Here is a 57473-nt window from a genome sequence, read left to right as displayed (position 1 = left end):
GGCGCCGGCGAAGAACAGCCGGTAGTTGCGCTCGGCCAGCGAGGAGAAGGTCGGCCCTGCCCTCACAGGGCGGCGACGCGGGTGAGCACGCGGACGACGTCCGCGACGGTCGCCAGGTCCTCCTCGCCGAGCTGACGCAGCCGAGAGGTCACCCACAGGTCCTGGCGGTGTCGGGCCTCGTCGATGAGAGCCCGCCCGGTGTCGGACAGGCAGATCAGGACGACGCGACCATCCGTGGGGTGCTTGGTGCGGTCGGCGTAGCCGGCGTCGACGAGCCGGTTCACCGTGCGCGTCATGCTCGGCGCGCTGACCCGTTCGAGGTCGGCGATCTCCCCCGGCGGCAACGGACCGTCCTCTAGCCGGGCCAGGACCGCCAGCTGGTGCGGGGCGACCGAGAACGGCGTGGACTCGTACCGCACCCGGCGCGCGATGCGCTGACAGGCGAGCCGCAGATCGAGCCCGAGGCGCGCGAGTTCATCGAGATCGCCCGCGGTCTCCGAGGGGCGATCCAGCGGGTCGGGCGCAGCGGCGGCCGCACGGGGATCGGCGTGGTCCAGCGGCGACGCGGCGTGGTCGTCCTCGCGGTCGGGGGTCATCAACTCACCTGCTTTCGCGCGACACTCACGTCGCCGTGGAAATCCTGACCTAGGCTAACAAACTGCGGCTTGTTCTGCCGCGGCGTCAAGCCCGTTGCGCGACAGGCGCATCGGGCCGGGGGTTGAGCCCGCGACCGGAGGTGCGAGACGGCGCGACGTACGCTGAGGGCATGACCGCGCGGGCCTCTCGGGAGTGGCGACCGGACCCGGAGCCCCTGCGCTGGCCGGCGACCCGGGTGCTGGGCTCGCTGCTGCCGCTGTGGGCGCTCGGGCTGCTGGTCACGCTCGTCGTCCCCGACCTGCACAACGGGGACCGCTCGTGGTGGCCGTGGTGCTGCGTGGCCGGGCTGGTGCTGGGCGCGCTGGGCTACCTCTACCTGCGCCGCGGCCGCGGCAACGCCGCCGACGCCTGAACCGCGTGCTGGACCGACTCGCTGGACGGGCTCAGACCGGCTCGTCCGCCAGGACGTCCCAGGTCATCTCGTCGACGATGGGCGGCCCCACCGGCACCGGCGGGGCCGGCGTGACGTCGGTCTCGCTGTGCGCCCCACAGCCGTGGTCTAGGCTCACGACCTGGCCATCGCTGGGTGACCAGGCATTGGCGCACACCCCGAAGAGGGCGCGCAGGGCGCCGGCCATCGGCACGTAGTAGCCACACGACGTACAGCGCTCCCGTGCCTTCTCCGCGATGGCGCTGTGCGGGCCGTGCGTGCCGTCGTACCACCGCTGCGCCGCCTTGTCGCGGCCCTCCGCCGACAGGACCCGCGGCCTGCCGAGCCCGAGCTCGAAGAACGCCATGCGGTCGACGTCCTCCTCGCCGGTGGCCTCGAAGCCCGGTTCGAGGTTCTGATCCTCCTCGATGAACGGCAGCACGTCGCCGACGCCCAGGTCGCCGGGGGCGAGCCGCTGCGCGTACGGCAACCAGGCGGGCGCCAGCAGCGCATCCTGCCCGGGCACCAGGTGGGTCTCGCAGATCGTCACGTGCTTGGCGCGCGGCACCCGGGCGATGGTGACCGCCCACGTCCAGCCGCGGTACGCCGGCGCAGTGCAGGCGAACAGGTGGGTGGCGAGGCGCTCGCCCTCCATCCGCACGCCGAGGTGATCGCCGACCGTGCCCGGCTCCGCGATCTGCACCGCAGCGGCGCGGGCGTCATCGACGGCCGCGGCCAGTACGGCGTCCTGCTTGGTCACCATCGCGGCTCACTCACCGTCGAGGTGTCCGGCCACGGCGCGCAGCACCGCGGCGACCTTCTCGGCCTCCTTGCGGTCGGGATAGTGCCCGCGGCGGAAACTGTTGCTGAGGCGGTCCAGCATCTTGATGAGGTCCTCGGTGATGACCGTCATCTCCTCGGCGGACCGGCGGTGCTTGGCGTGCTGCGCGGCGGCCACCGACACCGGCGCCTCCAGGACCTTGACCTGCATCGCCTGGGTGCCCCGCTTGCCCGCCGCGATGCTGTATTCCAGCTTGGTCCCCGGCTTGAGTGTGGCCACCCCCTCGGGCAGCGACTTCGCCGGGACGAAGACGTCGTCGCCGCCGGAGTCGTCGGACACGAAGCCGAAGCCCTTCCCTTCGTCGAAGAACTTCACCTTGCCAGTGGGCACGTCGCCGATCACACCTTTTCGCCACGTCACGGATGCCTCGCCCATGCGGGCGGCACGTTCCAGGCTATCGGCAACCTCGCGTCGGCGCCGAACGTGAATCGACGTACGGTCGGGGTAGCCTCGGGCCGTGCCCGCCGACCTGGCCCTCGTCGAGGCCCTGCGCGCGGCGCTGGCGGCGCACGCCGACCCGGCGAAGGCGGCCGAGCAACAGCGCTACATGAAGTCGGCGATGCCCTACTACGGGCTGGGCCTGCCCCTGACCCGCTCCGTCACCCGGCCCATCCTGCGCGGCTACGCCCCGCCCGGCCGTGCCGGTCACGAGGCGACGGTGCGCGCGCTCTGGGACGGCGCGGGGCATCGGGAGGAGTGGTACGTCGCCATCGCCCTGGCCCGGCATCGCGCGGCCGCCCCCTGGCAGGACGTGGCCTCCCTCGACCTCTGCCGCCACCTGGTCGTCACCGGGGCGTGGTGGGACGTGGTGGACGAGATCGCCGCGCACCTGGTCGGCGGGGTCCTCGCCGGCCATCGCGCGGCGGCGACCCCGATCCTCGCCGACTGGGCTCGGGGGCCGGACCTGTGGCTACGACGTACGGCCGTGCTCGCCCAGCTGCGCCACGGCCGGGACACCGACACCGACTTCCTGCGCTCGGCGATCGAGGCGAACGTCGCCGATTCCTCGTTCTGGCTGCGCAAGGCGACCGGGTGGGCGCTGCGGCAGTACGCCCGCACCGACCCGGACTGGGTCCGGGCCGAGGTGGCCCGGCTCGGCCCGCGCCTGGCGCCGCTGTCGCGCCGCGAGGCGCTCAAGCACCTCCGTTAACGATCCCCCGGCGCCCGACGCCGTCCCGGCGCGACCTGTGGCGTCGAGCCCGGAGGCGTCCGCACGAGGCAGCGCAGCCCGGGAGCCCCGGCCAGGCGGCGATCCAGTGTGACCAGGGGGGCGCCCAGCAGCTCGGCGAGCGCGACGTAGCTGGCCTCGTACGCCGTTCGGTTCGCGCGCCCTTTCCCCTCGGCGAGAGCGACATTCGGAATATGTCACGGGCTTCTGACCTGCAGTGATAAAGTGAGTCATGGTTATTTGGCGGGGCTGGGGAATTCTGGCGGTGCTCTTTCTCGGCGCCGGTGCCGGGCTCGGCAGTGCCGTCGGTGGCCGGGTCGGGCTGGTGCTCGGTTTGCTCGTGGGGGCCGCGGCATGCTGGGCGGTCGGGCAGCGGATGAACGCGACCGGCCCGGCGGCGAAAGTGGCCGCCTATCGAGAAGCGCGGGCGGCCGAGCTCCATGCGATGGCCGACGCGGGCACGTTCCATCTGCGCGCGGGGCACGCCGCACCCACCTCGTACGAGGAAGCCCATGCCCAGGCCGAGTACCTCGCGAACGCCGAAGCCGACGCCCTGGCCGGACGCGGTCACAACGCCCACACGCTCTTCTTCATCCCGATGCAGTTCTGGGCGTTCGTCGGGGCGCTTCTCGCGGTGCTGGCGGCGGTGGGCGTTCTCACGTAGCGGATCGGCATTCTGACGAATCCTGGTGTTGCACAGCCTCTCTGCCGATAGGACCGGGAGCACCCCGCCGCTCGCGAGGAGACCCCGTGCCCGCATCCCTGTCCCGTCGTCATGTCCTGCGCCTCGGCGCGGGCGCCGGCCTGCTGCTCGGGGCGGCCGCGTGCTCGCCCTTCGGGGCCGGCACGACCGACCCCGGCGCCTCCCCCGGCGCCGCCGGTACGACGTCCTGGCCGCCGCTCCCGCCGAGCCGTCGCGAGGTCGCCAAGGGCCCGCGCGCGCCGAAGCCGGGCCGCACGGCCGGCGGCCTGGCGATGCTCGCCCAGCAGGACGGCGAGCGCCTACTGCTGCACACCACCGGAGGCGACCTGGACTTCTGGGGCGGGGTCAACCTCGGCAGCACCACCCCCGGCCACCAGCCCGGCGAACTCGCCATGACCGCTGAGGACTACCGCCGCTGGTTCCCGATGATGCGGGCGCGGGGCGTGCGGGTGCTGCGCATCTACACGATCCATCCGCCGGCGTTCTACACCGAGCTCAAGGCCTACAACGAGGCGCACGCCGACGACCCGATCTACCTCGTGCACGGGATCTACCTGCCGGACGAGAGCTACCTCGAGTCGGCTGACCTGTTCGCCGACGGCCCCACCCAGGCGATGATCGCGGAGGTCCGCGACGCGAGCGCGGCGGTGCACGGGAGGCTGCGCCGGGACCGTACGCCGGGGCGGGCGAGCGGGGTCTGGACGGCGGACGTCTCCCCCTGGACCGCGGCCTGGCTGGTCGGCGTCGAGTGGGACCCCGTCGCGGCGACCGCGAGCGACAAGACCAACGCCGGCCGACCGGCGGTGCGGGGCCGCTACTTCGCAACCACCCCGGAGGCCTCCCCCACCGAGCGCTGGATCGCCGCGCGCATGGACGAGCTGGCCACCGCCGAGGCGGCCGCCGGCTGCTGCGTGCCGATCGCGCTGGTCAACTGGCCGACCGCCGACCCGCTGAAGCACCCGCAGGAGCCGCTGGAGCGCGAGGACCAGCTCTCGGTCGACGCCAATCATGTGCGGCCCACCGCGAGCTGGCCGGCCGGCACGTTCGCGTCGTACCACGCCTACCCCTACTACCCCGACTTCCAGCGGCTGCAGCCGAGCTACACCTCGACCGCCGACCCCTACCGGGCCTACCTGCTCGACCTCAAGGCGCACCACGCGGGGATGCCGCTGATGATCACCGAGCTCGGCGTACCGGGTTCGCTCGGCTCGGCACACATCGGCACCCTCGGCCGCGACCAGGGCCACCACGACGAGGCCGAGCAGATGCGGATGAACGCCGAGATGGTGCACCTGGTGGCGGACGCCGGCCTGGCCGGGGCCCTGCTGTTCGGTTGGGCCGACGAGTGGTTCAAGTTCACCTGGAACACGCTGCCCCGGCACGCGGCCGTCGCCCCGGACCGGCGGGCCCTGTGGCACGACGTGCTCACCAACGAGCAGTGGTTCGGGCTGATCGCGAGCGATCCGGTGCCGGTGGGGCGGCGGGTCGTGCACGAGGCCCGCGACGGCGTACGGTCGGTGGCCCTCGACCACGACGCGTCGTACCTCTACCTGACGATCGAGACCGACGGCGAGCCCCCGACGTACGAGATCGGTTTCGACGTCCTCCCTGGCACCGGCGCGCGGCTGCCGTCCGGCGCCGGTGCGGGCCGCGACGACGTGGCGCTGGTGGTGGACGCGAAGGCCGGTACGGCGCAGTGCCTCGTCCGCGCCGACCTCGACCCGGTCGCCCTCGACGGCCTGCCCGCCGGGACCGCCCCGAAGCCGCGCGAGGACGGGTGGCTGCTGCACCGGCTGACGCTGAACAAGCCGTACGACGTGCCGACGACCACCATTCACCGGCCGCCCGAGCTGCAGGACGTCGGTGACCTGATCAAGGGACGCTGGGAGCCGGACGCGGCGGAGCGGGACAGCCGCGCGACCTGGCGGATCGAGCGCGGCGACCGACTGACCACGCTGCGGGTGCGGCTGCCGTGGGGGCTACTGCTGTTCGCCGACCCCTCCAGCCGCAGCGCCTACGCCCCCAGGGGCGGCAAAGCCGTCGCCACCGTGGTGGACAAGGTGACGACGACCCTGGTCGCCGACGGGCGCACGGTGCGCTTCGACATCGGCTGGGACGAGTGGAACGCGGCCAAGCACGTCGAACGCCCGAAGCGCGGGATCGAGCAGGTGGGGCAGGAGCTGGCGCGGTACGCCGGGTGAGGTGCCCGCTCAGGCGTGCTTGATCGCCGCCGCCTGCTCCAGGTGCAGCAGCCGGACGGCCTCCTCGCGCATCTCGATCTTGCGGATCTTGCCGGTCACGGTCATCGGGAAGCTGTCGACCACGTGCACGTAGCGCGGCACCTTGTAGTGCGCCAGCTTGCCCGTGCAGAACTCCTTGATGTCGTCCTGGGTGGGCGCCTGATGCCCCTCCCGCACGATGATCCAGGCCATCAGCTCCTCGCCGTACTTCACGTCCGGCACGCCGATGACCTGCACGTCCGCGACGTCCGGGTGCAGGTAGAGGAACTCCTCGATCTCGCGCGGGTAGATGTTCTCGCCGCCGCGGATGACCATGTCCTTGATCCGGCCGACGATCGAGCAGTAGCCGTTCTCGTCCATGACGGCCAGGTCGCCGGTGTGCATCCAGCCGTCGACGTCGACGGCCTCCTGGGTCTTCTCGACGTCGTTCCAGTAGCCGATCATCACCGAGTAACCCTTGGTGCAGAACTCGCCGGTCTGGCCGCGCCCGACGGGCTCGCCGGTGGCCGGGTCGACGACCTTGATCTCCAGGTGCGGCATGACCCGGCCGACGGTCTCGGTGCGCAGCCGCAGGTCGTCGTCCCGGCGGGTCGAGGTCGAGACCGGCGAGGTCTCGGTCATGCCGTAGTTGATCGCCACCTCGCCCATGTGCATCTCGTTGATGACCCGCTTCATCACCTCGATGGGGCAGGGCGAGCCCGCCATGATCCCGGTGCGCAGGCTGGACAGGTCGTAGTCGGCGAATCCGGGCAGCCCCAACTCGGCGATGAACATCGTCGGCACGCCGTACAGGCTCGTGCACCGCTCCTGCGCCACCGCCACCATCGTCGCCTCCGGGTCGAACGTGGGGGCGGGGATCACCATGGTCGCGCCGTGCGAGGTGCACGCGAGGTTGCCCATGACCATGCCGAAGCAGTGGTAGAAGGGCACCGGGATGCACACCCGGTCGGCCTCGGTGTAGTGCAGCATCTCGCCGACGAAGAAGCCGTTGTTGAGGATGTTGCGGTGGCTCAGCGTGGCGCCCTTGGGGAAGCCGGTCGTGCCCGAGGTGTACTGGATGTTGATCGGGTCCTCGGCCTTCAGCGAGGCGGACCGCTCACGCAGCGCCTCCTCGGAGACCTCCGCGGCCGCGTCGAGAATCTGCTGGTAGGAGGGGTCGTCGAAGAACGCGACCCGCTCCAGGCTGGCGATCTTGGGGGCGACGATCTCGACCATCTTGCGGTATTCGCTGCTCTTGTACGTCGTCGCCGACAGCAGCGCCTTCATTCCCGACTGCTCCACGACGTATTCCAGCTCGTGGGTCCGATACGCCGGGTTGACGTTGACGAGGATGGCGCCGATCCTGGCCAGCGCGTACTGGAAGATCGTCCACTCCGCCCGGTTCGGCGACCACACCCCCACCCGGTCGCCGACCTCGATGCCGCGCGCCATCAAGCCCCGGGCCAGCAGGTTCACGTCCCGGTCGAAGTCGGCCCAGGTCCAGCGCCGCCCCGACCACACCTCGACGAGGGCCTCGCGGTCGCCGTGCGCGGCCACGGTGCGCTCCAGGTTCGCGCCGATGGTCTCCTCCAGGAGAGGCGCCTCGGCGTCGCCGCGGTCGTAGGAGAGGTGGGCGGGGATCTGCTCGGCCATCGTGGTCCTTCGGACGTCGGGTGCGGGGCCCGCGGGGCCCCGAACGGTACTCCGCAGTTTGCCGACGCCTCGGCGGCCGCGCTAGGCCCGGCGCGCCGATGGCGAGGCGAAGCGCCTGCTGCGGGCGCCGGGCGGCCGGGTCGTACCGTGGTGCGGGTGAGCCCGAATCGCCGCCCTGCAGGTACGTCGGGTGCCGCGGGCGGCCGCCTCGCCGGTACGCCGGGTGCCGTGGCCCGCAGCCTCGCCGATGACCTGCGCGGTCGCAGCGACGCCGACCTGGCGACCCTGTTGGCGGCGCGCCCGGACCTGACCCGGCCCCGGCCCGCGGACGTGACGTCGCTGGCCGCCCGGGCCGCGACCGGGGCAAGCCTGACGCGCGCCGTCGACGGCCTCGACGCGGGCGCGCTCGCCGTCCTGGAGGCCCTCGTCGTGGCGGGCGACCCGGTCGAGCTGGACTGGGCGGCAGAGCTTCTCGGGTTGACGCCCGAAGCGCTCGAGGCGCCGCTGACCGGGCTGTGGGGCCGGGGCCTGCTGTGGCGCGGCGAGGATGGTCTGCACGTCCCGCGCGCGGCGGCCGAGGCGCTGGGACCGTACGTGGCGGGGCTGGCTCCAGCGGGTCCCGACGGCCGCGCCGGTCTCGCCCGCGCCGGGCCCGACAGCCCCGACGGCCGCGCCGGCCACGCCGGCGCCGAGCCCGCCGACCGGGCCGCGGTGGCCGCCGCGGCGCAGGCCCTGGCCACGGCGACCGACGAACACCGAAGCATCGTCGAGCGGCTGGCCTGGGGCCCACCCGTCGGCACGGTCGGGAGCGCCGCGTGGGGCGAGCGCCTGGAGCCGCTGCTGGCGGCCGGCCTGCTGCAGCGCCGAGGACCGGGCGAGGTGATCATGCCGCGCGCCGCGGCGCTCGCGCTCCGCGGCGGCCGCCTGCATCGCGCCGTCGAGCTGGCGCCCCCGCCGGTGCCGGTGCGTGCGGTGCCGACCGAGCGCGTCGACGCCGGAGCTGGGGCGGCCGCCGCCGACCTCCTGGCGATGATCGACGAGCTCGCGGCCCTCTGGGGGCCGGAGCCGCCCCGGGTGTTGCGGGCCGGCGGCCTGGCCGTGGCGGACCTGCGCGCCACGGCCCAGGCCCTCGACCTGGAGCTGCCCCACGCCGCCTTCGTGATCGAGGTGGCCTATGCGGCCGGCCTCGTCGACGACGACGGCGAGCTGGACCCGGTCTGGGCGCCGACCGCGGCGTACGACGATTGGCAACAGTCCGAGGCGCCCCGCCGCTGGCTGGAGCTCGCCCAGGCCTGGCTGGCGACGACGCGCGCCCCCGCGCTGGTGGGTCACCGGCGCGACCCCAAGGCCTCGGCGATCAACGCCCTGTCGGAGGGCGCGGCCACGGCGTGGGGGCGCGCCGTTCGCCACGACGTCCTGGCCCTGCTCGCGGACGTCGCGCCCGGTGCCGCCCCCGACGAGGCGGCGATCCTCGACCGGCTGCGTTGGGCGCGCCCGCGCCGCGCGACGGAGGTGTTGGGCGACCTCGCCCGGGCGGCGCTGGCCGAGGCGGCCTGGCTGGGCCTCACGGGGTACGGGGCGCTGGGCTCCGCCGGCCGCGCCCTGGTCACCGGTGCGGCCGACGACGACGTCGAGGCCGCCCTGACGCTGCCCCTGCCGGTCGAGCATGTGCTGCTGCAGGCCGATCTGACCGCCGTCGCGCCGGGCCGGCTCGAGGGCCGGCTGGCGACGTTCCTGCGGTTGGCCGCGGACGTCGAGTCCCGCGGCGGCGCCACCGTGTACCGGTTCACGCCCGCGAGCCTGCGACGGCCGCTCGATGCCGGATGGGATGCCCAACAGCTGCTCGACGCGCTGGCGGGGGCCAGCAGCACGGGCGTTCCCCAGCCACTGTCGTACCTGGTCACGGACGTCGCCCGACGGCACGGCGGCCTGCGGGTGGGGACCGCGACGGCGTACGTGCGCAGCGACGACCACGTCGCCATCGACGACCTGGTCGAGCGGCGCGATCTCGCGGCGTACCGGCTGCGCCGCCTCGCCCCCGGCGTCGCCGTCGCGCCGGTCGCCCCGAACGTGCTGTTGAACGCCCTGCGCGACGCCGGGCTCCTGCCCGTCGCGGAGGGGCCGGAGGGGGGCATGGTGCTCCCGGCGGCGACGCACCACCGGGCCCGGACGCGGCGGGGCCGGCACACCCAGCCGGGGATGCCGCGGCACGTCGGGGGCCTCGGTGGAGGCCCCGGCCCGGGGGCCGCGGCGGACGCGATCGAGGAGACGGTCGCCGCGCTGCGCGCGGGTGAGGAGGATCTGCGCCGGTCGGAGGCCCACCGGGAGGGGCTGGCGCGCGAGCCGCTGCGCGAACTCGACCCGGCCGCGCTCGCGGCGGCGCTGCGGGACGCCGCCGCGGCCGAGCAGACGGTGTGGATCGCGGTGGTGGACGCGGCCGGCACGCCGCGCCGCGTCCGGTTGCGTCCGGAGCGGGTCGAGGGGGGCCGGGTGTACGGCGAGGCCGATGCGGGACCCGGCCGGTCCTACTCGCTGCACCGCATCAGCGCCGTGGGCCCCGCCCAGTGAGCTGTGGGCCCCGCCCAGTGAATCGCTGCGCAACGGACGGCGCGACGGATCTGGAAGGCTGCGGCGGCAGCGCCGTGGGGTATCTAGGCTTGTTCTCGTGGTGAGCATCGCGAACGTCGTCGTCGACTGCTACGACGCGCCCGGGCTGGCCCAGTTCTGGGCCGCCGTACTGGGGACACCGGTCTCGTTCGAGGCCGAGGAGTACGTCGTGCTCGCGGGCAACCCCGCGATGGCGTTCCAGACGGTGCCCGAGCCGACGCCCGGCAAGAACCGCCTGCACATCGATCTGGCCGCCGAGGATCTCGAGACCGAACGACAGCGCCTGGTCGGCCTCGGCGCGACCGTCGTGGAGCACGTCACGATGCGCGGCGGCAGCTGGACCGTGCTGGCCGACCCCGAGGGCAACCAGTTCTGCCTGGTCGGACCCTTCGACCTCGACAACGCCTGAGCCGCCGCTAGCGCAGCGTCAGCTCCGCCCACACGCCCCGGTGATCGGTGCCGGGCACCTGCTCGGTCCCCGCGGCGCGGACCTGGAAACCGCGCGTGAGTACGTGGTCGATCTGGGTGAACGCCGGTGTCCGCCGTGAGACGGGCCACGTCGGGGCCCAGGCCTGGCCGGTGGCGCGCAGGGCGTCGTCCAGTCCGTCCGCCAAGGTCCGGAAGGCCGGATGCGGCCAGCCGGCGTTGAAGTCCCCGGCGACGATGAGCGGCCCGGTCGTGCCGCGCTGCCAGTCGGCCAGGCCGAGGAGGTCGGGGCGCCAGGACGCGATCTTGTCCTCGGTGGGGGACCGCGGGTGCACGCCGCGGACCAGCACGTCCGTGCCGTGGACGTCGAGCCGAACGATCGGCTGCTGGTGCTTGGTGGGGTCGGCCGCGTCGCGGTCCAGCACCGTCATCGGGTAGCGCGACAGGACGATGGTGCCCGCGGCGCCGCCGAGCGTCGCCTCCCCCGAGGTGTGCGGCAGCAGATCCGCCACCGTCCGCGCCGCGTGCGGCGTGTACTCCGGATCGGCCTCGGTGAGGATCAGCACGTCGATGGCGCGGTCGGTCACCACCTCCCGGATCCGCCCCAGGTCGGCCATGCCGAACTGCGTGTTCAGCGCGAAGACCCGCACGCTCTGGCCGGCTCCGTCCGCCGCTCCTGGCGACCGCGCTCCGCCGGGCGCAGCCTGCGCCGCCGTCCCCGCCCCGTTGGGCGCGAGTGAGCCGGCGGCAGCAGCCGCGGTCGATGCCGGCAGCAGCGTCGGGACCACGGCCACCGCCGCGACGACGACCGCCGCCAGGGCCACCAAAGCCGCGGCGCGATGCCTGACCAGGGCCGCGAGCACCAGGAGCAGCACCGCCCCCACCGCCACGGCGGGGTAGAGCGCCTGCAGGATCGGCACCGGGCCGCTCAGATCCCACCACCAGCTGGTCGCCGCGATCAGCGCGAGCCCCGCGGCGCCCGCGACGATCCTTCCCCCCACGCGCCTCACCAGATTCGAACCCGATCCTCTTCCGCCAGCCAGAGGCCGTCGCCCTCGCGCACGTCGAAGGCCTCGTAGAACTCCGTGAGGTTGCGCACGATGTTGGCCCGGAACTCCCCCGGCGAGTGCGGGTCGACCGCGAGCAGGCGCTTGGCCTCCTCCGGCCGGGCCGCCATCCGCCAGATCTGCGCCCAGCCCGCGAAGAACCGCTGGTCCCCGGTCATCCCGTCGATGACCGGCGACTCCTCCTCGCCCCGGGCGATCCGGTAGGCCAGGTGCGCGATCGTCACGCCGCCGAGGTCGCCGATGTTCTCCCCCACCGTCAGCGCCCCGTTGACCTTCTCGGCGGGCAGGTCGCGCGGGTGGAAGGCGTCGTACTGCGCGATGAGGCGCTCCGCGCGGCCCTCGAACGCCGTGCGATCCTCCGCCGTCCACCAGTCGACCAGCCGCCCCGTGCCGTCGTACCGGCTGCCCTGGTCGTCGAAGCCGTGCCCGATCTCGTGGCCGATGACCGACCCGATGGCCCCGTAGTTCACCGCGTCGTCGGCGTCGACGTCGAAGAACGGCGGCTGCAGGATGGCCGCCGGGAAGACGATCTCGTTCATGCCGGGGTTGTAGTACGCGTTGACGGTCTGCGCCGTCATGAACCACTCGTCGCGATCGATGGGTGCGCCGAGCTTGCGCCACATGCGGTCGGTCTCGAACGCGTACGCCGTGCGCACGTTGCCGACCAGGTCGTCGCGGGCGAACGTCAGCCCCGAGTAGTCCCGCCACCGGTTGGGCCGGCCGATCTTGGGGGTGAACGCCGCGAGCTTGGCCAGGGCCTTCTCCCGCGTGGCGGGGGTCATCCAGTCCAGGTCGGCGATGTCTCGGCGGTAGGCCTCGACGAGGTTGTCGACGAGGTGGGTCATCCGCTCGGCGGCGTCGGGCGGGTAGTGGCGCGCGACGTACAGCTGACTCGCGTCCTCCCCCACGAGCTGGTCCACGAGCGCGACCCCGCGCTTCCACCGGTCCCGCTGCTGCGGCGTGCCCGACAGGGTGCGGCCGTAGAAGTCGAAGTTCTCCGCGACGATCGCGTCGTGCAGGTAGGGGGCGTAGGCGTGCAGAATCGCCGACCGCAGCCAGGCCCGCCAGGCGGCCACGTCGGTGGCGACCAGCTCGTGCGAGAGGGCCTGCAGGAACGAGGGCTGCCGCATGACCAGCGCCTCGCGGGCTGCGTCGGGCGCGCCCAGCGCGGCCAGCCACTCGGCCCACGGCACCTCGGGCGCCTGCTCGGACAACCCGGCGAGGTCGACCAGCGTGTAGCTCTTGACGGCGTCGCGCCGGCTGACCCGGTCCCAGTGCCCGGCGGCCAGCCGCGTCTCCAGGTCCATGACCAGCCGCGCCTCGGCGTCGGCGGTGGGCCCGTCGGCCCCCGCGATCACGAAGACCTTGGCCAGGTGCGCCAGGTACGCCGCACGAATCGGCGCGTAGGCCTCCTCGCGGTAGTACGCCTCGTCGGGCAGGCCGATCCCCGACTGTTCAAGGAACGTGACGTAGCGATCCGGCTGGCCCGGGTCGGTGTTGACGTAGGCCTCGACGAGGCCGCCCACCCCCTCGCGTTGCAGGTGCCCCAGCAGGATCATCGCGGCCCGGCCGTCCTCGACGCCGGCGGCCTGGGCCAGCAGCGGAGCGATGGGGGCCAGGCCCTCCGCCTCGGCCGTCTCCTGGTCGAGGAACGCGGCGTAGAGGGTGCGGGCCAGGGTGCCCGGCGTGGTCGCTTCGGCGCCCGCGTCGACCGGCGCGGGCTCCTCGAGCAGCGCCCGCATGTTCTCCTCGGCGCGCTCGCGCAGGATGTCGAACGTGCCATAGCGCCCGCGATCGGGGGGCACCGGCGTCGCCGCGATCCACGCGGCGTTGACGTGCCCGAACAGGTCGTCCTGCGGCCGGATTGCCGCCTCGATCCCGCCCTGATCGATCCCTGATCGCATCTCGGCCTCCTTCGTCGCGTCCTGGAGACCAACTTACGTGCCGGCTCCGACAGCCCCAACCGCACGCCCGCGACGAGACCGCGTCGGCCCAGCTCAGCCCGGCTCAGCCCGTCAGTGCCCGCACCACGCTGCTCGCGGAGGGACGCCCCAGCTGCTGCGCCATCCAGGCGCTGGTGGCCACGAGCTTGTCGAGGTCCACCCCGGTCTCGACCCCCATGCCCTCCAGCGCCCACACCACGTCCTCGGTGGCGAGGTTGCCGGTGGCCGACTTCGCGTAGGGGCAGCCGCCGAGCCCGCCCGCCGAGGCGTCCACCGTGCGCACGCCGTACCGGATCGCCTCGACCGTGTTCGCCAGCGCCTGCCCGTAGGTGTCGTGGAAGTGCACCGCGATCTTCTCGATGCCGATGCCCGCGGTGACCAGCCCGTCGAGCAGGGCCACCGTGTGCCCGGGGGTCGCCACGCCGATGGTGTCGCCGATCGACAGCTCGTCGGCGCCGAGGTCCATGAACCGCTTCGCGCTGTCCACCACCTTCGCGACCGGGACGTCGCCCTCCCAGGGGTCCCCGAAGCACATGGACACGTACGCCCGCACCCAGGCCCCCGCCTCCTTCGCGCGCGTCGCGACCGGCCGGAACATCTCCACCGACTCGGCCACCGATCGGTTGAGGTTCTTCTGGCTGAACGTCTCGGTGGCGCTGCCGAAGATCGCCACCGCGCTCACGCCCAGCTCCAGCGCGCGGTCCAGCCCCTTCTCGTTGGGGGTCAGGACGGGCCGGTGCCGCCCCAGGCCGTCCGGGCCGAGCATCGCGATGAGCTCGGCGGCATCCGCGAGCTGCGGGACCCACTTCGGGGAGACGAAGCTGGTCACCTCGATCGTCTCCAGGCCCGCGTCGAGCAGCCGCCGGACGAACTCGGCCTTGACCTCGACCGGCACCGCCTGGCCCTCGTTCTGCAGGCCGTCGCGCACCCCCACCTCGTAGATGCGCACCCGCTCCGGCAGGCCCGGCATCGGCTCTCGCTGCGGGTGGCGCATGGCGGTGGACTCCTGTTCGGTGGGTGACGGGGAGCGGACGGTACGTCGGAGCCGCCGCTAGGCGAGCTGCGTCGTAGCTGACATCATGCCGCGCCGCTGGGCCCCGAGCGCCCGGCTCGACGCGCCGCACAGCGCGGCGAGGTAGCGTCGATGGCACGGACACCGCCGCGCGCGGTCCTCAGGACGGAGATCCGATGAGCAACGACGGATGGCGACCGAACGAGGGCGAGCCCGGCACGGGCGGTCGCGCCTCCTGGCAGGGCGGCGCCTCGAACCACGGCGAGGGCGGTCAGCCCCCGTACGGCGCGGCTGGCGAGCAGCCCTACGGCGGGACCGGCCAGCCGACCTACGGCGACGCGGCCCAGCCGGCGTACGGCAGCCCCATCCCGCCGTACGGCTCGGGGCCCCAGGACGACAACCAGCAGTGGGGCGCGCCGGCGCCGTACGGGCAAGCCCCGCAGGGACAGGCGCCGTACGGGACCGCCGTGCACCCGCGGGCGCAGTCGCTGCGCACGATGGGCATCGTGGCCATCCCGCTGGCGCTGTTCTGCAATTTCTTCGGCATGATCATGGCCATCGTCGTGCTCGCGCAGTCCGGCGGCGTGTCCCGCGAGATCGCCGCGAGGCAGTGGGGCGGGGCCGACCAGGTGAAACAGGCCCGGATCTTCGCCATCGTCGCGCTGGTGGTCGGGCTCCTCGGCGGGATCGGGAGCATCGCCCGGTACGCGTGGTCGTGGCAGTGAGCCTGCCACCGGAATCGCGAACGCTCGTCGCGCGTTGACCCACCCGCTATGACCGACGGCCCCCTCATCGTCCAAAGCGACAAGACGCTCCTACTCGAGGTCGACCACCCGCAGGCCCCGGCCGCGCGCGCCGCGATCGCGCCGTTCGCCGAGCTGGAGCGGGCACCCGAGCACGTGCACACCTACCGGGTGACCCCGCTCGGCCTGTGGAACGCCCGAGCCGCCGGGCACGACGCGGAGCAGGTCGTGGATGCGCTGGTGCGGTTCAGCCGCTATCCCGTGCCGCACGCGCTGCTCGTCGACGTCGCCGATGTGATGGATCGCTACGGCCGGCTGGTCCTGGCCAAGGACGGCGACCGCCTGGTCCTGGAGACCACCGACATTCCGGTGCTGGAGGAAGTGCTGCGCTCCAAGCGGATTCGGCCGCTGCTGGGCGATCGGCTCGACGACCGCACCGTGCTGGTCCACCCGAGCGAGCGCGGCCACCTCAAACAGGAGCTGCTCAAGGTCGGCTGGCCGGCCGAGGACCGCGCCGGCTACGTCAACGGCGAGGCGCACCCGATCGCGCTGGTCACGGACGACTGGGCGCTGCGGCCCTACCAGGAGCAGGCCGTCGACGGCTTCTGGCACGGCGGCTCGGGCGTCGTCGTGCTCCCCTGTGGGGCCGGCAAGACGCTGGTGGGCGCGGCGGCGATGGCCAGGTCCGCCACGACGACGCTCATCCTCGTGACGAATACGGTCAGCGCCCGGCAGTGGCGCGACGAGCTGCTGCGGCGTACCTCCTTGTCCGAGGACGAGATCGGCGAATACAGCGGCGCCCGCAAGGAGATCCGGCCGGTCACGATCGCGACGTACCAGGTCATGACCACCCGCCGGAAGGGCGCCTACACGCACCTCGACCTGCTGGACGCCCGCGACTGGGGGCTGATCGTGTACGACGAGGTGCACCTGCTGCCCGCGCCCATCTTCCGGATGACCGCCGACCTGCAGGCCCGCCGTCGGCTGGGGCTGACCGCGACCCTGGTGCGGGAGGACGGGCGCGAGTCCGACGTGTTCTCTCTGATCGGGCCGAAGCGTTATGACGCGCCGTGGAAGGACATCGAGGCGCAGGGGTACATCGCCCCGGCGGACTGCGTCGAGGTGCGGGTGCCGCTGCCGGACTCGTTCCGGATGGCGTACGCCACCGCCGAGCCCGAGGAGCGCTACCGGCTCGCCTCGTGCGCGCCGGTCAAGGACCGCGTGGTGGAAGAGCTGGTACGCCGTCACGCGGGCGAACCGACGCTCGTGATCGGTCAATACCTGGACCAGCTGGAGTCCCTGGCGGGGCGACTGGGCGCCGAGCTCATCACGGGCGAGACGACGGTGCCGCAGCGGCAGCGACTGTACGACGCCTTCCGCACCGGGGCCATCTCGACGCTGGTCGTGAGCAAGGTCGCCAACTTCTCCATCGACCTGCCGGAGGCCTCGGTGGCGATCCAGGTCTCCGGGACGTTCGGGTCCCGGCAGGAGGAGGCGCAGCGCCTCGGCCGGGTGCTGCGGCCGAAGGGCGACGGCCGGACCGCGCACTTCTACACGATCGTGGCGCGCGACACCGTGGACGCCGAATTCGCCGCGCATCGCCAGCGATTCCTCGCCGAACAGGGCTACGCCTATCGAATTGTGGACGCCGACGAGCTGCCGACATTGTGAACTCGGCACGGCGCCAATCATTTCCGTTCTTCGAATGTCGATTCCCGCTTCTCGGTGACATTCCCGTTGTGCACCGGGCGTGAGATTCGCATTCCGGAGGGTGGGGGGATTCCCGGCCGGGGCGTGTGATCTCCCCGATGATGTCCCCGTTGCTGCTCCTCTGAGGACAGCGATCGGGCGATCATCGGGGCGATCATCGGCGACGTCATGATGTGGCACGCTGAGCGCTCACCGTGACGGCAGGATCGGCCGATCATCCGCCACCTCGTCGCTCTGACCTCGGTTCAAGGCGTACGCCGCTCACCGAGCAGATGCGCCTCTCATCGTCGCCAATGACCGTTCACGGAGTCTGGCCGACTCCTGAGACGCGGCGGCCGCCGTATTGAACCTCTGATCGACGACGTCCAGGCGCCCCCTCGAGCCCGTGCCCAGCCACCGGCAATCGGCCTTTCGGGCAACCCGATTCGACAGGGCCCGTCGCCCGAGCAGGTCCGCTCGCGACAATCGACCCCCACCCAAGAAGGCAACCGAGGCCCGCTCCGACCGGATGGACCTGTTATCCACAGGCGGCATCCGAGCCCGCGCCAACGTCTTCCCCATCCGTTAGATTGTCGACCAGCCGGGCCTCGTGAAACCCGCCCGGCAAGCATTTTTCGGGGTGGCCAGAAAAGCCATGGGGAAGGCCAAATTCATACCGTGAGAATCGGTTTCGCGACATGTGCGGGTCGCCGGAGGGGTCCGGGCGGCCGCCGGGGCCTGCGCTCATGACCGGGACCGGCTCCCCGGGCCTGTGGGCGCGGGTGGAGTGGGTGACCGTCCCGGGGGGACTCGCCGCGTACGTCGAGGGGCGGCGGATCGCCACCGGGGATTGGGACGAGGCCGCCGACGTCGTCCGCACCCACCTGAGCCGCCTCGCCGCGAAGTCCCCCGACGGGGTCATCCGCGCCGAGTTCGAGCACGAGGGCAGCCCCCTCGGCACCGTCCTCGTCACGGCCGACGGCGATGTCCGCGAGGCCGGGCCGCCCGGCGGGGATGACGAGTCCGCCGACCAGGGCGCCGGCGCCGACGCCCCCGGCCAAGGCACCGCCGACGAACGCCTCGGCCAAGGCGCCCCCGACGAACGCCTCGGCCAGGCAACATCGGACGGGCGGGCCCCAGCGAGCCGCCCCGTTCGCCCGCTCGAGCAGAGCGCGCCGCCGGGCTCTCTCGGCCAGAGCACACCCGCCGACCTCGCCGGCGCGGCCCACCAGAGCGGGCCCGTCGGCCCCCGACAGGTCGACACCAGCCCGTGGGCGGTCGATGGGGACCCCGCGGCCGCGGTGGTCGCCACGCTGCGTCGAGACGCCGGCCCGACCCCGACGACGGTGCCCGGCCGCCGCCCCTCAGCCCCGTCCCCACCAGGGCCTCCGCCGGGCGGATTCGAGCCGGCACGGCCCGCGACGTACCGTCCGGCGACCGCCCCTCGCGCCCCCAGCGCGCCCCGGGGACACCGCGCCACGCCCCGGCCGCGCACGGGCCGGCCGGCCGTAGCTCTCCGGCCGGGCCGACGCATGCTGGTGCTGGGCTGCGTGGCCCTCGCCTGCCTGCTGGTCGTGGCCGCACTCGTCGCGATGATCTCCCGCGACCGGCCCGGGGTGATGCTCGTCCGCGACGAGACCATCGGCGTGCCGCCTCCCGCCGAATGGCAGGCCAAGTCGATGTGGCGAACGCCGGCCCTGCTCAAGGACGCCGGTCGGGTGCTCATGGTGGACGGCACGCAGATGGCGTTCGTCACCAAGGACCGGACGATCACGCTCGTGGACGTCGAGCGGGGTGAGGTGCGGTGGAGCGGCCGGTACCCCGACGCCAAGCCCGGCACCGACCTCACGGCCACGACCATCGACGGGCGGCGGGTCGTCGCGGCGCAGGTCGGCGACCGCCTGGCCTGGTGGGATCTGGAGAGCGGCGAGGCCCACGACCTGGGGCTTCCCGCGGGGGCGAGCGTGAGCCTGCAGGGCTCCGCGCCGCTGGTGATCGGCGACCAAGGACGTACGGCGGGCACGGTCGCCGCCGGCAAGCTCGTGACGATGCCCGTTCCGGACGGGGCGAAGCCGCTGGCGGCGCGCGCAGACGGCACGGTCACGGCGACCGGCGCGGCCGGGTGGTGGCACCTCGCCGCCGGGCGCCCCGCCGCGCAGCCCACCCCTTGGGAGAGCCCCGGCAACTCGGGCCCGCCCACCATCGTGGGCTACCTCGGCGACTCGGTGGTGACCGTGCTCCCCACGAAGACCAGCGGCACCGCGTACGTGGCCGTCTACAGCGACCGGCCGCAGGACGTGCGCTTCGCGTGGGGTGGCGCGGCCTGGTTCGACGGGGGCTCCGCGGACTGGTACCCCTCTCCCTCGCGCCGATGGGGCATCCTCGGCCGCACGCTCGTGGACCTCACGACCGCCCGATCGATGGACCTGGGCGCCTGGACGACGCAGCTGGTCAGCGCCGATCGGGCGCTCGGCATGCTCGCCCGGCAGCGGGTGCTGGTCGGCCCGCAGATCCCGGCGGGTGTCCTGCCCGACAACGAGGCCTTCCCCGAGGATCTCGCGACGACCGCCGCGGCGGTGCGGGCCGAGTCCGGCGGCGACGAGTACGTCTATCTCCTCCCGCCGAAGGCGACGCCATGACGCCCACCCCGCGACGTCGCCCCGGGCCGGCCCGGCGCTGCCGCGACCGGGGCGACCCGCCGGTTTGACCGGCCCGACCCGCCCGGCCGCACTGACTCCGCCCCTCCACACGAACAGGTCAGCAGCATGCGCAGGAATCTGAACAGCAAGGCCCTCACCGCCGCCGCAGCCCTCCCGGTGGCGACCGCGCTCGTGGTGTGCGGGGCGGGTACGGCGTCCGCGACGGAGGTCGCCCCGAGTCCCGGCACGCCGGTGGCCGCGACGGGTACGTCGAGTGGCGCCGCGACCGGGCGCCCCACAGCGCCCACCCGGACCGGCACGACGGTCACCAGCCCGACCCGCACCACAGCCAGCCAGCAGTCCGGCACGACGAGCGGCGCGACGGCATCCGCCGCGAACCGGACCGGCACCGCAGTCGCCCCGTCCGCCGCACAGCCCGCAGCCCCGGGCGCCCCCAGCCCCTCGACCCCGTCGTCCCGCACCTCGGCACCGTCGAACCGCGACGGTGCCCAGCCCGCCCAGCAGCCGGTCCAGGGTCAACCGGTGCAGCCCGGCCAGCAGGTGCCGGCCCAGGGCCAAGCGGTGCAGCCGAACCAGCCGAGCCAACAGGTGCCGAGCCAAGAGGTGCCGGTCGAGCAGCCTGCGAGCCAGATGCCGACGCGGCAGGTCCCGAACCAGCCGGGCGAGGTCGTCGGGCAGGGGCAGCCCGGTCAGGCCGAGCGCCCGAGCACGCCAGAGGGCACCGTGACGCTGCCGGCCAGCCGCGAGCACGACCCGTACCCGGCGCCTGCCACGGCCACGCCCGACGGCCGGATCCCGGTCGAGACGACCGCGCCGCCCACGCCGTACGTTCCCGCGCCGGCACCCACGCCCGCCCCCACCCGCGCACCGGCCCCGCCCGCGACCAGCGTCCCGGCCCAGGCCACCCCGCCCGGAGTAACGCCGACCGCCCAGGTAACCACCTCGGCACCGCCGCCCCCAGGGCACCTGCCGGACCAGCCGCTGCCCACCGGCCCCGCGTCGGTCCGGACGGCACCCAGCGAGGCGACGACGGCCCGCCCCGCCCCAGCGCAGCCGTGGACGACGCCGGCCGAGCCGAGCGGGACGGCCTCGGGAGCGTCGGTGCGACCGGCGGCGCCCGCCACGCGGGTCCCGAGCGCCCCCGAACCGGCCACGGTCATCCTGGTGCCGGCCCGCGCGGACACGCCCGTGCGGATCGTCGTCGAGGCGGGGCCGGGCACGGCCGCAGCGGCGCCCGGTGCCTTCCGGCCCACCTCACCCAGCGCGCCCGTCGCCACCAGCCCTGCGGACGCCCCCGTGCCGTTCCCGCCGACCGAGCCCTCGGCGACCGGCCGCCCCGCGGGCGACTCGGCGGCACCCCACTCCCCGGCCGTGACCGAGCCGCCGCGCTGGCCCACGTCCGAACCGAGCTCGGCGGCCCAGCCCACGACGCGTGGCACCGCGCGGCCCGGCCAGCCGTCCTGGACCACACCGGCCGAGCCCACCACGCGTGGCACCGCGCGGCCCGGCCAGCCGTCCTGGACCACGCCGGCCGAACCGAGGGGGACTCGCTCGTCGACCCGGACACCGGGCCCGACGTCGAGCACCTGGGCCGCGCCGACACCCACGACGCCGACCGCCTCGGTCCCCACGCGCTCGCCCGAGTCGACCGATACCAGCGTCCCGGCCAGCGCCTCGGCCACCACTGCGCCCGCGCGGCCCCATTCGACGAGCCGACAGCCGACGCTCCCGGCGACTTCGACGAAGTCCCCGTCGGCCGGCCCGAGGGACGTCTCGGTCGACGGCTCGCTCACCGACGACGGCCTGACCATCACCCTCACCGGCCCCCCGGTAGCGCGCCCGTCCAGCGGCACGCCGCGCCCTTCGGCGGCGACCCCCCGCGCCAACGCGACGACGACCACCCCCGTGCCGCTCCCGATGCCTCCCCGGGTCACGCTGCCCGTCCCGTCCCGGCCGCAAGCGACGACGTCGCCGGATAAAGCCCCCGGCAAGGCCGCCGACAAGGCCAAGGACTCGGCCCCGGCCCAGACCGGCAAGCCGTCCGCACCGCCCGCCCCCGCAACCCCGGTGCGACCCCGCGCGACGGAGCCGGCGGCACCCGCCAAGCCCGCCCCGAGCACGCCGGCACCGGGCGGGACGACCGCGCCCCCGACGTCCACGAAACCCACGTCGACGACACCCACCAGGTCGACGACGCCCACCGCGTCGACCGCGCCCACCACGTCATCCGTTCCAACCAGCCAGCCGCCCACCAGCGGCGCCCCGACGACCTCACAACGAGGCACCTCGTCGGCCGCGCCCAGCTCCGCGCAGCCGTCGGGTCCGCGCGCGAGCGCCCCGACCGCCGGGCCCGTCCGCGGGCCGGCGACCACCCGGCCCGCGCCCACGCCGGCACCCACCGAGGCGCCGAAGGCCGCACCCACCGAGAGCGCCCCGACCGGGACTCCCGGGAGCGGCTGGGCCAGTGGTGTGACCGCGCCGAACAACGACGTCGCCGCGGCCGCGGCGACGGTGACCGCCCGCGGTCGCGCGGCGGACGCGCTGAGCCTGCGGGTCGACAGCGCCGACCTCACCACCCTGTCCGCCACCGCCCCCATGTGGACGAAGGCCGCGACGACGGGCGCCCAGCTCGTCGTGGAGGCTCCGCTCACGCTCGGCGGCGAGGACCTGGAGGCCCTGGCGAAGGGCACCGGCACCCAGCCGTGGACCACGCTCGGCACGACCCTGCGCTCGGTGTCCGCCAAGCCCGCAGTGGTGCGGCTGACCACGCCGGACGGCGCCGACCCCGCCCGCGCCAAGGCGGCGGCGGAGCGGGTGGCCGCCACCGTCAAGGCCGCGGCGCCGAACGCGCTCATCGAGTGGGCCGCCCCGCTGGGCACCGACCCCGAGACCGCGGCGGCCGCCTTCCCGGGCGATGCGATCGACCTCATCGGGCTGAGCATCCCCGCCGACAAGCCGTGGCCGGTCCTCGTCACCGGCAAGGGCGGCCTGACCGACTGGTCTGACTGGGCCGCGAGCAAGGGCAAGCGGCTCGGCATCTCGTGGACGATCGGCCGCTCCACCTCCGCGTGGCAGGTGAGCAGCCTGCGGTCCTGGCTGGACATCACGGCCAACGCCAAGCGGCTCGCTGTCGAGACCGTCACGATCGCGCCGGACGCCGACGCGGCGGCCGTGGCGGCGTACAACGCCGCCTGGTGACGATCGCCGGACAGCGTCGCGCGACCGCCCATACGCTCCCGTCATGGAGACTGTCAGCGTCCCGGCGCCCGTCGCGGCGCTGACCGCCGCCGTACGCCGTCGGACCGTGGCCGGGCCCGGCAAGGACCCCGCGGAGTTCGACGGCCTGCACGCCGATCTCCGGGCCCACTTCCCGCACGCCTTCGCCGCCTGCGAGACGACCGATCTCGGCGACCACGCGCTGCTGCTGCGCTGGCCGGGCCGCGATCCGCAGACCGACGCGGTGGTTCTGCTGGCCCACCAGGACGTCGTCCCCGCGGGGCCGGAGGAGGCGTGGACCCACCCGCCGTACGCCGGGAGCGTCGTCGACGGCGCCATCTGGGGCCGAGGCACGATCGACGACAAGGGCAGCCTCGTCGGAATCCTCGCTGCGGTGGATCGGCTCGTCGCCGCGGGCCACCGCCCGACTCGCGACATCTGGCTGTCGTTCGGCAGCGACGAGGAGGTCATGGGGGTCACCGGCCGACGCGCCGTGGCGGAGCTGCAAGGCCGCGGGGTCACCCCCTGGTTCGTCCTTGACGAGGGGGGCGCGATCGTCTCAGACGCCCTGCCCGGGGTCTCGGCGCGCATGGCGATGATCGGCCTGTCCGAGAAGGGCAACGCCGCGATCGACCTGGCGGCGAGCGGGTCCGGCGGCCACGCGAGCCAGCCGCCCCGGCACGGCGCCGTGGCCCGGCTCGCCAGGGCGCTGGTCCGGATCGAGGACTCCCCCGCACCGCCGCGGATGACCGAGCCGGTCGCGAAGATGATCACGGCCCTCGGCGGACACCTTCCAGGGCCAGCCCGGCTCCTCACCGACCGGGCCGACCGGCTGGGCCTCCCGATGGCGCGACTCCTCAGCCTCCTCGGCCCCGAACTGGCCGCGCTGACCCGCACGACGATCGCCCTCACCGAGCTGCGCGCGGCCCCCGCCAACAATGTGCTGCCCACGACCGCCACCGCGGGGCTCAACGTGCGGATCGCGGTCGGCGAGACCCGCGACGACGTCCTGGCCCGGCTGCGACGTACCATCAACGACCGCCAGGTCACGGTCACCCTGCGGCACGGCGACGACCCGAGCCCGGTGTCCCCTACCGACGCGGCGTACGACGCGCTCGTCGCCACCCTGCACCGCTGCGAACCGGACACCGGCGCCATCCCCTATCTCGTGATGGCCGCTACCGACTCCCGGCACTTCCATCGCATCTGGCCGCGGGTCTACCGGTTCGCGCCCTTCCACGTCACCAAGGCCCAGCGGCAGAGCATCCACAACGTCGACGAGCACCTCGGCGTGACGGACTTCCTCGCCGGCGTCGACTACTACGCGGACCTGCTGGAGCACCTGTGACCGCCCCCGCGGAGGGGTCCCGGGGCGCGGTCGCAAACCGGAGCACAGCCGCCGTCCCGATCGCCTCCATCGTCGGCTTCCTCGTCTGCGTCGAGATCGCCAGCGGCACCATTCAGGGCTACTTCACGCCGTTGTTCACTGACATCGCCCGGCACCTGAACCTGCGCGACGCCGAGGTCAACTGGTTCGAGGCGGCCCAGTTGGCGCTGTCCGCGATCGCCGTACCGGTGCTCTCCAAGCTCGGCGACCTGCACGGCCACCGCCGGATCCTCCTCGCCAGCACCGTCGTCGCGGCCCTCGCCTGCTGGGGGGTGGCGCTCGCGCCGACGCCGGTCGCGTTCGCCGCGGCGTGGGCGCTGGTCGGCGTGTACGTGGTGTGGCTGCCGATGGAGGTCGCGATCGTGCACCGCCGTACGGCGGGTGACGACCGGCGCACCCGACTGGCCTCGTCCGTCCTCGTCGCCGCGCTGGAGACCTCGGTGATCGCCAGCGCCCTGCTCGCGGGCGCGCTCGCCACTCGGCTGTCGATGATCGCCCTGCTCGCGGTGCCCGCCGTCGTCGTCACGCTCTCCATCGCGGCGATCTGGTGGGGCGTCCCCGCCATGCCTCCCGCCGGGACCGGCCGCTTCGACGGCGCCGGCACGGCGTGGCTCACGCTCGGTCTCGGCGCGATCATGGGCGGCCTCATGCTCCTGCGCGTCCTCGGGTCGGCCTCGCCGTGGCCGTGGCTGCTCCTCGCGGTCGGGGCGCTCCTCGGCATCGCCTTCGCCCGCGTCGAGCTGCGGGTGGAGACGCCGCTCGTCGACCTGCGCGTGCTCGGCTCGCGCCGGCAGTGGCCGATCCAGGTCGTGGCGATGCTGTTCGGGGCGTCCGTGCTCGGCGCGCAGATCCCGTTGTCCACGTTCGCCCGCACGGACCCGGCGGTCGCCGGCTACGGGCTCGGCGCGACCGCCTCCGGGGTGTCGCTCATCATCGGGGCGTACGTCGTGTCCCTGCTGCTCGGCGCCCTGTGCGTGCCGCTGCTCACTCGGTGGCTGCCGGCGCGCGGCACGATGGTCGTGGGCTGTGCGCTCGTGGCGGTCGGTTATGCGCTGTTCCTGCCGAGCCACGGGTCACTGGTGGCCGTCCTGGCGAACATGCTCCTCGCCGGGCTGGGATCGGGGATGCTCGTGGCGCTGTTGCCGGCCGTCGCCGCCCAGTACGCGCCGCCGACCCACACCGCCGTCGCCACCGGCATGACGAACGCCATCAAGACGGTGGGTGGCGCATTCGCCTCGTGCGCCTACGCGCTCGCCCTGGGCGGCGCCGGCCTCGAAGGCCCGGCGGCGAACCACGCGCCGCTGTCGGGTTACCTGACCGTGTGGGCGATCTGTGCCGGTACGGCGGGGGTGGCGGGCACCCTCCTGCTCCTGACCCGCCGCCCGCGACCCGGTGCCGACCGGGAGTGAGATGCGCCACCTCGGCCTTGGGGGACGGAGCGCCGTAGGCCTGCGACACACCGATATCCGTGCCCAGGAGGGCTCCGGGCCCCCCGTCACCGTCGCTCTCACCGGGCATGCATGGAAAACCACGCGCGGAATCAGGCCACCCCGGGCGGGGTCGGTGGAACGCTGTGCCCGTGCACCACGCGGAACGGTCCGCGGTGCGCTGGCGGTGAAAAGCCACCACCGACGATCAAGGAGTAGGGACATGGAGATCTGGGACCGCATCGTGGCCAAGTTCGACGAGCTGCGGGACACGCCGATCCTGGCCCGTCTGCAGACCGCCCTGCGCGACGGGGCGACCAAGCTCCAGGACGCGGTCAAGGACGGCCCCGCCAAGATCCAGGGCGCCGTGAAGGAAGGCCCCGCGAAGATCCAGGGCGCGGTCAAGGACAGCCCGGCCAAGATTGAGGGCGCCGTGAAGGAAGGCCCCGCCAAGATCCAGGGCGCGGTCAAGGACAGCCCGGCCAAGCTGCAAGGCGCGTTGAAGGACGGTACGCACAAGGTTCAGGACACCCTGAAGGAGGGCTCCTCGAAGCTTCAGGACCTCGTGGGCTCCCACAAGCCGTAGCGACACGGTGGCCGTCGCCGGCGGAGGCCCGCAGGGTCGTGCCGCCGGCGGCGCCTAACCTGTCCTGATGGACAACACCTCGGGGGACGGGCAGATCGCGCCCGTCGGGATCATCGCCGGCACGGGCTTCTACTCCCTCGCGCAGCTCCTGGACGCCCGCGAGCGCGACATCGACACGCCGTACGGCGTGGCCCGCGTCACCGAGGGCACCTGGCACGGCCTGCCCGTAGCGTTCTTGACCCGGCACGGCGCGGGCCACGCCGTGCCCCCGCACCTGGTCAACTACCGCGCCAACATCGCCGGCCTGAAGGCCGCGGGGGTGCGGGAGATCATCGCCGTCAACGCCGTGGGCAGCATCGACCCGGGGCTCGCGGTCGGCGACCTCGTGCTGATCGACGACTTCCTCGACTTCACGAAGGGCCGCGAGACGACGTTCTTCGACGGCGCCACGCCGGACGGGGTGGTGCACGTCGACGTGACCACCGCCTACCACCCCGACCTGCGGCGCGAACTCCTGCAAGCAGCCGCGGACTGCGGGCAGCCGCTGCGCGACGGCGGCGTCTACGCCGCCTTCGAGGGGCCGCGCTTCGAGTCGCCCGCGGAGGTCCGGATGGCCGGGCTCCTCGGCGGCAGCGTGGCCGGGATGACCGGGGTGCCCGAGGTGACGCTCGCCGTCGAGGCCGGCCTGCGGTACGCCGCCGTGGCGCTCGTCTGCAATCCCTGCGCGGGGTTGACCGACGAGCCGGTGAGCATCGTCGAGGTCGGCCGCGTGCTGGCCGACACGAGCCAGCGCGTCCTGGCCGTCCTGGACCGGTTCCTGCTGCGCCGGGGGGCGGCCGAATGACGGCCGCACCTGTCCTGCTGGCGGGGTGCGCCTGGGTCGTCGTGTGCGACGACGCGGCGACCGTGCTGCGCGACCACGACGTACTCCTTCTCGACGGCGCCATCGCGGCGCTCGCGCCGGCGCCGAGCGACCCGACCGCCCACTCGCCGGTGCGGGAGCGGGCCGTTGCCCTGGGCGCGGCGACCATCGACGCCCGCCGCCGGCTGGTCATGCCGGGCCTGGTCAACCTCCACACGCACACCCCGATGACCCTCCTGCGCGGGCTCGCCGAGGACGTCGACCTGCAGGGCTTCCTGGAGCGGGTCTGGGCCGCCGAGGGGGCGGTGATGGACGCCCCCACCGTCGAGCTCGGCGCACGGCTGGGGGCGCTGGAGGCGCTGCGTGGGGGTACGACGTGCGCGGCCGACATGTACTTCCACCACCGCTCCGCCCACGTCGGCGCCGTCGCGGTGGGCCTGCGCCACGTCGGGGGCCCGACGTTCTTCGACATGCCCGGCCCGGACGGGCTCAGCTGGGACCGGCGCCTGGCGGACCTGGCCCGCTGGCCGGGCGAGCTGGCCGAGATCGGCGGCCCCGAGACCCCCCAGTGCGTGGCCCCGCACAGCACCTACCTCGTCTCCCCCGCCCACCTGCGCGACCTCGCCGACGTGGTCCGCGGCTGGCGGCGGCCGTTGCTGCACACCCACGTCTCGGAGAACCTCGCGGAGAACGCGCAGGTCAAACACCAACAAGGCCGTACGCCGACGCGGGTCCTGAGCGACGCCGGCGTGCTGGACGGGTCGTTCCCGGTGGTCTTCGGCCACGGCGTCCACCTCGACCCGAACGACGTCGCCGTGGCGGTTGCGGCGGGGGCGACGGTCGCGCACTGCCCGGGTTCCAACCTCAAGCTGGCCTCGGGCGCGCTGCCGTGGGCGGCCTACCGCGAGGCCGGCCTGCGGCGCGGGATCGGCACCGACGGCTGCTCGTCTAGCAACGACCTCGACATGTGGGTGGCGATGCGGCTAGCGGCCCTGCTCGCGCGGCTCACGGCGGGACGGCCGGACGCGGCCGCGGCGGCGGAGATCGTCCGCGCAGTCACCCTCGACGGCGCCCGCGGGCTCGGGATGGGGGACCTGATCGGCAGCGTGGAGGCCGGCAAGCGCGCCGACCTCGTCCTCCTCGATCTGGACGCGCCGCACCTGACGCCGGTGCACGACCCACACGCGCTGCTGGTCTACGCGGCCGGACGCGGCGACGTGGTGGACGTCTTCGTCGACGGGGAGCGGGTGGTCGCGGACCGGCGCAGCACCCGGCTGGACGAGGCCGACCTGCTCGCGCGCTGCCGGGAGCGCGGCGCGACGGCCGCGGAGGCGGCCGCCGGTGCGCAGGCCGTCCGGGCGGACGCAGGCGTGCAAGCCGTCCGGGCGGACGGAAGCGCCAGTGCCGCGCCACTGGCCGGCAGCGGCAGCATGGCACCACCAGCTGAGGATGCCGCGCCGTGACGGGCTGGCCCAGCCCGGACACCCCGGCGGAGGAGGTCCGCGCGCGCTACGACCTCTCCCCGCTGCCTGGCGAGGGCGGGCTCTGGGGGCCCGGACCGCGGACCGGCGCGCTGAGCACCATCCGGTTTCTCATCACCGATGGGCCCCGGGGGGCCTCCGCCCTGCACTCCCTCACGGTCACGGAGGGCTGGCAGTGGCTCGCGGGTGCGCCCGCCGAGCTGGTGCAGCTGGCGGCGAACGGCACCGCCCGCAGCACCTGGCTCGACGCCACGGCGAGCCAGCTAGTCGTGCCCCCGGGGACCTGGATGGCCGCCCGGACTGCGGGGGCGTGGACCCTCGTGTCCTGTTGGTGCAGTCCGGCCTTCGACTTCGAGGTGTTCACGCTGGGCAGCCGCGCCGAGCTGCTCGCGACGTACCCGCAGCACGCCGAGCTGATCCGGGCGTTCACCTTCGTGGGCCGCACGTGAGCTTGCCCGCTGTGTCCCGGACGGCGCTGATCACCGGAGCCACCGGCGGGTTGGGCCGCGCGGTGGCTATTGCGCTCGCGGAGGCGGGGCTGGCCGTCGCGCTGCACCATCGCCGTTCGGCGCAGGCGGCGGAGGAGCTCCGGGACGACCTGGCGAAGCGGGGGGCCCGCGCCACGGTCGTGATCGCCGACCTGTCAGCCGCCGACGTCGACGCGGTGTGCGCCCGGCTCCTCGATGACGTGGCCGCCGCGCTCGCCGTACCGGACGTCGTCGTCCTCGCCGCCGGCGCGCAGGAGGTGACGCCGTGGGACGGGCTCGACGCGGCGGCGTGGGACGCGATGTACGCCGGGACGCTGCGCCACACCGCCGTCCTGCTGCACCAGGCGGCCGCACGGATGCGGCCCGAGCGGCAGCCGGCGATCGTCGTGGTGGGCTCCGTCGAGGGGCTGCGGGCCGCGCGGGGCCACGCGCCGTACGCCGTCGCCAAGGCCGCCCTGCACCATCTCGTCGGCGCGGCCGCCGAGGAACTCGGCCCCCGGGGGATCCGGGTCGTCGGCGTCGCCCCCGGCCTGATCGATCGGCCCGGGCTGGCCGAGGAGTGGCCCCATGGGCATCGGCGCTGGTCCCGCGCCGCCGCGCTCGGACGCCCCGTGGCGGCGGCCGAGGTCGCGGCCGCCATCGCCTTCCTCGCGTCGCCGGGCGCCTCCGGCATCACCGGCGTCGTGCTGCCGGTCGACGCCGGCTGGAGCTGCGCGCCCGGCTGGTGAGGATTCACGCGCCGGCCGCCTGCTCTTCACGCGTTGGCGACGCGCTCCTCACCGCCTGCACGCGAGGCGTTCGCCCGGATAGGCCAGAACTGGACGGGTGACCGCACTCCGCCTCGACGACCGGTCGGTCGCCGCGCCGACCCGCCCCGGGCGCCTTCCGCAGCATCGGAAGCCGAGCCTGCCACCCCTGGCCGGCTCGGTGGCGCTGCTCGCCGTCGCGGCCACCGTGCTGGAGGCGGTCACCGACGCCCTGCCGGACGCCCCGGTGTTCGCGCTGTTCACCCCGCTGCGGCTGGCGATCCTGGCCGGCTGGGCCGCGGTGTTCGCCGGGTGGCTCGGGCTGGGCGCAGGCGCCCGCGCCCGGCTGCCGAGATGGCGGCGCGGGCTGTTCAGCTATGCGGGATCGCGCTGCTCGCAGCGGCCGAGGTGACCAGCCTGGTCACGGGGACGGGCTGGGCGCCGTGGCGAGCCCTGCTCACCGGCGTCGGGGTGACGGCGCTGACGGCGCGACTGCTCACGCTCGACGCCGGTGCCCACCGCGGAATCGGCCTGCTGGCCTGGCTGGGCGTCGGCCTGGCCGGGACCGCCGGGGTGACCCAGGCGGCCTCGGGGACGGCGACGGGGTTCTGCCGCGGGTCGTGGTCCGGCGCGCTGGATGTCTGTGCGCCTGGGGCGTTCGTCCGCGTGACGGGCACGTACCCGAACCCCAACCTGCTCGCCGCGGCGCTCCTGCTCCTCCTGCCGCTGGCCGTGGGCTGGGTGGCGAGCACCCAGCGCGACCCCGCCCAGCGGCTCATCGGGTGGACCGTCGTCGCGGTGGGGGTCGTCGCGCTGGCGCTGACCGGGTCCCGGGCCGGCGCCCTGGGCGCGCTCGTCGCGGTGGCGGCCTACCTGGTGCTGCGCCGGCCGTCGCGGGTGCGGGTCAGGATGGGGCTGGCCGGTGGCGTTGCGGCCGTGGCCCTGCTCGGCGCAGGCGGCTGGTGGCTCGCCGGTGGCGACCTGGGGGTGCGCGGCACGATCTGGCGGGCGGCCGTGCGGCTGGTCCTCGACCATCCGCTGGGTGTCGGGCTCGGCCAGGGCGGCGCGGCGTTGCAGGCCACGGCGGGGGTCGGCCCGGCGTATCAACACGCCCACAACCTCTGGCTGAGCTGGTTCGTGGAGACCGGCGTGCCCGGCGGCCTGGCCGTCCTCGCGATCACCGCCGCGCTGGCGATGGGCGTGGTGCGGGCCGCCCGGGACGGGTCCACGTGGGCCACGACGTACGGTTGCTCCCTCGCCGGGTTCGCCACCATGGGTCTGCTGGACCATGCGGCCAATGCCGAGCGGATCGCCCTGCTGCTGTGGGTGGTGGTCGGGGCGACCGCTGCGGTCTGGTCGCACCGTGCCCCTCGCCCCTAGCGTCCGTTCGTCGCCCGAGCTGTGGGGGTGCGATGGGGTGAGCCGCGCGCCCACGATGATCTCCCCCAAGAAAGCCCCAGCGCTGTTGTGCTGACGACAGTGATCGGGACTTCAGGGGGTGTCAACTCTTCTGTGTAAGGGTCTTCGGGCCTGACACGAGAGGACGCAGTACGCGTGAGCATGATGGACGAGATGACGGCATCGACGAACGGCGCGGAGGCGACGGCGGCGATGGCCGAGGAGCTGGTGGCTTCTGGCGCCTTGGACGGGTTGTTCTCCCGGATCGATTCCGGTGAGGTGCAGCTGACCGGTGAGGGCGGGATGCTGCCGGCGATGATCAAGGCTGCGCTCGAGCGTGGCCTGCGGGCCGAGCTGACCGATCACCTGGGATACGACAAGGGCGACCCGGAGGCGAAACACTTCCCGAACTCGCGTAACGGCACGACGCCCAAGACGGTCTCGACCGAGGTCGGCGACGTCGCCCTGGAGGTGCCTCGGGACCGGGCGGGGACGTTCACCCCGATGCTGGTACCCAAGGGTGCGCGGCGCCTCGGCGGCCTCGACGACATGATCATCAGCTTGTATGCGGGTGGGATGACGGTCCGGGAGATCGCCCATCACCTCGCGGCCACGATCGGCACCGAGCTGTCCCACGAGACGATCAGCAACATCGTGGACGAGATCGCCGATGAGGTGATGGCCTGGCAGAACCGGCCGTTGGAGGCGTTCTACCCGGTCATCTACCTCGACGCGATCATCGTCAAGATCCGCGACGGCGCGCACGTGCGCAACAAGGCCGCGCACATCGCCGTGGGCGTGGACATGGACGGGATCAAGCACGTCCTGGGCATCTGGATCGAGAACACCGAGGGCGCGAAGTTCTGGGCCGGGGTCTGCGCCGAGCTCGCCAACCGCGGGGTCCGTGACGTGCTGATCGTGTGCTGCGACGGCCTCAAGGGCTTCCCCGAGGCGATCGAGGCGACCTGGCCGAACTCACTGGTCCAGACCTGCGTGGTCCACCTGATCCGCGCCGCGATGCGGTTCGTCTCCTACGGCGACCGCAAGGCCGTCGCCGCGCCCTGAAGCCGGTCTACACCGCCGCGAACGCCGAGGCCGCCCTGGACGCCCTGGGAGCGTTCGAGGCCAGCGAACTCGGCCGCAGATACCCCCACGCGGTCGCGACCTGGACCGGGGCCTGGGAGCGGTTCACCCCGTTCCTGGCGTTCCCGCCCGAGCTGCGGCGAGTGATCTACACGACGAACTCGATCGAGTCGCTGAACTACCAGCTGCGGAAGGTGACCAAGAACCGTGGTCACTTCCCCTCCGACGACGCCGCCCGCAAGCTGCTGTGGCTGGCGATCTGCAACATCGAGGACCGCCGCGCCCGCGAACGAGCCAAGGAACGCGGCAAGCCCGCGAACGAGCGCAAGGCCTCAGGCCGGCTCGTCGAGGGCCAGGTCACCACGAACTGGAAGCAAGCCCTCGCCCAGCTCGCCGTGGCCTACCCCGAACGCATCAACCCCTACCTGACCTACTGAAAGCCCGACCCGCTTACACAGAGAAGTTGACAGGCCCGGACTTCACGAGGGACGTCATCCCCGAGGCTCGGACTCGAGATGACTCCACCGCCGCCGGCTGCGCACTGCCGCCCCGCTTTGTGCACTGCCCCTTGTCTTTTGTTCCCGGCCGCCCCGCTATGTGCACCGCCGCCCCTTCTCTCCCACTGGCGCCCTTTTTCCCTCACTGGCGCCCCACATGACGGCGGGCGCCAGTAGGAGAAAAGGGGCGGCAGTCGCGGGGTGCGCCCCCAGTGGGGGACATGTACGCCCGGCCCACCGGCGTCCGGCGGACTCCACGGCGGCCAGGCGGCATCGGACGGTGCCGTCGTACGCCGTACCACCTGCGCTGTTGCCGACCGGTAACGACACGGCCAAGCTCCGGGCGGCCGACGAGGCACAGAGGTACGCTGACCGCTAGCTCCGGGCCGACCGGAGGCCGACCGGGCTGCCCACCGGCGGCGTACCGCGGGCCACCCGCCCGCGCGCCGCACGACGGGACAGCCGCAGGTGCGACAAAAGGAGTTGCAGATGAAGTCCACCCGAGCCCTCGCCCTCCTGCCCGTGCTCGCCCTCGGCCTCGCCGGCTGCGGCGGCAGCACCGGACCCGCGGGCAGCAGCGGCAGCACCTCCGGCACCGCCGCCTCCGGGGACTGCAGCTCCGCGGACGTCTTCTGCGTCGGCCTGGTCACCGACATGGGCAAGGTCGACGACAAGTCGTTCAACCAGTCCGCCTGGGAGGGCGTGGAGGCCGCCAAGAAGGCCATCTCCGGGTCGCAGACGAAGTACGTCGAGACGACCGACACCAAGGACTACGCGGCGAACATGAAGAAGTTCACCGACGCGAAGTACGACGCCGTCGTCACCGTCGGCTTCCTCATGGCCGAGGCCACCGCGAAGGCGGCCAAGGACAACCCGAACGTCAAGTTCATCGGCGTCGACCAGGACCACAGCAAGGCCGCGCTGAACAACCTCGTGGGGCTGGTCTTCCCGGAGGACCAGGCGGGGTACGCCGCGGGCTACCTGGCCGGCAAGATGACCAAGGCCAACAAGCTCGGCCAGGTGCTCGGCATGCAGATCCCGCCGGTGGAGAAGTTCGCCAAGGGCTTCGAGGCCGGCGCGAAGAAGGCCAACCCCGCGGTGGCCGTCACGACCGTCTACCACCCCGCCGGCGACACCGCCTTCACCGACCCCACCTGGGGCGCGGCCGAGGCGCAGAAGCAGCTCGACCAGGGCGCGGACCTGATCTTCGGCGCCGGCGGCAAGACCGGCAACGGCGCGCTGGCGCAGGTCGCCAAGGCCTCCGGCGCGGGCGAGAAGATCTTCTGCATCGGCGTCGACACCGACCAGTGGAACACCGTGCCCGAGGCGCAGAAGTGCCTGGTCACCTCGGCCATGAAGCTCATCACGGAAGGCACCAACGACCTGCTCAAGCAGGCCAAGGACGGCACCATCAAGGGCGGCAACTTCACCGGCAAGGCCGGCCTCGCCCCGTTCCACGGCCTGGAGGCCAAGGTGCCCGCCGACGTCAAGACCGAAGTCGACAAGCTCGTCGCCGACCTCAAGGCCGGCACCGTCACCACGGGCGTCAAGCTCGGCTGAGCCGGGCCGCATCCGATGTCGGAGGTCAAGTCCGACGGCCCGGCGCACGCCACTGCTCGGCCCGCCGCCCCCTCGCAGGGCGGCGGGCCGCTGGCCGCCCTGGCCCGGTTCCAGTCCCTCCTCGTGCCCGTCCTGGCATTGGCCGTCGCCTTCGCCGTCGGCGCGATCTTGATCCGGGCGCAGGGGGTCAACCCGACGTACGCCTATCAATCCCTCTTCTCCTCCGCCTGGCTGACCCCGGACGGGATCCTGCGCACCCTGCAGAAGGCGACCCCGCTGATCCTCACCGGCCTGGCGGTCGCGATCCCGCTCAAGGTCGGACTGTTCAACATCGGCGCGCAGGGCCAGCTCATCCTCGGTGGCCTGGCGACGGCGTACGTCGGCTACCGCTACGCGGACCTGCCGGGACCGCTGCTCGTGCTGGTGGCGCTGCTGGTGGGCGTCCTCGCGGGCGGGCTGTGGGCGGCCACCGCCGGCCTGCTCAAGGCCACCCGCAACGTCCACGAAGTCATCAGCACGATCATGCTGAACTCGATCGCTGCGGGGCTCATCGACTACTTCATCTCCGGGCCGATGAAGGAGCCCGGCCAGGTCATCCCCCGCACCCCGGAGATCGCGGAGGGGGCCATGCTGCCGAACCTGGGGATCGTCCCGATCGGCTTCCCGCTGGCGGTCCTGTTCGCGGTGGCCGTCGCGTGGATGCTGTCCCGCACCACGCTGGGCTTCCGTTTCCGGACCGTGGGCGAGAACCCCAACGCCGCGACGTACGCCGGCATGAACCTCGGCCGCACCACCGTCCTCGGCATGGTCCTGGCCGGTGGCTTCGCCGGCCTCGGCGGCGTCATCGAGACCCTCGGCGTCACGCACCGCTACGAGAGCGGGTTCAACGCCGGCCTCGGCTTCGACGGCATCACCATCGCCCTGCTCGCGCGGGGCAACCCCCTCGGCACGATCCCCGCCGCGCTGCTGGTGGGGACCCTGCGCGCGGGCGCCTCCAACCTGCAGTTCGACACCGGGATCCAGCCCGAGGTCGTCGACATGCTGCTGGCGATCACGCTGCTGCTGGTGTCCATCCCGATCCTGGCCAAGCTGCTGTTCCGGCACCGCGCGGAGGCCCCGGTGAGCACCCCGGTGTCCGCGCCCGAGACGGGAGGCCTGGCGTGAACGATCTCCTGGACGCGGTCCGCAAGAACCGCATGATGCTCCTGATCCTCGCGGCGGTCCTGGTGATCGGCTTCGCCTGGTACGCCGTGGACGGCACCAAGGCCACCTCTATCCTGCGGTTCGCCTGGAGCTTCTCGATCCCGCTGGTGCTCGGCGCCCTGACCGGCATCGTCGGGGAGCGCTCGGGCATCGTCAACATCGGCATCGAGGGGCAGATCCTGGCCTCGGCGTTCGCGGGCTTCTTCACCGCCGCCGCCACCGGGTCGGTCTGGATCGGGCTGCTCGCCGGGGTCCTCACCGGGCTGGCGATGGGGGCCTTCCTCGGTTGGGTGGCCGTGAAGTTCCAGATGGACCAGATCATCGCCGGCGTGGTGCTCAACATCGTCGCGACCGGCATCACCTCGTTCTATTACGTGCAGGGCAAGGCCCTGCCGGTGGCGATGCCGACCTTCGAGATTCCGCTGCTGAGCAAGATCCCGCTGATCGGCCCGGTGTTCTTCCGCGGCGGCGTGATCGCCTTGTTCACCCTGCTGGCCGTGGCCGGGCTGTCGTACGCCCTGTTCCGGACCCGCTGGGGGCTGCGCACCCGCGCGATCGGCGAGTACCCGACCGCCGCCGACACCGCCGGCATCAACGTCAACCGGATGCGGCTGATCAACACCACCTTCGCGGGGCTGCTCGCGGGCGCCGCGGGGGTCTACCTGTCGATGGAGCAGACCAGCACCTTCGAGCGCGGGATGAGCGCCGGCAAGGGCTTCCTCGCCCTCGCGATCATGATCTTCGGCGCCTGGTTCCCTGGCCGGGCCCTCGCGGCGGCGCTGTTCTTCGGGCTCACCTCCGGGATCGCGTCCCAGCTGCAGGCCGACCGGGTGGTCGACATCCCGCAGCAGTTCGTCAACCTGCTCCCCTACGTGCTCACACTCGTGGTCCTCGCGGTCGCGGCGGGCCGGGTCCGGGCGCCGGCGGCGGAGGGTACGCCGTTCGTGAAGGGAGAAGGCTCATGACCGGATCGTCCGCGGCACCCGACGTACCGGCGGGATCGCCGCGCTCCACGGCAGCCGCGCCCGGCACTCCCGACTCGCCCGACTCGCCCGACTCGCCCGGCGCTCCCGCTCGCGAGCGCCTCCTGGAGATCACCGGCCTGACGAAGGTGTACGGCTCGGTCCGGGCCAACGACGACATCTCCATGCACGTGGACCGCGGCGAGATCGTCGCGCTCCTCGGCGAGAACGGCGCCGGCAAGTCGACGCTGGTCAAGCAGATCTTCGGGCTCGTCACGCCCGACTCCGGGACGATCGTCGTGGGCGGCGACCAGGCCCGGATCAAGGACCCCACCGACGCGATCCGGCGCGGCATCGGGATGGTGCACCAGCACTTCCAGCTCGTGCCCGTCATGACCGTGGCGGAGAACGTCATCCTCGGGCACGAGCCCATCCAGGGCGGATCGCTGGACATGGCCGCCGCGCGGCGGCTGGTCCGGGACATCTCCAGCCGGCACGGCCTGGACGTGGACCCGGACGCTGTCATCGAGGACCTGCCGGTGGGCACCCAGCAGCGCGTGGAGATCGTCAAGGCGCTCTCCCGCGAGGTCAAGCTGCTGATCCTGGACGAGCCGACGGCGGTCCTCACCCCGCAGGAGACCGACGAGCTGCTCGCCGTGATGCGGGAACTGGCCGATCGGGGCACCTCGATCGTGTTCATCACGCACAAGCTGCGCGAGGTCCTGGCCGTCGCCGACCGCGTGTACGTGCTCCGCCGCGGCGCCGTCGTCGGCGAGGTCCGGGCGGCCGACGTCGACGCGGCCGGCCTGGCCCAGCTCATGGTCGGGCGCAGCGTCGTGCTGCGCGTCGACAAGGCCGAGCCGAAGCTCGGTGAGGAGGTGCTGACCGTCCGCGACCTGCACGTCCGGGACGACCGCAAGCTGCCCGCCGTGGACGGGTTCAGCCTCACCGTGCGCGAGGGGGAGATTGTCGGCGTCGCCGGCGTCGAGGGCAACGGCCAGCGCGAACTCGTCGAGGCCATCGCCGGGATGCGGCGGGCCGAGTCGGGCTCGCTGACCCTGCTGGGCCGGGACATCACGAAGGCCGATCCGCGCGACACGCACCGGGCCGGGATGGGCCACATCCCCGAGAACCGGGAGAAGCACGGCCTGGTGGCGACCTACTCGATCGCGGACAACCTGGTGCTCAACCGGTACGACGAAGGCGAGTTCGCCAATGGCTTCGTGCGGGACCGGGGGGCGATCAGGGAGAACGCGGAGCGATGGATCGGCGAGTTCGACATCCGTACGCCGTCCGGGGATCTGCCCGCCGCCAGCCTGTCCGGCGGCAACAAGCAGAAGGTCGTGGTGGCGCGCGAGATGAGCACCCGGCCGAGGCTGCTGCTGGCGGCGCAGCCGACCCGCGGCGTCGACGTGGGCTCGATCGAGTTCATCCACCGGCGCATCGTCGAGGCCCGCGACGCGGGCGCGGCCGTGCTGCTCGTGTCCGCCGAGCTCGACGAGATCCTGTCGCTCTCGGACCGCATCGCAGTGATCCACGCCGGCAAGGTCGTCGCGGAGATGGACCCCGAGACGGCGGACCGCACCGAGATCGGCCGGCTGATGGCCGGCGGCGACCACTAACGACGTGCGTCACGCGCTCGGGTCGCCAGCCAGCACCCGACGTACCGCGGTCAGCTCCCGAGCCGCCACATCCCCCTCCGCCGCGAACGCCACCACGAGCACGTCCCCCGTCGCGGCCGGCTCGATGTGCGCGCGCTCGCCGAGGCCGGCGAGCACGTCGGCCAGCCGCTCGGGGTCGGCGACGGTGTCGTCGAGGTGGGTGCGGAGGAGCAGCGGTACGGCCGGAGCGGACACCCCCGCCACCACATCGGCATAGGGCCCCGCGAGAGCGCGGGAGACCACCAGGTGGCGGACGCCCGCCGCCCGGCCGGCCGCAGCGATCTCCTCGTCCGGTGGAACCGCGCAGGCCGCCTCCTCGGCCCACAGGGTGATGTCTTCGCCGATCCAGGCGGGCTGCGGTTGGACGACGATCTGCCCCTGCATCCGGTCGCCCTGGATGCTGGCCGTGAACGCCTCCGGCGAGGCCGCGGCCGCGCGCTCGGTGAGGAGGTCTGGGTCCCACTCCCGCTCGGCCGGCTCGAGGCCCCCAAGGGCCATGGGTGCGGGCAGGCCGACCGCAGCGGCGAGCGCCGTCGCGGCGGTGCCGATGCGCACGTCGGCGTCGTACGGGTGCCGCAGCTGCCCCTCCACGCAGACGGTCCAGACCTCTGGCGACGCCGGGATTGGCTCCGTTCCCGTGGCCACGAACTGCGCACCGTCCCAGTCGAGGGGGACCGCGGTGTTGCCATCCATGAAGGCGTCCTGGTCGTCGGCCACGACCCAGCGGCCGCCGACGCCGACGACGAAGTCCAGCGCAGCCCGGGTGAGGCGGGTACCCGTGGGCGTGAGCAACACCGGGGCCAGGCCGGCCCGCTGCGCCCACGACAGGGCCTCGATGAGCCACCCCGTGAGCTGCACCGTCGCGCGCGAGGAGAGCAGGATCGCGGTGGGCTCCCCCACGATGTCGCAGGGGCAGTCGGGCGGGCCGTCGGCGGGGGCCGACTCGCCAGGGGTCGCCGCGTGGGGAGAGCGCGGCGCCGCCGAGAGGCGGTCCGCGCGGCCCCCCGTCCCGGTGGCCAGCGCCTGCGCGACGGCAGCCACGAGGGCGGCGCCAGTGGGACCGGTACGCCGGGGGCGGCCGGCCACCGCCCCCGTGGCCTCCGTCCAGTGGTCCAGGTCGGCACGCTCCGCGTCGGGGAGGCCGAGCCGGACCGCGTCGTACGGCGCCTGAGCGAGCCGGCGCGGCAGCCCGATCCACACCAGCGGCGCCTCGTCGTCGTCGACGACCACGACGTTGCGCTGGGCTGCGTCGGCGCGGACGAGCAATTGGCCGTCGACCTCGGCGAGGGCGCCGACGATGTCGGAGAAGTCCACGAGCCTCGGCCCCCGGACGAGCCAATCCTCCGCCATCGTGCCCCTCCCGCGATGCCCTCCCGTCGGCGCCGCGCGACGCCGAGTCTTTCGCGAGGATACGTGCGGCGAGTCGCGAGCCACTCTCGCCGCCCCGGGCGCGCGGCGAATCCTGCTGCGCCCGTGGGGTATCCGCGAGCGCCGCGAAACAGCTCGTCGGAGCGGTTGCGCCGCAGGTCAGAGCCGTGATTGCCTACGGACACACGTCGGGGGACGATGTGCCGCTCCGTGCGCGATCGGCGCCCCCTCCGCCGCGGCAGCCGCGCCGCAGGATCGACCGAGATGGGGGAACGGCATGAAGTTCGACATGGGTCAGGACATCCTGGCCACCCTGCAGCAGGGCACCTCGGGGTCCCACGAGGACCTGGGCGCCCTGGTGAAGTCGTTGGTGGCCTCCGCCGAGCCCCTGGAGGGCAGGTTCAACGGCGCCGGCCGCGCCGCGTTCGATGCGTTCAAGGTCCGCACCGATCAGGTCAGCGCAGACCTCAACGACTCCCTGGCGGCGATCCTCACCGGGCAGGGCGGCATGGACACCGCATTCAAGACAGGGGACGCCGAGGCGGCCGACAACGCCACCTCCGCTCAGGCCCAGGCCAACTTCGACGCCGCCAACTTCCGCTCGCGCCGCTGACGCCGCCGCATCCACCCCTACCGCCGCGCGAGAGGACCCTCCGAATCATGGCCAGCACCGACCGCATCTCCTTCGACACCGGCGTCTCCGGCACCGTGCAGGGCGACATCGCCGGCATCGTCGCCCGACTCGAGACTCTCATCGCCGAACGCGACCGGCAGGTCGCCGCCGCGATGGCCGACTTCCAGGCCGACGGGGTCTCGGAGCAATACCAGTCCGTCGAGCTGCGCTGGAAGAACGCGAGCCACGAGGTGCGCACCATCATCGACCTCGTCAAGTCCACCCTGACCCGCAATGACGAGACGGCCACCGCCGCCCAGGGCCGCGCCCGCGGCGCGGTCGAGGCGATCGGCTGACGGGTGCGATAGACATGGCGCTGACCTGGGACATTGAGTACCCGGCCGCGATGGGCGTCGTAAAGAAGGCCCTGACGGCCGCGGACGGATACGAGAAGGTCGACGTTCCGGCGCTGACGGCCGCCCTGGGTGGCTGCGAGGCCGCACTCACCCACAGCCCGAAGGTCGTCCAGGCGCTGGGCGGCTACCTCGAAAGGGACGCCACGCCCCAGCTCAAGGGCGTCTTCGGGCATACCAACTCGGCGATCCAGGGGACGGCGACGGCCATCAACGCCTACTCCCACGGTCAGGTCGAGATGGCGCAGACGGCGCAGCGGAACGCGACGCTGGCGAACTACCCCGACGACCTGCCTGGCCGGGCGGGCCCTGGCGGCGCGACCAGGTAGGAGACGCAGACGATGGAGGACAAGCTCCCCGAGCTGGATCGGGGCTCGGAGGTGCGAGCTGCCGCCAAGGCCCTGATGAAGGTCGAGACGACCATCTCGGAACGAGCCAGCACCATCCGCAACGGGTGGGTCGCCCTAGGGCGTGTCTGACAAAAGGCGGGTCCAGGCGATGACGCCGTTGAGGACCACGGCGGCGCGGTAGAGCAGCGCGTGTTTGTCGTACCTGGTGGCCAGGCCGCGCCACTGCTTGAGGTGGCAGTAGCGCCGCTCAATGACGTTGCGGTTCGTGGAGTCGGCGCGGTCCAAAGCCACCGGGCGTCCCCCACGCGAGCCACGACGACGCCGGTGACGCTGCTGGTCGGCAGGCTCGGGGATGACCGCCTTGATCCGCCGGGCGCGCAGGTGGGCGCGGTTGGCCCGGGAGGAATAGGCCTTATCACCGCGCACCGCGACCGGCCGGGTCCGGGGCCGGCCGACGGCGCGGGGGACGCGCAGTTGGGCCTGCAGCGGCACCAGCATCGGGCAGTCCCCGTCTTGGCCCGGGGTGATCGCGGTGACCAGCGGTAACCCGTGACCGTCGACCAACTGGTGGATCTTGGTGGACAGCCCGCCACGGGAGCGGCCGATGCCGTGATCAGGCGGCTCGTGGTGGGGATTCGTGTAATTCGATCCAGCCCCCCGTGAGCCGGGTCGTGTTCGTGGCGTGCTGGTGGGCTCGGGCGATCGTGGAGTCCACCGACAGCGACCAGTCGATCAACCCCGCCGCCTCGGCCGCCGCGGTCAGCTGGGTGCTCACGGCATCCCAGGTGCCGTCCATGGCCATCCGGTGGTGCCAGGTCCACACCGTCTGCCACGGCCCGAACACCTCGGGCAGATCCCGCCAGGCGATCCCGCACCGGTACCGGTAGATGATCGCCTCGACCATCAACCTGGCCGGCGCAAACGGGCGGCCACGCCGACCCGTGGGTCCGGGCAGCATGTCCTCGATCAGCGACCACTGAGCATCCGAGAGCATCTGAAACCGCGACATGCCAGCCAGACTGGCAGCCCAGCCACGAACCCTTTGTCAGACACGCCCTAGGCGTCGGCGCCGTGAAGACCGCCCCATCCGGGGCGTTGCGCGGCACGTTGCGGGCGGGCCTGGCCGGGGTGACCCGGCTGGCGCCGACGAGCTCGGCACGGGTGGCCGATCTGGCGTCCGCCATGAAGGTGGCCGGCACGGCCAAGGTCGCCGCCGGGATGGCGAAGGTGGACGTCGTCCTCGACAAGCCCGCGGTGACAAAGGCCCTCACCGCGGCCCGCAACGCGAACTACGTCCGCTTGGATCTTCAGCAGTTTGTCGCGGACGCGCCGGGCAAGACGGCCGCCGCCGTCCAGTCCGGGGCCCGGTCGGTCAGCACCGGCATGCGCAGGGCGGCCGGCAAAGCCGTCGACGCGTTCCGGCCGGTCGGCTACCAGATGGAGGTCGCGGGCATCGGGAGCACCCGCGCGGCCGGCCAGTCCGAACGGCTCCTGGACGTCATGGCTCGGGAGGGTCGGGCCGCCTCGGGCGGGGCCTCCGGGGGAAGCAAGGCCGTGGCCGTGGCGAAGACCACCGACGAGGCCAGGGGGCTCATCGACAAGGCGGGCTGGCCGACCCGGCTCCAGGATGCCTCCGAGGCACCGCGGAAGGGAGCGCTCGTCCGGCCGGCGTACGAGGGCGAACGCGACGGCAGCGGCATGCTCGGCAAGCCGCCGGCCGTCACCGAGGGCGTGCATGAGCGGTTAAAGGTGGACATCAAGGGCGAGTACGCCGACCTGATGCCGAAGGCCCGGCAGACGTTCGGCGAGACCAACCTGGTCAAGCTCGCCGAAGAGCTCGGCATCAAGGACGCGGGCAAGCTGGCGAACGCCCGCATCGAGGTCCGCGGCCGCGGCGTCTTCTACACCGAGCACGGCGAGGTCACCTTCGTGGAGGCCACCCGGCGGAACATCAATGTGCGGGGCCTGGGGATCTCCCGGGAGCTCGGCGAGCAAGGCCAGGTCCAGCTGAGCCCCGGCCGCGAGGTGCCGGTCCGGGGGGATGACGTCGATGGGGCAGCCCAGGTCGGCCAGGGCCGCGGCCGCCGCGGCGGCGGACAGTCCGGTGGGGGACCCGGTGTCGCAGACGACGAGCCGGGTGCACGCGCCGGCGCCGAGCGCGGTCAACCACCGCAGGAGCCCCCGGGCGGCCGCCACCGCGGTGATCCGGGGGGCAACCACGACGACGACAGCATGCGCCTCCCCCAACCCCGCGCCCTCGTCGTGCGCTCGGGCCTGGGCCTGGCCGCCCGGGCCCAGGTCGGCGATCGCGTAGGACCGCTGCCGCGCGAGCCGCTGCAGCGCGAGCCGCGTCGATGCGCCGGGTCCGGGGGGGGACGAAGACCGTGACGGGGACGTTCGGGAGGGCGTCCGGGAGTGCGTCCGGCGCCCCGGGACCGGCGGGGGACCACAGCTCGGGGCACGTCAGCACCGCCTCGGGGGCGACCCGCGCGAGGACGCCGCCGCCGTCGCCGGGCGCGCCGAGGACGACGGTCGCCTCCCCGCGGACCGCGGCGAGGATCTCGGCCAGGGCCAGGGCGATCGTGCTGGTGCCGGCCCCACCACAGGCGCCCAGGATGACGACGCGCCGCCCCGTGGCGACCGGCCGCTGGATGACCGTGCCGCAGCGAGCGAGGACCGTCGGCGCGTCATCCGCGCGCCAGAGGCTGGCCACGCGGCGGGCGGCCCGCCGCCACGCAGGGGTGCCCGCCCGGCGCGACAGGCGGGCATACTCGGCCGCCAGCGCCGCATCGCTCCCGACCTGGCGTGTGGTGAGGCGAGGCGCGGCGCCGGGACGGGAGCCGCCGGCCGGTCCCGGCATGGGCAGGGTGGCTCGACGCGGGTCCGCCGCCTCGCCGGCGGATCTAGGGGTCGCGCGCTCATCTGGGACTCCCGCCGACGGCACCTCCTTCCCCCGCAGCCGCGCGGACAGCGCCGCCTCCCAGGATTCCTGTGTCGTCACGCGCCCCCCTCAGCAGAACGTGGCCAAGAGGTCGCCGTACACGCCGAAGACCCCCACGGCCACGGGAACGGTCGCGAGCATGGCGGCCGTCTCCACGACCGCGGCGCCCCGGCGCAGTTGCGCCGCGCGCAGGTCGCTCAGGCGGGTGTACGCCGCGAGGAGCAGGAGACCGACGAGCGCCGCGGCACCGAGGACGACGAGCGGTTCGATCCGCGGCGCCGCGTGCAGGCCGGACCGGACGAGCCCCACGATCCCGACCATCGCGGCGAGCCAGAGCGCGCCGCGTTCGAGCGCGAGCGGGAAGTGACGGGCACGAAGCGCCACGGCCAGCACGAGGACGGCGGTCAACCCGGTCGTCCAGACCCCCGGCCGGGTCATCGCCAGGACGGTCAGCGCGATGCCAAGACCCAGCGCGGCCACCAGCAGGCCCCCAGCGAGCGCCGCATGCGCCTCCGCGACCCGGGCCAGCGCGTCCCGGCGCGGCAAGCGACGACCGGCGCCGACCTCGACGCCGAGCCGGAACACCCCGACAGCGGCCAGCGCCGCGCGGGGCAGGATCCCCACGATGAACAGCGCCGCGATCGCGACGACGGCCGCCGCGGCGGCCTTGTCGGGCAGCGCCCACGTGAGGACGTAGCCGAGGCCCCCGAGGAGCGCACCGGTCCCCAGGGTGGCCGCCGGGGCGACGAGGCGCCGCCGACACCAGCCGGCCACCAGGACGGCGAGCGCCGGCACGGCGCTCCACCACCAGGCATTACGCGCGTCGCCGGCGAGTCCGGATGCGACGAGCAAGACCGCCGCCGCGCCGAACGACCACGCCGCCTCCGGCCCCTCCAGGGCGGCGGCGCCCAGCGACACCACGACCCCGATCGCCGCGGCCGCCCACCACAGGCGCACCGCCTCCGCCGGATGCCCCGCGGCGGCGATCCACGCCACGACGACCCAGGTGACGGCGGCCAGCAGGGAGAGCACCCAGCGGCGGGAGACCGCCGACCAGACCCCCCGCGGCACGACATGGTCGACCACCTCGACCATGTCGTAGACAATCGGCGGCGGCGGGGCCTGCGCGGCCTCGACGAGGCGCAGTTGCACCCCGTCCCGCAGGCCGGCAGCGGCCAGCTCGGCGTCGGCGGGCAGGACGCGGCCCTCGGGGGTAGCCAGCTCGTACGCGGCCGTGCCGTCGGCCGTCCCCACGACATCGAGGATCTGCGGGACGAGCAGCGCGGTCGGATGGTTGGTCGGCAGCACGAAGTCCGCGGGACGCCGGCCGCCGAGCACGGTCACGCGCAGGTACGGCGCCGCGGCGCTCACCGGCGCATCCCCGCCGGATCGGTTCCCGGCTCGCGGCCTGGGTCTGCGCCCCGATCGGCGCCGCTCCCGGTGGCCGACCCCCGCTCCGTGCCGGCCGACCGGGCGGACGCGGCGGACGCGGTGGCTGCGGTGGGGGCCGACGCAGCCGGCCGGGGCCGGCTCAGCGCCGGGTCCGTCGCCAGGAGGTGCGTCACAAAGGAGACGGCGACACAGCCCGCGCACAGCAGCGTCGCGAGGAACGCGCTGTGCCACAACGTCCTGACCCCCGACCGCCATTGGCGCCGTGCCCGATCCGCGCGAAACAGCAGCCCCATGCCGAGCCGTTGTCGCCGCATCGCCGCGGCGTCGATCAGTTGTTCGTCATAGGAATACGGCATATCAGTCCCCCCAGCACGGCGTCCCCGCTGGTCATGGTGCGTGAGGCGCGCGTCGCGGGCATCCCCGTCCGGGGGTTCCCCTGAGGTGCCCGAGTCTCGCCGCGGGCATTCAGCGAATGCTCAGCAACCGGTCGGAGACTGGGACGGTGACCACCGCACCGCCCGAGGCCCGGCTCCTCGTCGTCGAAGACGAGCCGAACATTCGCGAACTCCTCGCCACCTCCTTGCGGTTCGCCGGATTCGAGGTCTTCACCGCCGCCGACGGCGCGACCGCCATCGGCATCGCCGAGACGGAGCAGCCCGACCTCCTCGTGCTCGACGTGATGCTGCCCGACATGGACGGCTTCACCGTGACCCGTCGGCTGCGCGAGAATGGCCGGCACATGCCGATCGTCTTCGTGACGGCCCGCGACTCGGTCGAGGACAAGGTCAAGGGCCTCACGGTCGGCGGCGACGACTACGTCACCAAGCCGTTCAGCCTCGAGGAGGTCGTGGCGCGGATCCGGGCCGTGCTGCGCCGTACCCGCGGCGACACCGACGAGGACGAGGTGCTGCGCTTCCACGACCTCGAACTCAACGAGGACAGCCACGAGGTACGCCGCGGCAAGCGGGTCATCGACGTCTCCCCCACCGAGTTCAAGCTGTTGCGCTACCTGCTGCTCAACCCGAACCGGGTGCTATCCAAGGCGCAGATCCTGGGTCACGTCTGGGACTACGACTTCCGCGGCGAGGCGGGCATCGTGGAGTCGTACATCTCCTACCTGCGCCGCAAGGTCGACGCCGAGGAACCGCACCTCATTCACACGCGTCGCGGCGTGGGCTACGTCCTGCGCATGCCGCCCGAGCAGTCCTGACCGCCCGGCCGTGACGGCAGTCTCGACGCAGGCCCCACCGACGGCGGGGGCCGGTCCCCAGCCCGGCGGTGGCGCCCGCGGCCTGATCGAACGCCTCGAGCGACTCCTCAAGCGCTGGCCCCTGACCTGGCGGCTCGTCACGGTGCTCGTCGTCACGCTGCTCGCCGCGCTCGCGCTGACCAGCCTCGTCACGCAGCTCGTGCTGCGCAGCTACCTCGGCAACCGGACCGTCGAAGAGCTCACCGCGGCCGGCCAATCGGCGGCGGAGAACGACGCCCAGGACCTGATGCGCACCAACCACGTGGCGACGCCGGGGATCCCGAGCCGCTACGCCGTCCTCTACTTCGACGCCACCGGCCGGCGACTGTCCGTCCAGCCCTCGGCCGTGGAGCCCGCCGACCCCGCCGTACCGGCGTTGACCCTTCGCGATCCGCGGGTCCTCAGCGGCGAGGTGTTCCGGGTCGGCTCGGTCGGCGCGGGTGGCAAGACCTCGGACGAGCCGCGCTGGCTCGTGACGGCCGGCCAGTTGAGCAATTCGAGCGGGACGTACGCCGTGGCCGCCTCCCTCGGCGCCATCGACGACACGATCGCCAAGTTCCAGGCGGCGTCCCTAGGGATCGGCCTGGCCGTGGCGGGAGCCTGCGCAGCGCTTGGGTACGCCGGCGTCACCCGAGGCATGCGCCCGCTGCGCGAGATGGAGGACACGGCCGCCGCGATCGCCGACGGCGACCTCACCCCGCGGCTGCCCGAGCATCCCGCCCGCGACGAGGTCGGCAGCCTGTCGCAGTCCCTCAATGCCATGCTGGCGCGCCTGGAGAGTTCGCTGGCCGTCCGCGAGGCGTCGGAGGAGCGGATGCGCCGGTTCGTCACCGACGCCTCCCACGAGCTGCGCACCCCGCTGGCCACGATCCGCGGCTACGCCGAGCTCTACCGGCAGGGCGCCGCCGCGACCCCCGAGGCCACCGCGGCGGCCATGCGCCGCATCGAGGACGAGGCCACCCGGATGAGCCTGCTGGTGGAGGACCTGCTCACGCTGGCCCGCCTCGACAACCGGCGGCCCATGAGCCTGGGCGAGGTCGACGTCACCGTGCTTGCCGCGGATGCCGTGCAGGACGCCCGGGTGCGCGAGCCCGGCCGGTCGGTGCGGCTCGTCGGGCTCGGGGAGCGCCCGCTGGGCCCGGCCGTCGTCCGCGGCGACGAGTCCCGCCTGCGCCAGGTCGTCACCAACCTCGTCGCGAACGCCCTGCAGCACACGCCCGCGGGGACGCCCGTCGAGGTCGCCGTCGGGCCCACGCCGGTGGGGGCCGCGGTCGGCGACGGCGTACGGCTGGAGGTCCGCGACCACGGCCCCGGCATCCCCGAGCACGAGATCGACAAGGTCTTCCAACGGTTCCACCGCGGGGACCCCTCGCGCGGGCGCAGTTCCGGCGGCAGCGGACTCGGGCTCGCCATCGTCATGGCGATCGTCGCCGCCCACTCCGGCCGCGTCGGGGTCCGCCCGACGCGCGGCGGGGGCGCCACGTTCGTCGTCGAGCTCCCCGAGACGGCGCCGGTGGCACCAGGCACCGCCGTACCGTCCCGTCCCTCCACCCCCTCGACCCCCAGCCCGGCGACACCCACCGAAGGAGCGCGATGAGCCACTCCCAGACCCCCCCTCCTCTGCCCGAGGGTCACGACGACCCCCGCCACCCGGGGAGCGCGGGTTCACCGTCGGCGGCCCCGTGGGACGGTGGCACGCCGAAGGGTACGACGTGGGCGCAGGGCGACACGGCGGGCCGCCCGAGCCAAGGCTACCCACCCCCGGGCTATCCGCCCATGCCTGGGCCGGGAATGCCGAGCGCGCCAGGTGCGTCGGGAACGCCGGGCACGACCGGTACGTCGGGCGGGGGCGGGGCATCCGGAGCGTCGGGCACTGCGGGCCCGGCCGGGGCGACGACCCCCCTGCCCCAGGGCTATCCGGCGGGCTGGGGCGCCCCCAGCGGTCAGGCCTGGCCGCCACCCACGACACCGGCCAGTCAGGCGGCCCACGCGGCACCGGCCACACCGGGGGCAGCGCCGGCGCCGTACCCGCCCAATCAGCCGGTTCGGCGGTCGGGGCTCGGCCGCCTGGGCCAGCTCCTGCTGGTGGCGCTGCTCACAGCCGCCCTGGCCGCGGGCGGGATGTGGGCGCTGCTCCGGGGCAGCACGACTGCGGGCGACACCGCGCCCGCTCGGATCGTCGAACAGGCCGACCCGGGCAACCCGAACTGGACCGCGACCGCGAAGGTGGTCACGCCGAGCGTGGTGTCGATCCGGGTCGGTTCCGCGCGGTCGGGCGGGGAGGGCTCCGGGGTCATCATCGACGGCAAGGGGCACGTGGTCACGAACAACCACGTCGCCGCCGCCGGCGGATCGAACGCGCCCATCACGGTCGCGCTGGACGACCGGCGCGTGTACGACGCCCAGATCGTCGGCGCGGACCCCGACACCGACCTGGCCGTGCTTCAGCTCAAGAACGCGCCCTCCGACCTGCGCTCCATCGCGCTCGGCGACGACACGAAGCTCAAGGTCGGCGACCCCGTGATGGCCGTCGGCAACCCGCTCGGCCTCGCCGGGACCGTCACCACCGGAATCGTCAGCGCGCTGAACCGGCCCGTGAGCACGCAGGGCGAGGGCTCGAACTCGGCCACCACGGTCGTCACCAACGCCATCCAGACGAGCGCGGCCATCAACCCCGGCAACTCCGGCGGCGCGCTGGTCAACTCGGCCGGCCAGCTGGTGGGCATCAACTCCTCGATCGCCTCCCTCTCGGCGACCTCCGGCAACATCGGCATCGGCTTCGCGATCCCCGTGAACGAGGTCAAGAACGTCTCGGACCAGCTCATCAGCACCGGGAAGGCGAGGCACGCGCAGCTCGGCGTCCAGGTCGAGGACACCGTCGTCGCCGACGGCCCGGACCGCCGCGCCGCCGCGAGCATCAAGTCGACGGTCGAGGGCGGCCCGGCGCAGAAGTCCGGCATCAAGGCGGGCGACGCCGTCGTCTCCGTGGACGGGGAGACCGTCGACAGCGCCAGCGCGCTGCAGGCCCAGATCCGCGAACGGCAAGTCGGCGACCAGGTCACTCTCGTCGTCGTCCGCGGCGGCACTCGGCAGGAGCTCAAGGTGACGCTCGGCGAACGGTCCTGAGGAGGGGCCCTCCGGTGGCCCGGGCGGGGCACCGGGGGGGGCTACTCGACATCGTCGCCCCGCGATCGTCCACACCCCCGCCCCGCTGCCGAGGCTGTGGATGACGCCGGAGGGCCTGCGACGGCCGCGCCTAGCGTGAGGCAAGTCGCGGCCGCCCGGTCGCGACGCCGCACGGCAGGGCCCGGCGAGGACGCCGGACCGCCCTCGCCGCCCGACGAAAGGGCCCGCCATGAGCAGCCAGTTCCAGGTCGACACCCAGCAGATCACCGCCGCCGCCGGCGACATCCGACGCATGTCCGGCCAGATCGAGTCCGACGTCGCCAGCATGATGGCCCGGCTCTCCGCGCTCCAGGGCGCCTGGCGCGGATCCGCCGCGGCCGGATTCCAACAGGTCGTCACCCAGTGGAGCGCCACGCAACGGACGGTGCGGGAGTCGCTGGACTCCATCGAGACGGCGCTGTCGCGGGCCGGCACCCAATACGCGGACGTCGAGGCCGCCAACGCCGCGCTATTCGCCCGCTAACGGGCGGGCCCGGCTCTCCAGGGGCTGACTCAGGGCGCCTTAAGCGAACATCAGTTGAACTGTCAGAACAAAGCGCCAGGTCAGGCCGCATGGACAAAGTGAACGGCCGTCCAATGGGCATGATCACCAAGGCGGACGCGTCACAATAAGGCATGTGGACGTAGCCCTGCTCCTCGTGGCCCTCGTGGTCGTCACAGCCCTGGCCTTCGACTTCACCAACGGCTTCCATGACACCGGCAATGCGATGGCCACGTCCATCGCCACCGGTGCCCTCAAGCCCAAGACCGCCGTCACCTTGTCTGCCCTGCTCAACCTTGTCGGCGCGTTCCTCTCGGTGGAGGTCGCCCTCACCGTGACGAACGCCGTCATCAAGATCCAGGACAAGTCCGGCGCACCCAAAGCGGAGTTCCTCGCCAACCACGGCGAGGCGCTGCTGATGATCGTGCTCTGCGGACTGGTCGGCGGCATCGTGTGGAACCTGTTGACGTGGCTCCTCGGGCTCCCCTCGAGTTCATCCCATGCCCTGTTCGGCGGCATGATCGGCGCGACGGTCGCGGGGATCGGCTGGGCCGGGGTCAACTGGGCCGGCGACGGCAGCAAGCTCGACGGGGTGCTCGGCAAGGTCATCATGCCGGCGCTGCTGTCCCCGGTCGTCGCGGGCCTGGTGGCCGCCGTGGGCACCTGGCTGATCTTCCGCATCACCGCCAACGTGGCCGAGCGCTACAAGGAGACGGGCTTCCGCTGGGGCCAGATCGGCACGGCGTCGCTCGTCTCCTTGGCGCACGGCACCAACGACGCCCAAAAGACGATGGGGGTCATCACCCTCGCGCTGATCGCGCACGGCTCCTGGAGCGACACCCACAGCATCCCGCTGTGGGTCAAGGTGGCCTGCGCCTTCGCGATCGCGCTGGGCACCTACCTCGGCGGGTGGCGCATCATCCGCACCCTGGGCAAGGGCCTGGTGGAGATCTCGTCGCCGCAGGGGATGGCGGCCGAGTCCGCCTCCGCCGCGGTCATCCTCACCTCCAGCCACCTGGGCTTCGCCCTGTCGACCACACACGTCGCCACGGGCTCGATCCTGGGCACCGGCGTCGGCAAGCCCGGCGCCGAGGTGCGCTGGGGCGTCGCCGGCCGCATGGTCGCCGCGTGGCTGATCACCCTGCCCAGCGCGGGCCTGGTGGGCGCCGCGACCTTCTTCATCGGGCATGCCTTCGGTGGCTACGTCGGCCCGCTCGTCGTCTTCGCGATCCTGCTCGGCCTCTCGACGTACATGTTCCTGCGCTCGCGGCGCGCCCCCGTCGACCACAACAACGTGAACGACGACTGGGACGAGAACCAGATGTCGCGCCGCGCCGCGGCCGCCGCGGACGACGACGCCACCACCCCCGCCGCGGCCGCTCACCTCGCCGCGGCCGGCTCGGGCGCCACTCCCGGTGGCGACACCATCACCACGACCGACGCCCCGCGCGCCTGAGGAGGACCTCGACATGCTCACCCTGCTCGCGTCCGCGGCCTGGAAGGTCCTCGCCATCTCCCTGCTCGTCGGCGCCGGACTGCCCGCGCTGTTCGCCCTGGGCGTGAAGTCCATGGCGTACGGCGCGGGCGGCGACGCCGAACTCGATCACGCCAGCGGTCACCCCGTCGGCAAGGTCATCGGGCTGGCGATCTTCGCCCTGGTCCTGTTCTTCATCGGCACCGGCATCGCCATCGTCGTCGCGTCGGGACTCGGGCAGACCGTCAGCTTCGAGCACGTGTTCCCGACGTTCGCCCCCAAGGCCAAGTGATCGCCGCACACTGACGCCACGACACCGGCCTGACCGGCCGAGCTGGCGGGGCCGGCGCCCGGTTACCCCCGGAAGCGTCCGCCCACTACGATGCGGGAAATCGCCGGGATTCCTCCGGCGCCCCCGCATCCAGCGTGACCAGGCGGTGTCCCATGGCGTTTTCGTTTTCCCGAATCCTGGATTGGCTCCGGGAGGGTTACCCCCAGGGTGTCCCCCGGGAGGACTACATCGCCCTCTTCGGTGTGCTGCAGCGGCACCTGACCGAGGAGGAGATCGTCAAGGTCGGCGAGCAGATCCGAGCCGCGAATGGCGATGAGCCCATCGATGACGACGAAATCCGTCGGCGCATCGAAAGGCATCTGCGGGGGCACGCTTCCGAGGACGACATCCGCCGCGTTGCCGCGCGGCTGGCCAGCGGAGGATGGCCCCTCGCCGACGCCAACGGCGGCGCCGAGCCCGCCCCCGCCGGCTGACACCGGGGCACCGCGCACCAGGCGGGCGCGCCAAGAGTTTGCTTGCGCCACCGACATTCCCGGGCGACGATCATTCCCGAGCTCGCGGAAACCGACATGCGGGACAATGCATCAATCGGCGCCTCGGTCGGCGTACCGTCAAGGTTTCGACGCACCACGCCGCACCGTACCCACCACGAGTAGGGCCGAAGGGAGGCCACGTGGGTCCCTTAGACCGATTCATCAACTGGGTGCGCGCCGGATATCCCAACGGCGTTCCCGACCAGGACTATGTCCCTCTCATGGCCCTGTTGCGCCGGCGGCTGTCGGATGACGAAGTGACCGATCTCGGCCAGGAGCTCGTCCGCAAGGGGATCATCCCCGCGGATCGGATCGACGTCGGCGCCGGCATCCTCAAGCGCACCCTCGAGCTGCCCTCCCCCGACGAGATGGATCGCGTCTCGCAGCGGCTGCGGGTCGGCGGCTGGCCCGTCACCGCCGACGACTAACCGTCGCTCGCGCTCGAGGCGCGCGTCGGGGGCCGCGAAGGTCGCTAGAGCCCGGGAGGTTCGGCCGCCGGCCGCCGCCGGGGCTGGTCCATCCGAACGACGCCGGGCCGTACGCCGAGGGCCATGAGCACCCCCACCGTGACCACCACGCCGCCCAGGACGCCGATCCACCCGGGCTCCTCGCCGCTGTAGAAGTACGCCGCGATCGTCCCGATCGGGGGCACGAGCATCGACCACGGGGCCACGGTGGACGCCGCGTGCCGGGACAGCAGCAGGTTCCACAGGCCGTAGCCGAGCATCGACGCGCCGTACGTCACGAACGCCAGCCCGACCACCGAGCGCGCCGACATGGTGGTCAGCGCCGCCCAGTCCCGCTCCCAGCCCTCCACGAGCAGCGACAGGGCGAGCAGCGGCACGGGCGAGACCAACGCGGACCAGACCACCAAGGAGAAGCCGTCACGCGGCGGCCGGCGCCGGGTCAACACGTTGCCGGTGGCCCACGAGGCCGCCGCGGCGACGGTCATGAGGAACGGCAGGATCGGGGCCGCCGCGAGGTGCTTGGCGCCTACGACGGCCATCCCCACGACCCCCACGGCGATGCCCGCGAGTTGGTAGGGGGTCGGCCGCTCCCGCAGCCACAGCGAGGCGATGACCACGGTGAACACCGTCTGCACCTGCAACACCAGCGACGCCAGGCCCGCGGGCATCCCCCAGGACAGCGCGGTGTAGAGCAGCCCGAACTGGCCGGCGCCCATCGCGAACCCGCAGGCCACGACGGTCTTCCAGCCGTTGCCCGGCGGCCGCACGAAGAACACCGCCGGGATCGCCACCAACGTGAAGCGCATCGCCGCGAACAGCAGCGGCGGCACCGACTCCATCCCGATCGAGGCGGCGACGAAGTTCACGCCCCACACGACCGCGACGGCCAGCGCCAGCAGCGCGTCTTTGCGGGGCATCGGGCCTCCGTGGGGGATGGTACGTCGTACGCCGGCTCAACCCTAGGTCCCCCCAGGTCCCGGGCCGTGACCGGGGGTCCACCCCGGCCCCGGGCGCGGCGTGTCGCGCGAACTCATTGAGAACCGCCGCGCGCCGCCGATTTCACTGAGGGAGTGGGCGATCCAGCCGCACCGAGCGAATGAAGGGGGTCCGATGGCCCGCGTCAACATGACCGTGCACGACGGGGCGCTGCGGTGCGCGCTCTCGGAACGGGAGTGGCTGCCCCTCACCGCCGGACTGCGCCACCTGCGCCTGCCCGATGTGTTCGTGCCGCCGGCCGATCAGGTCGCCGCCTGGTGCGAAGCCGCGGGCGTCGAGGCGGGCGACCCAAAGATCCTCGACGGCGAGGACGAACTCACCCGCCGGGCGCTGCGCCTCAAGGCGGCGGCCGCCGCCGAGGTCGATCTGCAGGTCTCCGTGTGCGGCGAGGGCGCGATGGTCCTCGCCTGGACCAACGGCGTCGCCGCATCCTCCCTCGCCCGCGCGGTGGTCGTCCCCGCGGACGACAGTCCGCAGCTCGTGGACGGGGTGACGGTCAGCGCCTTCCCTGTGGCGCGACTGGCCCAGGAAGTGCTGAGTCATCTGCCCTCCGGCGGGTCGACCCCGGACGGCGTGCGTGCCGCAGCCATCGCCCCCGACCTGGCGCGCGAACTCGTCGTCGCGCTGCGGTCCGGCGATGACGCCGCCGCCACAGCCGTCGCCCACCGAGCCGGATTCCCTGCGGCGCCGCCCCTGCTCGCCTCGCTCGCGACGGGGCTCATCGGGGAGGCCAGCCTCGTCGTCCGCGGTCAGCGCGGCCACGTCCGCCTCCGGCTGGTCCTGTGCGAAGCCGGCTGGGTCGAGATCCACGCCACGGCGGACGGGCGGCTGGCCCACACGCCGTACGACACCGACGGCCTGCTCGAACTCCTGCGCCGCGAGCTGGCCGCCCAGCTCTCGGCCGCCGCCTAGGTCCCCCCACCCAGAGCGAAGGCCCGGGACGGGCGTCCCGGGCCTTCGACCTGCGCTGAATGCTTCGTCAGAAGCCCATGGCCAACTCGGCTTCCTCCGCACACTCCACTACAGCCGAGAGCCCGGGAAAAAAACCCCCGGGCCCTCGATTTACGCTGCGCAATTCGTCAGAAGCCCATGCCGCCCATGTCGTCGCCGCCACCCGGCATCGCCGGAGCGGACTTCTCGGGCTTGTCGGCGATGACGGCCTCCGTCGTCAGGAACAGGGCCGCGATCGACGCCGCGTTCTGCAGGGCAGACCGCGTCACCTTCGCCGGGTCGATGATGCCGGCCGCGACCAGGTCGACGTACTCGCCGCTCGCCGCGTTCAGGCCGTGCCCGGCGGGGAGGTTGCGCACCTTCTCCGCCACGACGCCGCCCTCCAGACCGGCGTTGATCGCGATCTGCTTGAGCGGAGCCTCGACCGCGACGCGCACGATGTTCGCGCCGGTCGCCTCGTCGCCCTCCAGGCTCAGCTTGCCGAACGCCTGGTCGCCCGCCTGGATCAGCGCGACGCCACCGCCGGCGATGATGCCCTCCTCGACGGCCGCCTTCGCGTTGCGAACGGCGTCCTCGATGCGGTGCTTGCGCTCCTTGAGCTCGACCTCGGTCGCCGCGCCGGCCTTGATGACCGCCACGCCGCCCGCGAGCTTGGCGAGGCGCTCCTGCAGCTTCTCGCGGTCGTAGTCGGAGTCGGAGTTCTCGATCTCGACGCGGATCTGCTTGACCCGGCCGGCGATCTGGTCGGCGTCGCCGCCGCCCTCGACCACGGTGGTCTCGTCCTTGGTGACGACGACCTTGCGGGCAGTGCCCAGCATGTCGAGGTCCGTGGACTCCAGCTTGAGGCCGACCTCCTCGGAGATCACCTGGCCGCCGGTGAGGATCGCGATGTCGCCGAGCATGGCCTTGCGGCGGTCACCGAAGCCCGGGGCCTTCACGGCGCAGACCGAGATGTTGCGGCGCAGGTGGTTGAGCACCAGCGTCGCCAGGGCCTCGCCCTCGACGTCCTCGGCGATGATCAGCAGCGGCTTGCCGGCCTGCTTGGTCTTGTCGAGGATCGGGATCAGGTCCTTGATGGAGCCGATCTTGGAGTTCGCGATGAGGACGTACGGGTCCTCCAGCACGGCCTCCATGCGCTCGGGGTCGGTCACGAAGTAGCCCGAGATGTAGCCCTTGTCGAAGCGCATGCCCTCGGTGAGCTCCAGCTCGAGCCCGAAGGTGTTGGACTCCTCGACGGTGATGACGCCTTCCTTGCCGACCTTGTCCATGGCCTCGGCGATCATGTCGCCGATCTGGGTGTCGGCGGCGGAGATGGACGCCGTGGCGGCGATCTGCTCCTTGGTCTCGACGTCCTTGGCCAGGGCGAGCAGCTCGTCGGAGACGGCGGCGGTGGCCTTCTCGATGCCGCGCTTCAGGGCCATCGGGTTGGCGCCGGCGGCCACGTTGCGCAGGCCTTCCTTGACCATGGCCTGGGCGAGCACGGTCGCCGTGGTGGTGCCGTCGCCGGCGACGTCATCCGTCTTCTTGGCGACCTCCTTGACGAGCTCGGCGCCGATCTTCTCGTACGGGTCCTCCAGCTCGATCTCCTTGGCGATCGAGACACCGTCGTTGGTGATCGTGGGGGCGCCCCACTTCTTCTCCAGGACGACGTTGCGGCCCTTGGGGCCGAGCGTGACCCGGACCGCGTCGGCGAGCTGGTTCATGCCGCGCTCGAGACCGCGGCGGGCCTCCTCGTCGAAGGCGATGATCTTGGCCATTCCGGTGGTTTCCTCCCACAGAGGCGGATGTGGCGACCGGGCGGCGCCCGCGACGGACGGCCCGACGTTGCGGTGCGCCGTTCGCGCCGCTCTTCCGGGCCTCACCGGATCCGGTCAGGGTGGTCTCCCAGCTCGTGACACGGGGTCGTCCCACGAGCTCACTGCCCGGGTGCAGGGACTCGGCGCGGGACCCGCGTCGGTTATCACTCACACACCGAGAGTGCTAACTCCATGATTAGCACTCGACCCCCCCGAGTGCAAATACGCGCCGGCCCTCTCGACGTACCCGAACGACCGCTGACCGGCGCGGGCTCCTCCCGGGCGCTCGCGCGAGAGGCGCGGGGGGCCCGACGATGTTACGTTCCACGCATCGATTGCGCGATAACCCACGCGTGACCCTGCGGCCGCGGCGGACGACGGACGACGCCCGCGGCGGCCGCGCAGCCGCCCAGGAGTTCTCCCGTGACGCCGTACCGCACCCTCCTTTCCCCGCTCGACCTGGGATTCACCACGCTGCGCAATCGCGTGGTGATGGGTTCCATGCACACCGGCTTCGAGGATTCCCCGGCGACCTTCGACCAGCTGGCTGCGTTATATGCCGAGCGCGCACGGGGTGGCGTGGGCGCCATCGTCACGGGCGGCTTCTCCCCGACGCCCGAGGGCGCGCTCTATCCGGGCGCGGGTGGGCTGTACGC

The 57473-nt window shown here is 73.2% G+C and carries 52 protein-coding genes and 2 pseudogenes (2 of these 54 running past the window's edge); 39 read left to right on the top strand and 15 right to left on the bottom strand.

The window, feature by feature from the left end; all coding sequences use genetic code 11:
• Together IPK37_12155 and IPK37_12150 are read right to left on the bottom strand one after the other, a co-directional pair.
• Window positions 1-66: the 5' portion of an MFS transporter gene (locus IPK37_12155; protein ID QQR99743.1), read on the bottom strand. It extends 1242 nt beyond the left edge of the window; the window shows 66 of its 1308 coding nt (coding positions 1-66); the start codon lies at window positions 64-66; its stop codon lies beyond the left edge, outside the window.
• The gene (locus IPK37_12150) at window positions 63-596 is read right to left on the bottom strand and encodes a MarR family transcriptional regulator (protein ID QQR99742.1); all 534 of its coding nucleotides are present in this window, start codon (window positions 594-596) and stop codon (window positions 63-65) included. The genes IPK37_12155 and IPK37_12150 overlap by 4 nt, the downstream gene beginning before the upstream one ends.
• 170 nt (window positions 597-766) lie before the next feature.
• Between IPK37_12150 and IPK37_12145 the strand changes: the two genes are divergently transcribed.
• On the top strand, window positions 767-1009 hold the full coding sequence (locus IPK37_12145; GenBank protein ID QQR99741.1) for a DUF2530 domain-containing protein: 243 nt from the start codon (window positions 767-769) through the stop codon (window positions 1007-1009).
• Between the two features lie 31 nt (window positions 1010-1040).
• Here the strand turns inward: IPK37_12145 and IPK37_12140 are convergent, their stop codons facing one another.
• Both IPK37_12140 and IPK37_12135 read right to left on the bottom strand, forming a co-directional pair.
• Window positions 1041-1790 carry a DUF3027 domain-containing protein gene (locus tag IPK37_12140; protein QQR99740.1) on the bottom strand — a complete coding sequence of 250 codons (750 nt, stop codon included), beginning with the start codon at window positions 1788-1790 and terminating at the stop codon, window positions 1041-1043.
• 6 nt (window positions 1791-1796) lie between these two features.
• The gene (locus IPK37_12135) at window positions 1797-2198 is read right to left on the bottom strand and encodes a cold shock domain-containing protein (protein QQR99739.1); all 402 of its coding nucleotides are present in this window, start codon (window positions 2196-2198) and stop codon (window positions 1797-1799) included.
• A gap of 127 nt (window positions 2199-2325) precedes the next feature.
• Here IPK37_12135 and IPK37_12130 point away from each other — a divergent pair, with 127 nt between their 5' ends.
• The 3 genes from IPK37_12130 to IPK37_12120 all read left to right on the top strand — a co-directional run bounded on the left by IPK37_12130 (window position 2326) and on the right by IPK37_12120 (window position 5940).
• A complete protein-coding gene (locus IPK37_12130; protein QQR99738.1) occupies window positions 2326-3018 on the top strand; it encodes a DNA alkylation repair protein in 693 nt (230 codons plus the stop codon).
• A gap of 250 nt (window positions 3019-3268) precedes the next feature.
• A complete protein-coding gene (locus IPK37_12125) occupies window positions 3269-3700 on the top strand; it encodes a hypothetical protein (GenBank protein QQR99737.1) in 432 nt (143 codons plus the stop codon).
• Between the two features lie 86 nt (window positions 3701-3786).
• On the top strand, window positions 3787-5940 hold the full coding sequence (locus IPK37_12120) for a hypothetical protein (GenBank protein QQR99736.1): 2154 nt from the start codon (window positions 3787-3789) through the stop codon (window positions 5938-5940).
• A gap of 9 nt (window positions 5941-5949) precedes the next feature.
• On the opposite strand, the gene IPK37_12115 is transcribed toward IPK37_12120, so the two are convergent.
• Window positions 5950-7611, bottom strand: coding sequence for an AMP-binding protein (locus IPK37_12115; GenBank protein QQR99735.1), 1662 nt, complete (start codon window positions 7609-7611; stop codon window positions 5950-5952).
• A 228-nt stretch (window positions 7612-7839) separates the two neighbouring features.
• On the opposite strand from IPK37_12115, the gene IPK37_12110 reads away from it, so the two are divergent.
• Window positions 7840-10179, top strand: a complete 2340-nt coding sequence (locus tag IPK37_12110) for a helicase-associated domain-containing protein (protein QQS02844.1) — start codon at window positions 7840-7842, stop codon at window positions 10177-10179.
• Window positions 10118-10627 (top strand): hypothetical protein, encoded by a 510-nt coding sequence (locus IPK37_12105; protein QQR99734.1) that lies wholly within the window; start codon window positions 10118-10120, stop codon window positions 10625-10627. The genes IPK37_12110 and IPK37_12105 overlap by 62 nt, the downstream gene beginning before the upstream one ends.
• A gap of 7 nt (window positions 10628-10634) precedes the next feature.
• Here the strand turns inward: IPK37_12105 and IPK37_12100 are convergent, their stop codons facing one another.
• The 3 genes from IPK37_12100 to IPK37_12090 form a co-directional block, all read right to left on the bottom strand.
• Window positions 10635-11645 carry an endonuclease/exonuclease/phosphatase family protein gene (locus IPK37_12100; GenBank protein ID QQR99733.1) on the bottom strand — a complete coding sequence of 337 codons (1011 nt, stop codon included), beginning with the start codon at window positions 11643-11645 and terminating at the stop codon, window positions 10635-10637.
• 5 nt (window positions 11646-11650) lie between these two features.
• A complete protein-coding gene (locus IPK37_12095) occupies window positions 11651-13615 on the bottom strand; it encodes a peptidase M13 (GenBank protein QQR99732.1) in 1965 nt (654 codons plus the stop codon).
• Between the two features lie 103 nt (window positions 13616-13718).
• Window positions 13719-14648 carry a hydroxymethylglutaryl-CoA lyase gene (locus tag IPK37_12090; GenBank protein QQR99731.1) on the bottom strand — a complete coding sequence of 310 codons (930 nt, stop codon included), beginning with the start codon at window positions 14646-14648 and terminating at the stop codon, window positions 13719-13721.
• A gap of 194 nt (window positions 14649-14842) precedes the next feature.
• On the opposite strand from IPK37_12090, the gene IPK37_12085 reads away from it, so the two are divergent.
• From IPK37_12085 to IPK37_12075, 3 genes are all read left to right on the top strand, one after another.
• Window positions 14843-15391, top strand: a complete 549-nt coding sequence (locus IPK37_12085) for a hypothetical protein (GenBank protein QQR99730.1) — start codon at window positions 14843-14845, stop codon at window positions 15389-15391.
• Window positions 15392-15439: 48 nt separating this feature from the next.
• Window positions 15440-17080 (top strand): DEAD/DEAH box helicase, encoded by a 1641-nt coding sequence (locus IPK37_12080; protein ID QQR99729.1) that lies wholly within the window; start codon window positions 15440-15442, stop codon window positions 17078-17080.
• Between the two features lie 764 nt (window positions 17081-17844).
• Entirely contained in the window at window positions 17845-19737 is a 1893-nt protein-coding gene (locus IPK37_12075; protein ID QQR99728.1) for a hypothetical protein, read from the top strand.
• Here IPK37_12075 and IPK37_12070 read toward each other — a convergent pair.
• On the bottom strand, window positions 19707-20219 hold the full coding sequence (locus tag IPK37_12070) for a hypothetical protein (protein ID QQR99727.1): 513 nt from the start codon (window positions 20217-20219) through the stop codon (window positions 19707-19709). The two genes, IPK37_12075 and IPK37_12070, sit on opposite strands and share 31 nt — an antisense overlap.
• Window positions 20220-20447: 228 nt before the next feature.
• Complete coding sequence (locus tag IPK37_12065) at window positions 20448-22181, bottom strand: hypothetical protein (GenBank protein QQR99726.1); 1734 nt, start codon at window positions 22179-22181, stop codon at window positions 20448-20450.
• A gap of 46 nt (window positions 22182-22227) precedes the next feature.
• Here IPK37_12065 and IPK37_12060 point away from each other — a divergent pair, with 46 nt between their 5' ends.
• From IPK37_12060 to IPK37_11990, 15 genes and pseudogenes are all read left to right on the top strand, one after another.
• A complete protein-coding gene (locus tag IPK37_12060; GenBank protein ID QQR99725.1) occupies window positions 22228-22956 on the top strand; it encodes a hypothetical protein in 729 nt (242 codons plus the stop codon).
• Window positions 22957-22999: 43 nt separating this feature from the next.
• Complete coding sequence (locus IPK37_12055) at window positions 23000-24322, top strand: M20/M25/M40 family metallo-hydrolase (GenBank protein QQR99724.1); 1323 nt, start codon at window positions 23000-23002, stop codon at window positions 24320-24322.
• Window positions 24323-24381: 59 nt separating this feature from the next.
• Window positions 24382-25770 (top strand): MFS transporter, encoded by a 1389-nt coding sequence (locus IPK37_12050; protein QQS02843.1) that lies wholly within the window; start codon window positions 24382-24384, stop codon window positions 25768-25770.
• 241 nt (window positions 25771-26011) lie between these two features.
• Entirely contained in the window at window positions 26012-26374 is a 363-nt protein-coding gene (locus IPK37_12045; protein QQR99723.1) for a hypothetical protein, read from the top strand.
• Between the two features lie 67 nt (window positions 26375-26441).
• Window positions 26442-27218 (top strand): S-methyl-5'-thioinosine phosphorylase, encoded by a 777-nt coding sequence (locus tag IPK37_12040; protein QQR99722.1) that lies wholly within the window; start codon window positions 26442-26444, stop codon window positions 27216-27218.
• Window positions 27215-28699 carry an amidohydrolase family protein gene (locus IPK37_12035; GenBank protein QQR99721.1) on the top strand — a complete coding sequence of 495 codons (1485 nt, stop codon included), beginning with the start codon at window positions 27215-27217 and terminating at the stop codon, window positions 28697-28699. The genes IPK37_12040 and IPK37_12035 overlap by 4 nt, the downstream gene beginning before the upstream one ends.
• Window positions 28696-29166: a cupin domain-containing protein gene (locus IPK37_12030; GenBank protein ID QQR99720.1), complete on the top strand. Its 471-nt coding sequence runs from the start codon at window positions 28696-28698 to the stop codon at window positions 29164-29166. The genes IPK37_12035 and IPK37_12030 overlap by 4 nt, the downstream gene beginning before the upstream one ends.
• Window positions 29163-29933, top strand: a complete 771-nt coding sequence (locus tag IPK37_12025; GenBank protein ID QQR99719.1) for an SDR family oxidoreductase — start codon at window positions 29163-29165, stop codon at window positions 29931-29933. Before IPK37_12030 ends, IPK37_12025 begins: the two co-directional genes overlap by 4 nt.
• Window positions 29934-30030: 97 nt before the next feature.
• Window positions 30031-30363, top strand: a complete 333-nt coding sequence (locus IPK37_12020) for a hypothetical protein (GenBank protein QQR99718.1) — start codon at window positions 30031-30033, stop codon at window positions 30361-30363.
• Window positions 30360-31331, top strand: coding sequence for an O-antigen ligase family protein (locus IPK37_12015; protein QQR99717.1), 972 nt, complete (start codon window positions 30360-30362; stop codon window positions 31329-31331). Before IPK37_12020 ends, IPK37_12015 begins: the two co-directional genes overlap by 4 nt.
• A 192-nt stretch (window positions 31332-31523) precedes the next feature.
• Window positions 31524-32869 (top strand): annotated as a pseudogene (locus IPK37_12010) (IS256 family transposase).
• A 549-nt stretch (window positions 32870-33418) separates the two neighbouring features.
• The gene (locus IPK37_12005; protein QQR99716.1) at window positions 33419-34489 is read left to right on the top strand and encodes a BMP family ABC transporter substrate-binding protein; all 1071 of its coding nucleotides are present in this window, start codon (window positions 33419-33421) and stop codon (window positions 34487-34489) included.
• A gap of 15 nt (window positions 34490-34504) precedes the next feature.
• Window positions 34505-35653 (top strand): ABC transporter permease, encoded by a 1149-nt coding sequence (locus tag IPK37_12000; GenBank protein QQR99715.1) that lies wholly within the window; start codon window positions 34505-34507, stop codon window positions 35651-35653.
• A gap of 32 nt (window positions 35654-35685) precedes the next feature.
• Window positions 35686-36657, top strand: coding sequence for an ABC transporter permease (locus tag IPK37_11995; protein QQS02842.1), 972 nt, complete (start codon window positions 35686-35688; stop codon window positions 36655-36657).
• Window positions 36654-38276: an ABC transporter ATP-binding protein gene (locus IPK37_11990; protein ID QQR99714.1), complete on the top strand. Its 1623-nt coding sequence runs from the start codon at window positions 36654-36656 to the stop codon at window positions 38274-38276. The genes IPK37_11995 and IPK37_11990 overlap by 4 nt, the downstream gene beginning before the upstream one ends.
• Window positions 38277-38285: 9 nt before the next feature.
• On the opposite strand, the gene IPK37_11985 is transcribed toward IPK37_11990, so the two are convergent.
• Window positions 38286-39665, bottom strand: coding sequence for a hypothetical protein (locus IPK37_11985; GenBank protein ID QQR99713.1), 1380 nt, complete (start codon window positions 39663-39665; stop codon window positions 38286-38288).
• Window positions 39666-39960: 295 nt separating this feature from the next.
• Here IPK37_11985 and IPK37_11980 point away from each other — a divergent pair, with 295 nt between their 5' ends.
• The 4 genes from IPK37_11980 to IPK37_11965 are packed head-to-tail and all read left to right on the top strand — an operon-like array spanning window position 39961 to window position 41188.
• Window positions 39961-40296, top strand: a complete 336-nt coding sequence (locus IPK37_11980; protein ID QQR99712.1) for a hypothetical protein — start codon at window positions 39961-39963, stop codon at window positions 40294-40296.
• Window positions 40297-40343: 47 nt separating this feature from the next.
• Window positions 40344-40652 (top strand): pore-forming ESAT-6 family protein, encoded by a 309-nt coding sequence (locus IPK37_11975; protein QQR99711.1) that lies wholly within the window; start codon window positions 40344-40346, stop codon window positions 40650-40652.
• Between the two features lie 14 nt (window positions 40653-40666).
• A complete protein-coding gene (locus IPK37_11970; GenBank protein ID QQR99710.1) occupies window positions 40667-41038 on the top strand; it encodes a hypothetical protein in 372 nt (123 codons plus the stop codon).
• A 12-nt stretch (window positions 41039-41050) separates the two neighbouring features.
• Window positions 41051-41188 carry a hypothetical protein gene (locus tag IPK37_11965; GenBank protein ID QQR99709.1) on the top strand — a complete coding sequence of 46 codons (138 nt, stop codon included), beginning with the start codon at window positions 41051-41053 and terminating at the stop codon, window positions 41186-41188.
• Here the strand turns inward: IPK37_11965 and IPK37_11960 are convergent.
• Window positions 41174-42068 (bottom strand): IS5 family transposase gene (locus tag IPK37_11960; protein ID QQR99708.1). Its coding sequence is split into 2 segments (ribosomal slippage): window positions 41174-41716 and window positions 41718-42068, totalling 894 coding nucleotides; the frame shifts between segments, so codons are not numbered across the junction. The two genes, IPK37_11965 and IPK37_11960, sit on opposite strands and share 15 nt — an antisense overlap.
• A gap of 62 nt (window positions 42069-42130) precedes the next feature.
• On the opposite strand from IPK37_11960, the gene IPK37_11955 reads away from it, so the two are divergent.
• Window positions 42131-43447, top strand: a complete 1317-nt coding sequence (locus tag IPK37_11955; GenBank protein QQR99707.1) for a hypothetical protein — start codon at window positions 42131-42133, stop codon at window positions 43445-43447.
• A gap of 622 nt (window positions 43448-44069) precedes the next feature.
• On the opposite strand, the gene IPK37_11950 is transcribed toward IPK37_11955, so the two are convergent.
• Entirely contained in the window at window positions 44070-45371 is a 1302-nt protein-coding gene (locus IPK37_11950; GenBank protein QQR99706.1) for an EsaB/YukD family protein, read from the bottom strand.
• Window positions 45372-45864: 493 nt separating this feature from the next.
• Between IPK37_11950 and IPK37_11945 the strand changes: the two genes are divergently transcribed.
• From IPK37_11945 to IPK37_11910, 8 genes and pseudogenes are all read left to right on the top strand, one after another.
• Window positions 45865-46602 carry a response regulator transcription factor gene (locus IPK37_11945; protein ID QQR99705.1) on the top strand — a complete coding sequence of 246 codons (738 nt, stop codon included), beginning with the start codon at window positions 45865-45867 and terminating at the stop codon, window positions 46600-46602.
• An 85-nt stretch (window positions 46603-46687) separates the two neighbouring features.
• Window positions 46688-48238: a HAMP domain-containing histidine kinase gene (locus IPK37_11940; protein QQS02841.1), complete on the top strand. Its 1551-nt coding sequence runs from the start codon at window positions 46688-46690 to the stop codon at window positions 48236-48238.
• Window positions 48239-48432: 194 nt separating this feature from the next.
• The gene (locus tag IPK37_11935; protein ID QQS02840.1) at window positions 48433-49767 is read left to right on the top strand and encodes a trypsin-like peptidase domain-containing protein; all 1335 of its coding nucleotides are present in this window, start codon (window positions 48433-48435) and stop codon (window positions 49765-49767) included.
• 229 nt (window positions 49768-49996) lie between these two features.
• The gene (locus IPK37_11930) at window positions 49997-50290 is read left to right on the top strand and encodes a WXG100 family type VII secretion target (protein ID QQR99704.1); all 294 of its coding nucleotides are present in this window, start codon (window positions 49997-49999) and stop codon (window positions 50288-50290) included.
• A 154-nt stretch (window positions 50291-50444) separates the two neighbouring features.
• Window positions 50445-51620: pseudogene (locus IPK37_11925) on the top strand (inorganic phosphate transporter).
• Between the two features lie 157 nt (window positions 51621-51777).
• A complete protein-coding gene (locus tag IPK37_11920) occupies window positions 51778-52074 on the top strand; it encodes a hypothetical protein (GenBank protein ID QQR99703.1) in 297 nt (98 codons plus the stop codon).
• Between the two features lie 152 nt (window positions 52075-52226).
• On the top strand, window positions 52227-52547 hold the full coding sequence (locus tag IPK37_11915) for a DUF3349 domain-containing protein (protein ID QQR99702.1): 321 nt from the start codon (window positions 52227-52229) through the stop codon (window positions 52545-52547).
• Window positions 52548-52747: 200 nt separating this feature from the next.
• Window positions 52748-53035 carry a DUF3349 domain-containing protein gene (locus tag IPK37_11910; GenBank protein QQR99701.1) on the top strand — a complete coding sequence of 96 codons (288 nt, stop codon included), beginning with the start codon at window positions 52748-52750 and terminating at the stop codon, window positions 53033-53035.
• Between the two features lie 44 nt (window positions 53036-53079).
• On the opposite strand, the gene IPK37_11905 is transcribed toward IPK37_11910, so the two are convergent.
• Window positions 53080-53991, bottom strand: coding sequence for an EamA family transporter (locus IPK37_11905; GenBank protein ID QQR99700.1), 912 nt, complete (start codon window positions 53989-53991; stop codon window positions 53080-53082).
• Between the two features lie 193 nt (window positions 53992-54184).
• Between IPK37_11905 and IPK37_11900 the strand changes: the two genes are divergently transcribed.
• On the top strand, window positions 54185-54982 hold the full coding sequence (locus IPK37_11900; protein ID QQR99699.1) for a hypothetical protein: 798 nt from the start codon (window positions 54185-54187) through the stop codon (window positions 54980-54982).
• Window positions 54983-55149: 167 nt separating this feature from the next.
• Here IPK37_11900 and groL read toward each other — a convergent pair whose 3' ends face one another.
• On the bottom strand, window positions 55150-56778 hold the full coding sequence (gene groL, locus IPK37_11895; protein ID QQR99698.1) for a chaperonin GroEL: 1629 nt from the start codon (window positions 56776-56778) through the stop codon (window positions 55150-55152).
• 462 nt (window positions 56779-57240) lie between these two features.
• Here groL and IPK37_11890 point away from each other — a divergent pair, with 462 nt between their 5' ends.
• A protein-coding gene (locus IPK37_11890) for an NADPH-dependent 2,4-dienoyl-CoA reductase (protein QQR99697.1) crosses the window boundary here: on the top strand, window positions 57241-57473 show its beginning. The gene runs 2128 nt beyond the window's last position; only the first 233 of its 2361 coding nucleotides appear in the window; it begins with the start codon at window positions 57241-57243; its stop codon lies beyond the right edge, outside the window.

The sequence above is a fragment of the Austwickia sp. genome (assembly GCA_016699675.1).
Lineage (GTDB): Bacteria > Actinomycetota > Actinomycetes > Actinomycetales > Dermatophilaceae > Austwickia.
This window is presented reverse-complemented; position numbering and strand designations above follow the sequence as displayed.

What these genes read in the sequence shown, in the direction of transcription:
- IPK37_12150 (QQR99742.1), bottom strand. Translation starts at nt 596, where the DNA reads ATGACCCCCGACCGCGAGGACGACCACGCCGCGTCGCCGCTGGACCAC.
- IPK37_12145 (QQR99741.1), top strand. Translation starts at nt 767, where the DNA reads ATGACCGCGCGGGCCTCTCGGGAGTGGCGACCGGACCCGGAGCCCCTG.
- IPK37_12140 (QQR99740.1), bottom strand. Translation starts at nt 1,790, where the DNA reads ATGGTGACCAAGCAGGACGCCGTACTGGCCGCGGCCGTCGATGACGCC.
- IPK37_12125 (QQR99737.1), top strand. Translation starts at nt 3,269, where the DNA reads ATGGTTATTTGGCGGGGCTGGGGAATTCTGGCGGTGCTCTTTCTCGGC.
- IPK37_12115 (QQR99735.1), bottom strand. Translation starts at nt 7,611, where the DNA reads ATGGCCGAGCAGATCCCCGCCCACCTCTCCTACGACCGCGGCGACGCC.
- IPK37_12105 (QQR99734.1), top strand. Translation starts at nt 10,118, where the DNA reads ATGCGGGACCCGGCCGGTCCTACTCGCTGCACCGCATCAGCGCCGTGG.
- IPK37_12095 (QQR99732.1), bottom strand. Translation starts at nt 13,615, where the DNA reads ATGCGATCAGGGATCGATCAGGGCGGGATCGAGGCGGCAATCCGGCCG.
- IPK37_12090 (QQR99731.1), bottom strand. Translation starts at nt 14,648, where the DNA reads ATGCGCCACCCGCAGCGAGAGCCGATGCCGGGCCTGCCGGAGCGGGTG.
- IPK37_12085 (QQR99730.1), top strand. Translation starts at nt 14,843, where the DNA reads ATGAGCAACGACGGATGGCGACCGAACGAGGGCGAGCCCGGCACGGGC.
- IPK37_12080 (QQR99729.1), top strand. Translation starts at nt 15,440, where the DNA reads ATGACCGACGGCCCCCTCATCGTCCAAAGCGACAAGACGCTCCTACTC.
- IPK37_12075 (QQR99728.1), top strand. Translation starts at nt 17,845, where the DNA reads ATGACCGGGACCGGCTCCCCGGGCCTGTGGGCGCGGGTGGAGTGGGTG.
- IPK37_12055 (QQR99724.1), top strand. Translation starts at nt 23,000, where the DNA reads ATGGAGACTGTCAGCGTCCCGGCGCCCGTCGCGGCGCTGACCGCCGCC.
- IPK37_12045 (QQR99723.1), top strand. Translation starts at nt 26,012, where the DNA reads ATGGAGATCTGGGACCGCATCGTGGCCAAGTTCGACGAGCTGCGGGAC.
- IPK37_12040 (QQR99722.1), top strand. Translation starts at nt 26,442, where the DNA reads ATGGACAACACCTCGGGGGACGGGCAGATCGCGCCCGTCGGGATCATC.
- IPK37_12035 (QQR99721.1), top strand. Translation starts at nt 27,215, where the DNA reads ATGACGGCCGCACCTGTCCTGCTGGCGGGGTGCGCCTGGGTCGTCGTG.
- IPK37_12005 (QQR99716.1), top strand. Translation starts at nt 33,419, where the DNA reads ATGAAGTCCACCCGAGCCCTCGCCCTCCTGCCCGTGCTCGCCCTCGGC.
- IPK37_12000 (QQR99715.1), top strand. Translation starts at nt 34,505, where the DNA reads ATGTCGGAGGTCAAGTCCGACGGCCCGGCGCACGCCACTGCTCGGCCC.
- IPK37_11995 (QQS02842.1), top strand. Translation starts at nt 35,686, where the DNA reads ATGATGCTCCTGATCCTCGCGGCGGTCCTGGTGATCGGCTTCGCCTGG.
- IPK37_11990 (QQR99714.1), top strand. Translation starts at nt 36,654, where the DNA reads ATGACCGGATCGTCCGCGGCACCCGACGTACCGGCGGGATCGCCGCGC.
- IPK37_11985 (QQR99713.1), bottom strand. Translation starts at nt 39,665, where the DNA reads ATGGCGGAGGATTGGCTCGTCCGGGGGCCGAGGCTCGTGGACTTCTCC.
- IPK37_11980 (QQR99712.1), top strand. Translation starts at nt 39,961, where the DNA reads ATGAAGTTCGACATGGGTCAGGACATCCTGGCCACCCTGCAGCAGGGC.
- IPK37_11975 (QQR99711.1), top strand. Translation starts at nt 40,344, where the DNA reads ATGGCCAGCACCGACCGCATCTCCTTCGACACCGGCGTCTCCGGCACC.
- IPK37_11970 (QQR99710.1), top strand. Translation starts at nt 40,667, where the DNA reads ATGGCGCTGACCTGGGACATTGAGTACCCGGCCGCGATGGGCGTCGTA.
- IPK37_11965 (QQR99709.1), top strand. Translation starts at nt 41,051, where the DNA reads ATGGAGGACAAGCTCCCCGAGCTGGATCGGGGCTCGGAGGTGCGAGCT.
- IPK37_11945 (QQR99705.1), top strand. Translation starts at nt 45,865, where the DNA reads ATGCTCAGCAACCGGTCGGAGACTGGGACGGTGACCACCGCACCGCCC.
- IPK37_11935 (QQS02840.1), top strand. Translation starts at nt 48,433, where the DNA reads ATGCCGAGCGCGCCAGGTGCGTCGGGAACGCCGGGCACGACCGGTACG.
- IPK37_11930 (QQR99704.1), top strand. Translation starts at nt 49,997, where the DNA reads ATGAGCAGCCAGTTCCAGGTCGACACCCAGCAGATCACCGCCGCCGCC.
- IPK37_11920 (QQR99703.1), top strand. Translation starts at nt 51,778, where the DNA reads ATGCTCACCCTGCTCGCGTCCGCGGCCTGGAAGGTCCTCGCCATCTCC.
- IPK37_11915 (QQR99702.1), top strand. Translation starts at nt 52,227, where the DNA reads ATGGCGTTTTCGTTTTCCCGAATCCTGGATTGGCTCCGGGAGGGTTAC.
- IPK37_11905 (QQR99700.1), bottom strand. Translation starts at nt 53,991, where the DNA reads ATGCCCCGCAAAGACGCGCTGCTGGCGCTGGCCGTCGCGGTCGTGTGG.
- IPK37_11900 (QQR99699.1), top strand. Translation starts at nt 54,185, where the DNA reads ATGGCCCGCGTCAACATGACCGTGCACGACGGGGCGCTGCGGTGCGCG.
- groL (QQR99698.1), bottom strand. Translation starts at nt 56,778, where the DNA reads ATGGCCAAGATCATCGCCTTCGACGAGGAGGCCCGCCGCGGTCTCGAG.